Annotated in this window: 53 protein-coding genes (2 of these 53 running past the window's edge); 24 read left to right on the top strand and 29 right to left on the bottom strand. The window is 68.4% G+C overall.

Going from position 1 to position 56,041, the window contains the following annotated elements; genetic code table 11:
- Positions 1–81, top strand: partial view of a DUF7108 family protein gene (locus ACQUSM_RS07475; RefSeq protein WP_435117294.1) — the 3' portion only. 558 nt of this gene lie to the left of the window's left edge; 81 of the gene's 639 nt are visible here — the last part of the coding sequence; its start codon lies off the left edge, out of view; it ends in the stop codon at positions 79–81.
- A gap of 6 nt (positions 82–87) precedes the next feature.
- Here ACQUSM_RS07475 and ACQUSM_RS07470 read toward each other — a convergent pair whose 3' ends face one another.
- On the bottom strand, positions 88–450 hold the full coding sequence (locus ACQUSM_RS07470; protein WP_435117292.1) for a PadR family transcriptional regulator: 363 nt from the start codon (positions 448–450) through the stop codon (positions 88–90).
- Between the two features lie 205 nt (positions 451–655).
- Between ACQUSM_RS07470 and ACQUSM_RS07465 the strand changes: the two genes are divergently transcribed.
- Positions 656–1,186, top strand: coding sequence for an inorganic diphosphatase (locus ACQUSM_RS07465; RefSeq protein WP_435117290.1), 531 nt, complete (start codon positions 656–658; stop codon positions 1,184–1,186).
- Positions 1,187–1,510: 324 nt separating this feature from the next.
- On the opposite strand, the gene ACQUSM_RS07460 is transcribed toward ACQUSM_RS07465, so the two are convergent.
- The 5 genes from ACQUSM_RS07460 to ACQUSM_RS07440 form a co-directional block, all read right to left on the bottom strand.
- The gene (locus ACQUSM_RS07460) at positions 1,511–2,587 is read right to left on the bottom strand and encodes an aminotransferase class I/II-fold pyridoxal phosphate-dependent enzyme (RefSeq protein WP_435117287.1); all 1,077 of its coding nucleotides are present in this window, start codon (positions 2,585–2,587) and stop codon (positions 1,511–1,513) included.
- A 43-nt stretch (positions 2,588–2,630) separates the two neighbouring features.
- The gene (locus ACQUSM_RS07455; RefSeq protein WP_435118308.1) at positions 2,631–4,298 is read right to left on the bottom strand and encodes an AarF/UbiB family protein; all 1,668 of its coding nucleotides are present in this window, start codon (positions 4,296–4,298) and stop codon (positions 2,631–2,633) included.
- A 56-nt stretch (positions 4,299–4,354) separates the two neighbouring features.
- Complete coding sequence (locus ACQUSM_RS07450) at positions 4,355–4,708, bottom strand: Hsp20/alpha crystallin family protein (protein WP_435117285.1); 354 nt, start codon at positions 4,706–4,708, stop codon at positions 4,355–4,357.
- A 193-nt stretch (positions 4,709–4,901) separates the two neighbouring features.
- On the bottom strand, positions 4,902–5,804 hold the full coding sequence (locus ACQUSM_RS07445; RefSeq protein ID WP_435117283.1) for a DUF106 domain-containing protein: 903 nt from the start codon (positions 5,802–5,804) through the stop codon (positions 4,902–4,904).
- 92 nt (positions 5,805–5,896) lie between these two features.
- Positions 5,897–6,514: an adenylate kinase gene (locus tag ACQUSM_RS07440; protein ID WP_435117281.1), complete on the bottom strand. Its 618-nt coding sequence runs from the start codon at positions 6,512–6,514 to the stop codon at positions 5,897–5,899.
- An 89-nt stretch (positions 6,515–6,603) separates the two neighbouring features.
- Here ACQUSM_RS07440 and ACQUSM_RS07435 point away from each other — a divergent pair, with 89 nt between their 5' ends.
- Positions 6,604–7,245 carry a class I SAM-dependent methyltransferase gene (locus ACQUSM_RS07435; RefSeq protein ID WP_435117279.1) on the top strand — a complete coding sequence of 214 codons (642 nt, stop codon included), beginning with the start codon at positions 6,604–6,606 and terminating at the stop codon, positions 7,243–7,245.
- 27 nt (positions 7,246–7,272) lie between these two features.
- On the top strand, positions 7,273–7,698 hold the full coding sequence (locus tag ACQUSM_RS07430; RefSeq protein ID WP_435117277.1) for a hypothetical protein: 426 nt from the start codon (positions 7,273–7,275) through the stop codon (positions 7,696–7,698).
- A gap of 3 nt (positions 7,699–7,701) precedes the next feature.
- Here the strand turns inward: ACQUSM_RS07430 and ACQUSM_RS07425 are convergent, their stop codons facing one another.
- Entirely contained in the window at positions 7,702–8,721 is a 1,020-nt protein-coding gene (locus ACQUSM_RS07425; RefSeq protein WP_435117275.1) for a GNAT family N-acetyltransferase, read from the bottom strand.
- Positions 8,718–9,989 carry a Glu-tRNA(Gln) amidotransferase subunit GatD gene (gene gatD / locus ACQUSM_RS07420; protein WP_435117273.1) on the bottom strand — a complete coding sequence of 424 codons (1,272 nt, stop codon included), beginning with the start codon at positions 9,987–9,989 and terminating at the stop codon, positions 8,718–8,720. Before gatD ends, ACQUSM_RS07425 begins: the two co-directional genes overlap by 4 nt.
- 127 nt (positions 9,990–10,116) lie before the next feature.
- On the opposite strand from gatD, the gene ACQUSM_RS07415 reads away from it, so the two are divergent.
- The 3 genes from ACQUSM_RS07415 to ACQUSM_RS07405 all read left to right on the top strand — a co-directional run bounded on the left by ACQUSM_RS07415 (position 10,117) and on the right by ACQUSM_RS07405 (position 12,753).
- Entirely contained in the window at positions 10,117–10,596 is a 480-nt protein-coding gene (locus ACQUSM_RS07415; RefSeq protein WP_435117271.1) for a hypothetical protein, read from the top strand.
- A 539-nt stretch (positions 10,597–11,135) separates the two neighbouring features.
- Complete coding sequence (locus tag ACQUSM_RS07410; protein ID WP_435117269.1) at positions 11,136–12,236, top strand: pyridoxal phosphate-dependent aminotransferase; 1,101 nt, start codon at positions 11,136–11,138, stop codon at positions 12,234–12,236.
- Positions 12,237–12,387: 151 nt separating this feature from the next.
- Positions 12,388–12,753, top strand: a complete 366-nt coding sequence (locus tag ACQUSM_RS07405) for a DUF5830 family protein (protein WP_435117267.1) — start codon at positions 12,388–12,390, stop codon at positions 12,751–12,753.
- Between the two features lie 9 nt (positions 12,754–12,762).
- Here ACQUSM_RS07405 and ACQUSM_RS07400 read toward each other — a convergent pair whose 3' ends face one another.
- The 4 genes from ACQUSM_RS07400 to ACQUSM_RS07385 form a co-directional block, all read right to left on the bottom strand.
- On the bottom strand, positions 12,763–13,554 hold the full coding sequence (locus tag ACQUSM_RS07400; RefSeq protein WP_435117266.1) for a class I SAM-dependent methyltransferase: 792 nt from the start codon (positions 13,552–13,554) through the stop codon (positions 12,763–12,765).
- Positions 13,555–13,593: 39 nt separating this feature from the next.
- Positions 13,594–14,253, bottom strand: a complete 660-nt coding sequence (locus tag ACQUSM_RS07395; protein WP_435117265.1) for an HVO_0476 family zinc finger protein — start codon at positions 14,251–14,253, stop codon at positions 13,594–13,596.
- 70 nt (positions 14,254–14,323) lie between these two features.
- Positions 14,324–15,031 (bottom strand): helix-turn-helix domain-containing protein, encoded by a 708-nt coding sequence (locus ACQUSM_RS07390; RefSeq protein ID WP_435117263.1) that lies wholly within the window; start codon positions 15,029–15,031, stop codon positions 14,324–14,326.
- Positions 15,032–15,396: 365 nt separating this feature from the next.
- The gene (locus ACQUSM_RS07385; RefSeq protein WP_435117261.1) at positions 15,397–15,843 is read right to left on the bottom strand and encodes an NYN domain-containing protein; all 447 of its coding nucleotides are present in this window, start codon (positions 15,841–15,843) and stop codon (positions 15,397–15,399) included.
- A gap of 163 nt (positions 15,844–16,006) precedes the next feature.
- Here ACQUSM_RS07385 and ACQUSM_RS07380 point away from each other — a divergent pair, with 163 nt between their 5' ends.
- The 5 genes from ACQUSM_RS07380 to ACQUSM_RS07360 all read left to right on the top strand — a co-directional run bounded on the left by ACQUSM_RS07380 (position 16,007) and on the right by ACQUSM_RS07360 (position 22,734).
- On the top strand, positions 16,007–17,596 hold the full coding sequence (locus ACQUSM_RS07380; RefSeq protein ID WP_435117258.1) for a S8 family serine peptidase: 1,590 nt from the start codon (positions 16,007–16,009) through the stop codon (positions 17,594–17,596).
- Between the two features lie 181 nt (positions 17,597–17,777).
- Complete coding sequence (locus tag ACQUSM_RS07375; RefSeq protein ID WP_435117256.1) at positions 17,778–20,117, top strand: amino acid permease; 2,340 nt, start codon at positions 17,778–17,780, stop codon at positions 20,115–20,117.
- A gap of 45 nt (positions 20,118–20,162) precedes the next feature.
- Positions 20,163–21,053, top strand: coding sequence for a rhomboid family intramembrane serine protease (locus ACQUSM_RS07370; RefSeq protein WP_435117254.1), 891 nt, complete (start codon positions 20,163–20,165; stop codon positions 21,051–21,053).
- Between the two features lie 57 nt (positions 21,054–21,110).
- Positions 21,111–21,848 (top strand): endonuclease V, encoded by a 738-nt coding sequence (locus tag ACQUSM_RS07365; RefSeq protein ID WP_435118306.1) that lies wholly within the window; start codon positions 21,111–21,113, stop codon positions 21,846–21,848.
- A gap of 58 nt (positions 21,849–21,906) precedes the next feature.
- Positions 21,907–22,734 carry an SDR family oxidoreductase gene (locus tag ACQUSM_RS07360; protein WP_435117252.1) on the top strand — a complete coding sequence of 276 codons (828 nt, stop codon included), beginning with the start codon at positions 21,907–21,909 and terminating at the stop codon, positions 22,732–22,734.
- Positions 22,735–23,085: 351 nt separating this feature from the next.
- Here ACQUSM_RS07360 and ACQUSM_RS07355 read toward each other — a convergent pair whose 3' ends face one another.
- From ACQUSM_RS07355 to ACQUSM_RS07345, 3 genes are read right to left on the bottom strand one after another with little or no spacing between them, the layout of a single operon-like run.
- A complete protein-coding gene (locus ACQUSM_RS07355; RefSeq protein WP_435117250.1) occupies positions 23,086–23,214 on the bottom strand; it encodes a hypothetical protein in 129 nt (42 codons plus the stop codon).
- A gap of 51 nt (positions 23,215–23,265) precedes the next feature.
- On the bottom strand, positions 23,266–24,375 hold the full coding sequence (locus ACQUSM_RS07350; protein ID WP_435117248.1) for an ArsA family ATPase: 1,110 nt from the start codon (positions 24,373–24,375) through the stop codon (positions 23,266–23,268).
- A 49-nt stretch (positions 24,376–24,424) separates the two neighbouring features.
- On the bottom strand, positions 24,425–25,318 hold the full coding sequence (locus ACQUSM_RS07345; RefSeq protein ID WP_435117246.1) for a substrate-binding domain-containing protein: 894 nt from the start codon (positions 25,316–25,318) through the stop codon (positions 24,425–24,427).
- 102 nt (positions 25,319–25,420) lie between these two features.
- Between ACQUSM_RS07345 and ACQUSM_RS07340 the strand changes: the two genes are divergently transcribed.
- On the top strand, positions 25,421–26,059 hold the full coding sequence (locus tag ACQUSM_RS07340; RefSeq protein ID WP_435117244.1) for a TVP38/TMEM64 family protein: 639 nt from the start codon (positions 25,421–25,423) through the stop codon (positions 26,057–26,059).
- On the opposite strand, the gene gpmI is transcribed toward ACQUSM_RS07340, so the two are convergent.
- The gene (gpmI, locus tag ACQUSM_RS07335) at positions 26,056–27,585 is read right to left on the bottom strand and encodes a 2,3-bisphosphoglycerate-independent phosphoglycerate mutase (protein ID WP_435117242.1); all 1,530 of its coding nucleotides are present in this window, start codon (positions 27,583–27,585) and stop codon (positions 26,056–26,058) included. The genes ACQUSM_RS07340 and gpmI overlap by 4 nt on opposite strands.
- An 86-nt stretch (positions 27,586–27,671) precedes the next feature.
- Here gpmI and ACQUSM_RS07330 point away from each other — a divergent pair, with 86 nt between their 5' ends.
- Together ACQUSM_RS07330 and ACQUSM_RS07325 are read left to right on the top strand one after the other, a co-directional pair.
- Positions 27,672–29,948 carry a hypothetical protein gene (locus ACQUSM_RS07330; RefSeq protein ID WP_435117239.1) on the top strand — a complete coding sequence of 759 codons (2,277 nt, stop codon included), beginning with the start codon at positions 27,672–27,674 and terminating at the stop codon, positions 29,946–29,948.
- A gap of 109 nt (positions 29,949–30,057) precedes the next feature.
- On the top strand, positions 30,058–30,720 hold the full coding sequence (locus ACQUSM_RS07325; RefSeq protein WP_435117237.1) for an ArsR/SmtB family transcription factor: 663 nt from the start codon (positions 30,058–30,060) through the stop codon (positions 30,718–30,720).
- A 712-nt stretch (positions 30,721–31,432) separates the two neighbouring features.
- Here the strand turns inward: ACQUSM_RS07325 and ACQUSM_RS07320 are convergent.
- A complete protein-coding gene (locus tag ACQUSM_RS07320; protein WP_435117235.1) occupies positions 31,433–32,779 on the bottom strand; it encodes an alkaline phosphatase family protein in 1,347 nt (448 codons plus the stop codon).
- Positions 32,780–32,969: 190 nt separating this feature from the next.
- Between ACQUSM_RS07320 and ACQUSM_RS07315 the strand changes: the two genes are divergently transcribed.
- Positions 32,970–33,143 (top strand): HVO_0416 family zinc finger protein, encoded by a 174-nt coding sequence (locus tag ACQUSM_RS07315; RefSeq protein WP_202594637.1) that lies wholly within the window; start codon positions 32,970–32,972, stop codon positions 33,141–33,143.
- Positions 33,144–33,200: 57 nt separating this feature from the next.
- Here ACQUSM_RS07315 and ACQUSM_RS07310 read toward each other — a convergent pair whose 3' ends face one another.
- Genes ACQUSM_RS07310 through ACQUSM_RS07295 form a run of 4 tightly spaced genes read right to left on the bottom strand, consistent with a single transcriptional unit; the run spans position 33,201 to position 37,171 of the window.
- A complete protein-coding gene (locus tag ACQUSM_RS07310; protein WP_435117232.1) occupies positions 33,201–34,013 on the bottom strand; it encodes an ABC transporter permease in 813 nt (270 codons plus the stop codon).
- The gene (locus ACQUSM_RS07305) at positions 34,006–34,914 is read right to left on the bottom strand and encodes an ABC transporter permease (protein WP_435117229.1); all 909 of its coding nucleotides are present in this window, start codon (positions 34,912–34,914) and stop codon (positions 34,006–34,008) included. The genes ACQUSM_RS07310 and ACQUSM_RS07305 overlap by 8 nt, the downstream gene beginning before the upstream one ends.
- A complete protein-coding gene (locus ACQUSM_RS07300) occupies positions 34,914–36,047 on the bottom strand; it encodes an ABC transporter ATP-binding protein (protein ID WP_435117227.1) in 1,134 nt (377 codons plus the stop codon). Before ACQUSM_RS07300 ends, ACQUSM_RS07305 begins: the two co-directional genes overlap by 1 nt.
- A complete protein-coding gene (locus ACQUSM_RS07295) occupies positions 36,047–37,171 on the bottom strand; it encodes an ABC transporter substrate-binding protein (RefSeq protein WP_435117225.1) in 1,125 nt (374 codons plus the stop codon). Before ACQUSM_RS07295 ends, ACQUSM_RS07300 begins: the two co-directional genes overlap by 1 nt.
- 307 nt (positions 37,172–37,478) lie before the next feature.
- Between ACQUSM_RS07295 and ACQUSM_RS07290 the strand changes: the two genes are divergently transcribed.
- Both ACQUSM_RS07290 and ACQUSM_RS07285 read left to right on the top strand, forming a co-directional pair.
- A complete protein-coding gene (locus ACQUSM_RS07290) occupies positions 37,479–39,350 on the top strand; it encodes a UvrD-helicase domain-containing protein (protein WP_435117223.1) in 1,872 nt (623 codons plus the stop codon).
- A complete protein-coding gene (locus ACQUSM_RS07285) occupies positions 39,347–40,561 on the top strand; it encodes a M24 family metallopeptidase (RefSeq protein ID WP_435117221.1) in 1,215 nt (404 codons plus the stop codon). The genes ACQUSM_RS07290 and ACQUSM_RS07285 overlap by 4 nt, the downstream gene beginning before the upstream one ends.
- 157 nt (positions 40,562–40,718) lie before the next feature.
- Here the strand turns inward: ACQUSM_RS07285 and ACQUSM_RS07280 are convergent, their stop codons facing one another.
- Positions 40,719–40,970: a DUF7533 family protein gene (locus ACQUSM_RS07280; protein ID WP_435117219.1), complete on the bottom strand. Its 252-nt coding sequence runs from the start codon at positions 40,968–40,970 to the stop codon at positions 40,719–40,721.
- A 91-nt stretch (positions 40,971–41,061) separates the two neighbouring features.
- Between ACQUSM_RS07280 and ACQUSM_RS07275 the strand changes: the two genes are divergently transcribed.
- Positions 41,062–41,658, top strand: a complete 597-nt coding sequence (locus ACQUSM_RS07275) for a riboflavin synthase (protein WP_435117217.1) — start codon at positions 41,062–41,064, stop codon at positions 41,656–41,658.
- Positions 41,659–41,694: 36 nt separating this feature from the next.
- On the opposite strand, the gene ACQUSM_RS07270 is transcribed toward ACQUSM_RS07275, so the two are convergent.
- Positions 41,695–41,979: an ArsR family transcriptional regulator gene (locus ACQUSM_RS07270; protein ID WP_435117215.1), complete on the bottom strand. Its 285-nt coding sequence runs from the start codon at positions 41,977–41,979 to the stop codon at positions 41,695–41,697.
- 114 nt (positions 41,980–42,093) lie between these two features.
- Here ACQUSM_RS07270 and ACQUSM_RS07265 point away from each other — a divergent pair, with 114 nt between their 5' ends.
- The 3 genes from ACQUSM_RS07265 to ACQUSM_RS07255 all read left to right on the top strand — a co-directional run bounded on the left by ACQUSM_RS07265 (position 42,094) and on the right by ACQUSM_RS07255 (position 45,894).
- The gene (locus ACQUSM_RS07265) at positions 42,094–42,405 is read left to right on the top strand and encodes a hypothetical protein (protein ID WP_435117213.1); all 312 of its coding nucleotides are present in this window, start codon (positions 42,094–42,096) and stop codon (positions 42,403–42,405) included.
- The gene (locus tag ACQUSM_RS07260; RefSeq protein WP_435117211.1) at positions 42,405–44,219 is read left to right on the top strand and encodes a ribosome biogenesis/translation initiation ATPase RLI; all 1,815 of its coding nucleotides are present in this window, start codon (positions 42,405–42,407) and stop codon (positions 44,217–44,219) included. The genes ACQUSM_RS07265 and ACQUSM_RS07260 overlap by 1 nt, the downstream gene beginning before the upstream one ends.
- 793 nt (positions 44,220–45,012) lie before the next feature.
- Complete coding sequence (locus ACQUSM_RS07255) at positions 45,013–45,894, top strand: ATP-grasp domain-containing protein (RefSeq protein ID WP_435117209.1); 882 nt, start codon at positions 45,013–45,015, stop codon at positions 45,892–45,894.
- Here the strand turns inward: ACQUSM_RS07255 and ACQUSM_RS07250 are convergent.
- Complete coding sequence (locus ACQUSM_RS07250) at positions 45,891–46,232, bottom strand: Hsp20/alpha crystallin family protein (RefSeq protein WP_435117207.1); 342 nt, start codon at positions 46,230–46,232, stop codon at positions 45,891–45,893. The two genes, ACQUSM_RS07255 and ACQUSM_RS07250, sit on opposite strands and share 4 nt — an antisense overlap.
- Before the next feature lie 128 nt (positions 46,233–46,360).
- Here ACQUSM_RS07250 and ACQUSM_RS07245 point away from each other — a divergent pair, with 128 nt between their 5' ends.
- On the top strand, positions 46,361–47,593 hold the full coding sequence (locus tag ACQUSM_RS07245) for a phosphoglycerate kinase (RefSeq protein WP_435117205.1): 1,233 nt from the start codon (positions 46,361–46,363) through the stop codon (positions 47,591–47,593).
- Between the two features lie 9 nt (positions 47,594–47,602).
- Here the strand turns inward: ACQUSM_RS07245 and ACQUSM_RS07240 are convergent, their stop codons facing one another.
- Positions 47,603–48,988: a lamin tail domain-containing protein gene (locus ACQUSM_RS07240; RefSeq protein ID WP_435117203.1), complete on the bottom strand. Its 1,386-nt coding sequence runs from the start codon at positions 48,986–48,988 to the stop codon at positions 47,603–47,605.
- A gap of 100 nt (positions 48,989–49,088) precedes the next feature.
- On the bottom strand, positions 49,089–50,120 hold the full coding sequence (locus ACQUSM_RS07235; protein WP_435117201.1) for a type II glyceraldehyde-3-phosphate dehydrogenase: 1,032 nt from the start codon (positions 50,118–50,120) through the stop codon (positions 49,089–49,091).
- A 97-nt stretch (positions 50,121–50,217) separates the two neighbouring features.
- On the opposite strand from ACQUSM_RS07235, the gene ACQUSM_RS07230 reads away from it, so the two are divergent.
- The gene (locus ACQUSM_RS07230) at positions 50,218–51,162 is read left to right on the top strand and encodes an aminopeptidase (protein WP_435117199.1); all 945 of its coding nucleotides are present in this window, start codon (positions 50,218–50,220) and stop codon (positions 51,160–51,162) included.
- A 9-nt stretch (positions 51,163–51,171) separates the two neighbouring features.
- Here ACQUSM_RS07230 and hmgB read toward each other — a convergent pair whose 3' ends face one another.
- From hmgB to ACQUSM_RS07215, 3 genes are all read right to left on the bottom strand, one after another.
- Positions 51,172–52,509, bottom strand: coding sequence for a hydroxymethylglutaryl-CoA synthase (gene hmgB / locus ACQUSM_RS07225; RefSeq protein ID WP_435117197.1), 1,338 nt, complete (start codon positions 52,507–52,509; stop codon positions 51,172–51,174).
- 122 nt (positions 52,510–52,631) lie between these two features.
- Positions 52,632–54,725, bottom strand: coding sequence for a type IV pilin (locus tag ACQUSM_RS07220; protein ID WP_435117195.1), 2,094 nt, complete (start codon positions 54,723–54,725; stop codon positions 52,632–52,634).
- Positions 54,722–56,041, bottom strand: the 3' portion of a protein-coding gene (locus ACQUSM_RS07215) for a hypothetical protein (protein WP_435117193.1). It continues 318 nt past the right edge of the window; the window shows 1,320 of its 1,638 coding nt (coding positions 319–1,638); its start codon lies beyond the right edge, outside the window — the gene reads right to left on this strand; it ends in the stop codon at positions 54,722–54,724. Before ACQUSM_RS07215 ends, ACQUSM_RS07220 begins: the two co-directional genes overlap by 4 nt.

Genomic DNA, 56,041 nt, shown 5'->3' with positions numbered 1-56,041 from the left:
GCGTCGCTGGTCGAGGCGTCCGTCCGAAAGCTGTTCGCGGCGGCCGACAGCGAGCCGCCGGCGTCGATCAGCGAGGAGTAACCGCCGTCAGTTCTGCTCGTCGACGATCTCGCGGATCTCGTCGGCGCGGCTCTCGTCGGTAACGTACCGGGAGAGCGTCCACTCCAGCGTGTCGAGGACCGCTTCGTGGCCCTTCTCGGTCAGCGCGTACTGGTTGGTTCGCTTGTCGAGTTCGCTCTTCTCGACCAGGCCGAGCTCCACTAGGTCGTCGAGGTTGGGGTAGAGTCGACCGTGGTTCACTTCCGTCCCGTAGAACTCCTCGAGCTCGCGTTTGATCGCGAGCCCGTACATCGCCTCCTCGGAGAGGATGACGAGGATGTTCTGCTGGAACGCTGTGAGGTCACGTGCGATACCCGGCTCTTCGTCGTTGACTGCTTCTGCCTCTGACATTGTTAGGGTGTGGCACTGTCCGCTCCCCCCACCACCGTGGAGACGGCAGACCCCCCTTCCCGGGGTTCGACCGTCGAACGCACACAGTCTGAGGTGTTCGTCCAGTGCTCGTGACAGGAGATATTCGTCCCAACCTAAAAGCGTTTTCGCCCGGACAGAAACGTCCCGAAAAGCATTTGCCCGACTTGGCGGAACCTCCGGAGGCATGACGAACCTCTGGGAAGACCTGGAAACCGGGCCGGACGCGCCCGAGGAGATCTACGCCGTCGTGGAGTGTCTCAAGGGCGAGCGCAACAAGTACGAGTACGACAAGGACGTCCCCGGCGTCGTGCTCGACCGCGTGCTGCACTCGAACGTCCACTACCCCTACGACTACGGCTTCATCCCGCAGACGTACTACGACGACGAGGACCCCTTCGACGTGATGGTGATGGTCGAGGACGCGACGTTCCCCGGCTGCGTGATCGAGGCCCGACCCGTCGCGATGATGAAGATGGACGACGACGGCGAGCAGGACGACAAAGTGATCGCCGTCCCCAGCGAGGACCCCCGCTTCGACCACATCCACGACCTCGACGACATCCCCCAGCAGACCCTCGACGAGATCGACGAGTTCTTCGAGACGTACAAGAACCTCGAGGAGGGCAAGGAGGTCACCACCCTCGGCTGGGAGGACAAGGACGCGGCGCTCGACGCCATTGAGCACGCGCAGGACCTCTACGACGAGAACTTCTAACTGTCACATCCGCGGTTTTCACGCCTTCTAACTGACGACCAGCACGCGCGCTGTCGATGGGCAGAACCCACTCTAACGCCCGTCCCACTATCCGTCCCGATGCGTCCCAGTTCTCCCCATGGCCTCGCTGATACCCACGAGATATGGGTATTCCCGTCACGTATCAGTCGTCGCCGAGCGATACGTTATGCGTATGGGTAATCTCTTGAGTGGTGGGGCCCGAACGTCGAGTATGGCCACGAAACAGCACTCCGTCGGTATCGACCACGTGACCGTCGTGCCCGAGCCGGCGGCGACGGCCGACGACGACGGCGACGACGAGGATTAGCGGTTTTCGATCACGTCGCCGACCCGCGCTAGCCCCTCCCGGAGCTCCGGGGTCGGCAGCCCGAACCCGATCCGGAAGCGGTTCTCGTAGGGGCCGAACAGGTGTCCCGGCGCCAGCACCACCGATGCCTCCTCGACGACGACGCGGCAGAACTCTTCAGCGTCCGCAAAGCCGTCGGGCACCGTGACGAACCCGTTGACGCCGACCGGCTCGTGCCAGTCCAGTCCGTGTTCGTCGAGCCAGTCGGCGACGATCTCGCGGTGCTCCGTGGCGAGGTCGCGGTTCTCCCGGAGGATGTCCGCCTCCTGCTCGCCGAGCGCCTGCTTCGCGACGTGCTGGCCGAACAGCGTGGGCGAGATGGTGGTGTAGTCCTTCCAGCGCCACGCGCGTTCGACCACGTCCGCGTCGCCGACGACCCAGCCGAACCGCAGGCCCGCCAGCCCGTACGCCTTCGTGAGGCTGGTCGTGGAGATGCCGTACTCGCCTATCGCCGCCGCGGGGGTGATGGGCTCCTCGGCGAGCAGCCGGTACACCTCGTCACAGAGCAGGTAGGCGTCGTGCTCGGCGGCGAGGTCGTACAGCTCCCGGACGGTCTCCTCGTCGTGGTAGTTCCCGGTGGGGTTGTTGGGGTTGTTGAGCACGACCACCGCGGTGTCGTCGCGGATCGCTTCTTCGACGCCTTCCACGTCGACGCTCCAGTCCCCACGATTGAGCGGGACGCGCGTCACCTCGCCGAACGCCTCCGGGACCGCGTGGAGCGCCTGATACGTCGGCGTCACGACGACCGCGTGGTCGCCGTGCTCGGAGTTCAAAAGCGAGAGGAAGGTGAGGAAGTTCGCCTCCTGCGTGCCGACGGTGAACAGCACCTCCTCGGCGTCTCGGCCGTAGCGCTCGCCCACGTCGGCCCGGAACTCGGGGTCGCCGTTGGTGGGGATCACGTACCCCAGCTTCCCGGGGTCGAGGTCGAAGCGGTCGGCCGGCAGCGAGCGGATCCCGCTCTCGGCGAGCATGATGTCTGCGTCGTGTTCGTACTCAGCGAACCAGCGTTCGAGTCCGAACGGCGAGACGTCCATACTTCACCTGTGTTGCCGCCGGGCAAAAACCACCTGCTGCCGGCTACTTTCGCTCGCGTTTCCGCATGTTCTGCCGCGTGAACTGCGGCGTCGCCCGGATCGATCGCTGCTTGCGCCGGAACGACCGCCACAGCGCGAGCACCAGCGGCGCGGTCACCGCGAGGATGCCCGCGGAGACCCGCCAGTCCTGTCCGAACGCGTAGATCAGCGCCGCCGAGAGCACGCCCGCGGCGACGAAGATCCCCAGGATCAGCCGTTTCGCGAGGTCCCGGAACACGTCGTCGCCGTCCTCGACGTTGATGTTGACCGTGAGGCTCTCCTCCTCGATCCCGTCGAGCACGCGGTCGAGCTTCGGCGGGACCGACACCAGCGCGCCCGCGGTCTCCTGTGCTTGGTCGGCGGCGTCACTGGCGATCCGGCGGGCGGTCTGCTCGCGGTACCCCTGCTCGGTCAGGTAGTCGGTCGCGACGCTGATGAAGTCGAACTCGGGGTCAAGCGTCACACACACGCCCTCGACGACGGTCGCGACCCGGAGCACCAGCGCGAGGTTTCTCGGAAGTCGCAGCGGGAACTCGTAGATCGTCCCCTCGACCTGCTCGATGATCTGCTGGACGCGGTACTGCTCGATGTCCTCGCCGCGGGCGTCCTGGATCGCGAGCTCCATCACCCGGCCCATCACCTCGCGGTCGGCCTCCGGCGAGAGCGTCCCCATCTCGACGAGCGCGTCGAGGATCGCGTCGGTGTCCTGCTCGGCGATCGCGACGTAGAACTCGACGATCTTCTCCTGGATGTACGGGTCGACCCGCCCGCTCATCCCGAAGTCGTAGAAGATCACCGCGCCCTCGTCGTCGACCGCGAGGTTGCCCGGGTGCGGGTCGGCGTGGAACACGCCGTCGTCGATGATCATCTGGAGGTAGATGCGCTGGAGCCGCGTCGCGAGCTCGGTGCGGTCGATCCCCTTCGCGTCGAGCTCGTCGATGTCGTTGATCTTCGTCCCCGGGAGGTACTCCATCGTGAGCACCGACTCGCCGGAGGCGCCCTCGTGGGTATCGGGGATGCGGATGTCGTCGTTGTCCGCGAAGTTCTCGCTGATCTCCTCGAGCATGGCGCGCTCCCGGCCGTAGTCCATCTCCTGCCGGATCGTCTTCGAGAACTCCTCGGCGAGGTTCGACAGCGAGAACGAGCTCGACTCGTTGACGAAGAACACGATCACGGGCAGCGACCAGCGAAGCACCTTCAGGTCGGCGTTGACCAGCGGGACGATCCCCGGCCGGCGCACCTTCACCGCCACCTGCTCGCCGTCGTGGACTGCACGGTACACCTGCCCGAGGCTGGCGCCGCTGATCGCCTCGCTGTCGAACTCGTCGAACGTCTCCTCGACGGGGCCGAGCTCGTCTTCGAGCACCTCCTTGGCCTCCGCCCAGTCGGCCGGCGGCACCTCGTCCTGCAGGCTCGCGAGCACGTCGACGTACTCCGGCGGGAGGATGTCCGGCCGGGTGGAGAGCAGCTGGCCGAGCTTGATGAACGTCGGCCCGAGCGTCAGCAGCGTCTCGAGCAGCGCCTCGGCCCGCCGGACGCGCGTCTCGCTGTCGACGCTACGGCTCCGCCCGAACAGCAGGAACCGCTTTCGGTCGCGGGCCCACGCGAACAGCAGGGGGAAAAAGCCCTTGAGGACGACGAGGAACCGCCAGTAGGCACGGAGAGAGACCAGCCTGGATCACCCCCTCCTCGGGCGCGTCGGTTCGGGGCCCGCGCTCGCTCCGAGCATCAGGCGTCGTCGATGTCGATCGACTCGGCGGGGCCGGCCGAGCGCTTGGGGACGGTGACGGTGAGCACCCCCCGGCTCATCGACGCCTCGGCGTCGGTGCCGGCGTCGGGCGGGAGCGGGATCTCGGCGTCGAGGAACAGCGGTCGGTCCTCGCGGACGTAGTCGAACTCGCCGCCGAACGACTTCTCGCGGCGCGCTTCGACGTGGAGTCGACCACCTTCGCTCCGCAGATCGGTCGTGTCGGCGGTCGCCCCCGGCAGATCGATCACGAGCCGGTAGGCGGACTCGCTCTCGAGCAGGTCGGCGAACACCGCGTCCGGGAGCTCCTGGAGCGCCTCGCGAACTGTGTCCATGCTCGGAGTATGGGGCGGAGTGTCGAAAAAGCCGGCGGTGGTGGCCCGACAGAGTCCCGACGGGCAGCCGCGACGGTGGCCCGACAAAGCGGCAATCGACAGCCACGACGGTGGCCCGACAAAGCGGCAATCGACAGCCGCGACGGTGGTTCGACCGAACCGCAGCAGATCGTGAGAAAGTGGCGGGACCGCGTTACGACGACGGCGACATCTCGATGTTGAGCGCCTTCTGGATGATCTGGATCGACGCCGTCGAGCAGAGGAAGTACCAGAAGATCCACGGCCGGATCGGGCCGAGCATCGGCTCGGTCCATTCCAGCGTCCCCCAGATCGGGAACACGACCTCAGTCAGGACGTGGTGGCTGCTTCCGCCCCGGGCGCCGATCGCCCAGTACATCCAGAGGAACACCGGGATAGTGAGGAACATGATCCACGCCATCGGGCGGAACTGCTCTTTGAACATGCCGAGCTGGTCGCCCATCGCCTCCATCTGCTCCTCCTGGATCTTCTGCATCGCGGCGTCGTCACCGCGCTCTTTCGCCTCCTTCCGGCGCTCCTGAATGTCCTGCATCCGGTCCTGGTACGCGCTCATCTTGTCCATGTCCATCAGCAGCGCGCGCAGCACCGAGGAGTAGAGCCCGGTGGTCATCGCCAGCAGCAGGACGACCGCGTAGAACGGCAGCACGTCGAGCAGCGGGCCGAGCCCGAGGTCGAGCGTCTCGCCGACGGCGTTCCGGATCGGGGTGTACGCGTAGCCGATCATGAACAGCAGCGTGCCGCCCCCGGCCAGCTTGTCCCACTTCGACCAGGACGTGCTCTCCACGTCGTCGAGGTCGACCGAGGAGCTTGTGAGGTCGTCGTCGCCCTCGAGCGCCTCCCGGACGGCGTCGGGGTCGTCGATCCGGAACCCCGTCTCGCCCTCGACGAGTACCTCCTTCTCGATCAGCCGGCCCCACTGCCCGCTCTCGATCTCGCCTTTCACGTCCGTCCAGCCCACCTCGCCGTCGTCGGCGCGGTCGAGCACCGTCTCGAGGACGTCCCGCATCTCGGAGTCCTCCGAGACGAGTTCGCGGACGCGCTTCTCGGTCCGTACCATTGATCCTGTCTTCGCTACCGGGCGTTATGAACCTTTTACTTGTCGTTGTACAACGGCGGCGCGCGGCGGCGAGAAAACTGCGGGCCGCCGGCTCAGTCGTCGCCGATCGCGTCGGTCAGCCGCTCGAACACGTCCTCGGGTGCGCCCTCGCCGTCGATCTCGACCAGCTCGCCCGTCTCGCGGTAGTGCTCGATCACCGGCTCGGTGTTCTCCTCGTACACTTCCAGCCGCTCGCGGACCACGTCCTCCTCGTCGTCGTCGCGCTGGATCAGCCGGTCGCGGACTTCCTCGTCCTCGGGCATGTCGAACTCGACGTGGTAGTTATCCCCGGTCTCCGGGTCCACACGGCGGCCCGTCAGACGCTCGACCAGCGTCTCCCGCTCCACGTCGAGGAAGAACACGTAGTCGAGCTCGGTCGCGTCGTCGAGGAACGCCACCTGGTCGAGGTTGCGCGGGTAGCCGTCGAGCACGTAGCCGTCGGCCTCGGTGAGCGCGGCCTCGAGCACCTCGTTGACGACCTCGTCGGGGACGAGCTCGCCCGCCTCCATGAAGCTCCGGGGCGTGCCGTACTCCGTCTCCATGTCCTTGTTCGCCCGCAGGGCGTCGCCCGTCGAGACGTGATCGAGGTCGTACTCGTCACACAGCTTCTTCGCCTGCGTTCCTTTGCCGGCGCCCGGCGGCCCCAGCAGCAGAATGTGGTGATCGGCCATATCGGTGGTGACTCGGGCCGCGCATAAAGGCTTGAAGAAAGCGGTCGGCGTCGCGTGAAAGTTATGGCGGCGCCGCAACACGCCCGAACGTGTCCGACCCTCCCGCGACGCCCGTCGACGACGACGCCGTCGACGTGGCCATGACGGCGGCGACGTACGCCGACGAGGCGCCCCGCTTCGTCGAGAAATACCTCGATTTCTCCCTGTTCGAGCGCCACGGGGATGCGTTCCGTGAGGCGCTGCCCACCTGCGAGGCCCGTCCGCCGCGGGTGCTCGACGTAGGATGTGGCCCCGGTGCGGATACGGCTCCCATGGCCCGCGCCGGCCTCGACGTGATCGGCGTCGACCTGACCGAGCCGTTCCTCCACGCGGCCGACGAGCAGGCGCCGGCCGCACGGTTCGTCCGCGGCGACATGCGGACGCTTCCGGTCGCCACCGACGCGGTCGACGGGATCTGGTGCTGCGCCGCGTTCCTCCACCTCCCCCGCTCGGCCGCAGTCCCCACGCTCGAAGGGTTCCACCGCGCGCTCGGCGCCGACGGCACCCTGTTGCTCTCCGTGATGGCGAGCGAGACACGCGACGCCGACGCCGTGGAGGTCCCCGACGGCCGGCGGTTCACGTTCTGGGAAGAGGGCGCGATCCGCGACCGGCTCCGCGACGCCGGCTTCCGCGAGGTCCGGGCGCTGGGGCAGGAAGACGACTGGCACGCGCTGCTCGCGGTCCGGGACTGATTAGTCGCCGGCCGCCCCAGGGTCGGTATGACCAGGTTCGACGCCGACACGCCGACCGACCGCCGGAAACTGTTCGCCGACGCCGTGGCCGCCCACCGAACTCGCGGCAGCGCCTTTCTGACGATCGAAGCCGCGCCGCCCGAATCCCCCGCGTTCGACCCCGACGGCGACGAGGACGAGGAAGAAGACGAACCCCAGCCGTGGCTCCAGTTCGCGGAGAAGACGTTCAACCTCGACGTGACGGACGCGGAGCTGGACCGCGTGAAGTCGCTGGTCGACGAGTTCCCGGAGTTCCGCATCGACGAGCTCGAGTCGCCCGACACCGCCGAGGGGACCAACGTCCGGATCACCGCCCGCTCGGACGCGAACCGCCTCGCGGACTTCGCGGACCGCGTGTTCCGCGAGGTGTACGAGCGCGAGGAGGAGTACCGCGCGTGGGTCGTCGCCGTCTGAGATCTACGCCCAGTAGCGTTCGGTCAGGTCCGCCCGCATCACGAAGTCGGGCTCGTCGCCCACGTCGACGCCGGCGAGCGCTGCGTCGCTGACCCAGTCGACGGACTCGGGGATCAGCACGCGCGTCGTGTCGGCGCCGGCCGCGGCGGCGTCGCGAGCGATCGCCGCCAGCAGCGCGTCGCAAGACTCGGCTCCGTCCCACGCCGCGACGCCGTACTCAGCACGGACCTGCGTCTCGCCGTCGTCCTCGCGTTCGCTGGTCCGGACCCGGAAACTGACGCCGCCGATCCCACCGTCCGGCGAGGAGACCAGTAGCAGGCGGTCGTCGGCGGCGACCGTCCGCAGCCGCTCGCGTGTCAGCTCCGACAGCGCCCACGACTCCGTGTCGTCGAGCGCGAGCCCGCCAAGCGCGTCGCGGGCGGCCGAGTCTGCCCAGAACGCCCACGCGGCGTCGGGATCGGCGTCGATCTCGCCCGCCGCGTCGCTCCGGGCCGTCGCTTCCGGGTCCGGCTCCGGCTGCACCCACCGGAACTCGGTGCCGGGCTCGAAGCCGTTGTACCGCGAGGCGCCCAGCCCGCCGGTGTTCCACGAAAAGACCATGTTTCGAGCGACGCGCCGACCCGTCTCGTAGAGCCAGTGGAAGCCGGCGTCGTTCAGCGCGCGGGAGAGCCCCCGGCCCCGATACTCGGGGTCGACCCGCATCGCCTGCATCCATCCCTCGTGCTCGCTGAGGCCGACCGCCTGACAGATGCCGACCGCGCGGTCGTCGGCGAGGCCGTCGACGTCATCCGGATCGACCGCTTCCACCTCCTCGGGCGCCGGCGGCGACGCGGCTGTGTCGACCGCGACGAACGTCCGGGTGTCCGGGTCGTCGGACTCCATCCACCGCGGGAACGCGTCGGGGATGTAGTCGCCGCTCTCCCACGTGTCGGCGGTGAACGCGGCGACGGCGGGGGAGTCACCCGGAACCGCTTCCCGGACCTCGATCTCCTCGTCGTCGGCGTAGTCGATTTCCCCAGTCACGTCCACGGCTGTGACTCCTCGGTGAGCTCGCCTTCGAGGTCCCGTCCCATCGCGTCCGCGGGGTTGTCCGTGTTCGCGAGCGTCCACATCAGCTTCACTTTCGCCGTCCCGGGGAGCGTGTCGCCCGCCTCCACGACGCCGGCGTCGAGCAGGTCCCGCCCGGTGTCGTACACGCGGTCACAGACACGCCCTTCGAGACACTGGGAGGTCATCACGACCGCGGCGCCGTCCTCGACCAGCTCCTCGAGCCGCGGGATCAGGTCGGTGTGGACGTGTCCGAGCCCGGTCCCTTCGACGATCACGCCGTCTTTCCCGTCGAGGTAGTCCCACGCCGCGGGGTCCATCCCCGGCGTTGGCTTGACGAGCTCCACGTCGGTCGCGAGGTCGGGGTGGATCGCGAGCTCGTTCTCGCCGCGTGCGGTGTAGTCGTCGTGGAAGGAGACGCCCGCCGCGTCGCCCTGCCCGTCTTTCGCCGCCTCGTAGTCGACGGTGCCCATGGGCTCGCCGCCGACGGTCTCGAACGCGTCCCGTCGCGAGGTGTGGTTCTTCCGGACTCGCGTGCCGCGGTGGAGTGCGCAGTAGTCGTCCGAGGGGGTCCCGTGCATGCAGACCATCACCTCGGCGGCGTCGGCGGTCGCCGCCTCGACCGAACAGACCGCGTTCATCACGTTGTCCGAGGAGGGGCGGTCCGCCGAGCGCTGGCTGCCCGTGAACACGATCGGGACCGGCGTATCGAGCATGTAGGAGAGCGCGGCCGCGGAGAACTGCATCGTGTCGGTGCCGTGCATCACGACGACGCCGTCGGCGCCCGCCTCGATCTCTTCTTTCACGGCTTCGGCGAGCTCCTGCCAGATCGTGGGGGTCATGTTCTCGCTCAGGATGTCCGCCACGACCCGGCCGCGGTAGTTCGCCCGCCCGGCGAGTTCGGGTACGGCCCGTAGCACGTCCTCGGCGTCGAAGCGCGCGGTGACGGCGCCGGTCCGGTAGTCGACGGTGGAGGCGATCGTCCCGCCGGTCGAGACCAGCGCGACCGTCGGCAGGTCGTCGTCGAACTCGATCTCGGAGGCCTGCCCGCCGCCGGCTTCGCTCTCCTCGATGTCGTACACGTCGGACTCGAGCACCTCCACGTCGGTGCCCTCCCGGTCGATCCCGACGTTGTAGCCGCCGTCGAGCTTGAGCACGAGATGCTCCTCGTCGGTCGTGGGCATCAGGACGCCCTCGTCGGTCGCGCCGTCGTGGTCGACGCGGACGCGGTCCCCTGGGTTCATGGACGAAAGTTCCCGTCGGCCGGACTTCAAACTGCCTTTTCGTGTGGTGGACGGCCCGTCGACTCTCGCCGGAACCCGGCAGCGAGGCGGCACAAGAGCCATGGCGTCGGGCGCCCCACACCGATCTATGCAGCGCTCCCTCGAACGCGACGACGAGACGACCGCCGAGACCGAGTCGTCGGGCGACGGCGGCCGGCTCGCCGGCGTTCGGCAGCGTGTCGGTCGCGTCTTCTCGATCCGTGGGTTCCTGCTCGCGCTCGCGGTCGTCGTCGCGGGCGTCGCCGTCGGCGGCGCGATCGGTGGGTTCGTTCCGTTCCTGGGAACGGTCGGCCGGATCGTCGGCGTGTTCGCGGCGACGTTCCTCCTCGGCGCCGTTCGCTCCCACCGGCAGTATCTCGAAGTCGCCGCCGCGGGCGCGGTCGTCGCGGCGGTGCTGGCGGTGACGCAGGTGTTCAGCGGCGTGTTCCTCCCGATCGGCGTCGAGTGGCTCCAGCAGTACGGGCTGGCGCTGGGCGCGATCGGCGCGGGCAGTGGGGCGGTGGCGTCGGTGCTGGGGTACTACTTCGGCCGAGACCTCCGCGACGGGCTGACGAAGTCGATCGAGTAGGCGGCGACTGCGTTCGTGAGTATCGGGACTGTGACCGCAACAGCAGCGTGATTGTCGACCGTTTGGTTCCTGCCTATTGGGACAGCGACCGCAACAGCAGCTCGGTGCTAGACCACTTGCGACCGCCGTGCGCCGAACACGAGGTTCGGCGCAGTACCGAATCCCCACCCCTCCCCCGCGGGCCGGCGACGATTGCCGGCCCGCGGCGTCCACCGCCCCGCTACCGCACCGCTGTAGCTGTCGGCGCGCGACGTGAGCGCCTCCGTGCGCGAACGAGCGCGCGAGGGACGACCGAACGGAGTGAGGGAGTCGGCTGGGGAGGCTTGTGGGCTGTGCGGGGCGGTGCGGTCGCAAGTTGCCAAGCATCGAGACGCTGTTGCTGTTCGCAGTCGAAACACCGAACTCCGTGGTAGCGTTCGTGCTCTACCCTCACCCCCGATCCAGTATCCCGGTCACTGCTTTCGACCCGGGACCCACTCGATCGAAACACTGCCCGTCCGCTCCGAAAACGGCATACTCCCGCATCCACACCACCCCGCATGGAGTACGAGGAGCCGAAGTTCTTCCAAGTGATGGGCTACGTCGGCGAGGCCGAGCACGACGTGGTCGACATGGTCAGCGGCAACCCCGACTGGGAGCCGCCAGAGGCGCTCCGCGACGGACTCAAAGAGTACGCCGAGTTCGAACCCGACCGCTTCCAGTACCCGCCTAGCGACGGGACTGCCGAACTCAAAGCCGAGATCGCCCAGCGCCGCGGTGTCGACCCCGAACGCGTCGTGATCACCAACGGCACCGGCGAGGCGAACTACCTCGGGATGGCCGCCGCGCTCGAACGCGACCTCGGCGACGAAGTGCTGTTGACCGATCCGGTCTACCCCTACTACCCCGGGAAGGCGCGGATGCTCGGCGGCGACCCGACGTTCGTCCCCGCCAACCGCGACGGCAGCCTCGACGTGGCCGCCTACCGCGACGCGATCAGCGACGAGACGGCGCTCGTGGTGCTCAACACGCCGAACAACCCCACCGGCGCGGTGTACGACCACGGGAAGGTCGAGGAGATCGTCCGCCTCTGCGAGGAGCACGACGCGCTCGCGGTCGTCGACGAGGTGTACGACCACTTCGACCTCTCGGGGACGTTCGAGTCCGCGCTGACGATCGACTCCGAGAACCGCATCGTCACTTCCGGCTTCTCGAAGTCGCTCGCGATCACCGGGTTCCGTGTTGGGTACGCGATCTTCCCCGAGTGGCTGGCCGAGAACGCGAAAGCCCGGCACATGCTGGTCAACGTCGCGACCACGCGCCCGGGCCAGCACGCAGTCCTGCGCGGGCTGGAGGGCGCCGACGCCGCGTACTACGAGGCGGCCCGCGAACTGATCCGCGAGCGCGTGGACACGTTCACCGACGCGCTCGACGCCGCGGGCGCGGAGTACACCCGCCCCGACGGCGCGTTCTACGTGATGGCCCGCTTCGACGACTACCCGGGCACGATGGCGAACGTCGAACGCCTGATCGACGAGGCCGGCGTCGCCGGGATGCCCGGCGAGGGGTTCGGCGAAGCGTACGACGACTGGCTCCGCTTCGCGCTGGTGACGCCCCGCGTCGAGGAAGCCGCCGAGCGGTTGGCCGCGTTCTTCGAGTAACAGCCCGCTGGCGCTTCTGGGACCGTTTGTCGCTCTCGATCGGTCCCCCCGGGTTCACTCGCGGGCCACGAATAAACGCTATATCGGGATATCGAACCTCGTTCAGCGCCGCCACACAACGCTCAAGCGCCCCCGGCGAGAACGCCCGCCCGTGTCGACCCGCGAGGAGAAACGGGAGCTCGGCCTCGAACTGCTCGCCCATCTGGAGGACGAGGAGCTCTCGCTGGCGGAGACGATCGACCGGCTTGAGGCGGTCACCACCAGCCCCGCGCTCACCCGGGAGATCCTCGACGACGCCGAGAAGCGCGGGCTGATCGAACGCGAGGACGGCCGGCTGCGTACCCGGACCGGCGGCACGTTCGTGCGGTTCGAGAGCGAGGTGGTCGAACGCGAGGGCGACTACGACTGCCGGCGCTGTGGGGCCGACATCTCGACAGGACACTTCGTCCAGTTCGAGACTGGGGAACTGGGGCCGTTCGGCCCCTCCTGCGTGCGGAAAGTCCTCGGCCGGGAGTAGCCCTCGACGCTACCGTTCGCCGGCGATCACGTCGACCGTAGCGTCCTCCTCGTACGGCTCGTCGAACTCGGCCAGTCGCTCCCGAACCGCGCTCTCGAACGCCTCCCGATCGTCGCCGAGGACGGCGGGCGAGCAGAACGAGAGCGAGAGCAGATAGCCGACCACACCGTCGGCGTCCCACTCGCGTTCGACCTGGAAAACGCGCTCCTCGGCGTCGAACCCGTGTTCGTCGAGCAAGTCAGCCCACGACTCCTCGTACTCGACGGGACCGGTGCGCTCGGGCGGATCGTCGAGGAACTCGGTGACGACCTCGCACACCGCGTCCTGCCAGTCGGCGGTGCCGCGGGCCAGCCACTCGGTGTCGCTGAGGAGTGCCACGCCGCCACCGCTCTCGGTGATCTCGTGGAGGGTGTCGAGCGTTCGTTCTTGATCCATCCAGTGGAACGACCGGCCCATCACGGTCAGCCGCAGTGGGTCGAGATTGTCGGCCATCTCGGGCAGGTCGGCGTCGCTGCCGACCCGCCACTCGGTGTTCTCGGCGTCGACGACCGCGGCGCGCTCGCGGGCGTGGTCCAGCATCGCCTCGTTCGGGTCGACGCCGACCACCTCGCCGACGTGAGGCGCCAGCGCGACCCCGAGGCGGCCGGTGCCACAGCCGAGGTCGAGCAGCCCGCCGGTGCCGTCGAGGAAGCGCTCCCGCAGGTAGTCGATCGCGTCGTCGTCGTACTCCGGTCGGTAGACGGCGTACTGCTCGACGGTCGTCGCGAAGCGTGCCGCCGGATCGTCAACGTCGTCGCTCATGGAGCGAAACGGCGGGACGGATCGGAGAAATCGCTTCCGCTACCAGGCCGACCAGGCGCTGGTCCGCTCGTCGCGGCCGAACACGCGCTTAATGTCCTTCGCGAACGCGAGGTCGCCCTCGTGGTCAAGCTTCTTGTGGCGGTAGTCGTCCGCGACGGCGTCCCGGAGCTGGAGGCTGTCGACGGTGAACTCGTCGTCGCCGAACTCGTAGCTCTCGCCGACGACGAACTCGAAGTCGCCCGGGAGGAACACTTTCGTGCTGCGGGACTGCTCGTTGCGCCCGTCGCCCTCCTTGGGGTGGATGGTGACGTTGACGCCGACGTTGTCGACGACGCGGGTCCAGACGGTCTCGACCTCGTCCATCTCGGCGTGTTCGGTGCGGCGCTCGGGGCCGACCTCGATGCTCGTGACCTCGACCTGCTGGATCGCCGCCTCGGTCTCCACGACGAACTCGTCGCCGGTCTCGACCGTCTCCTCGCTCTCGGCGTCGAGTGTGGTCTTGTACGAGTCACCGTCCTGTGAGACCACCACGTCGACGGTGACCTCGTCGGGCGTCTCGATCGTCTCCTTGTGGACGTGGCCACACTCCGTACAGCGAACCGTCGACTGCCCGCCCGGCGACAGCACCTCGTGGACCGTCTGCTCGCGAGGCGAGCAGGACGGACAGGTGAGGGGGACGCGCTCGGCTGAATCGCTCATACCCGTGGTTCCCGTTCGAGCGGTTTAAGCCCGCGTTTTCGCGGGGCAGCGTGACAGGGACCGCCGTGGCTCAGGGCAGCGCCCGCAGGTCCGCCAGCATCTCGTCGAGCTCCTTGGTCGACGCCGCCAGCGAGAAGCCGTCCCGCTTCGCGAGCGCGGGCGCGTGATCCCACACGTCCTCGGGCTCGATCCCGTGGAGCACGACCGCGTTCGGCGTCGGCGTCAGCACGCGCAGCGCCACCAGCGGCGACTCGCCGCGCGTCACCTCGGTGAACACGAGCGCGCGGTCGGTCGACTCGCCGTAGAGGCGGTAGAACTCCTCGCTGGAGAGGCGGGTGATCGCCTCGATGCTGTCGATCACGGTGTGGCCGTTGACGTGCTCGGCGCCGCCGTCGGCGAGCTCGGTCGCGCCGGTGGCCTCGTAGAACTCGGCCATCGGGACCGCGCGGGTGTACTCCCGGAGGTCGAGCACGATGTCGCTCTCGAACCCCGCGGTCACCACCCGCGCGTACTGGCGGATGTGCGCGCCGCCGCGGGCGGCGTCGATCGCGAGCAGCCCCTCGACGAGCCGGCGAACGACCCCGATCCCCGGGCTCTCCCGGCGGCCGCTCTCGTAGTCGGAGACGACCGACGAGGAGACGCCGAGCTCCTCCGCGAGGGCGGTCTGGGACACCTCGAAGTCGGTTCGCCACTTGCGAAGGGTCGCGCCGGGGTCGTCGGAGATAACCACTTCGCCGGCGATCCGGCGGGCGAGTCGGCGCTCTGCGTTCTCGGTCACGGGTTTGGGTGGGCGGGGGACTGAGAAAGGCGTATCGGAGCGATTCTTCTGAGTGAACTGGGTTTTGGTAAGTTGGGCCTCCTCGTCTCGTTCCACTCGCTGGATCAGCAACACCGTGAAAGCCCCTGACTGCTCCGGTCGGTGGGCTTGCTGCGCTCCTCGCTTCGCTGCGGTGCTTGCGTCGCCCGCCTTCCCGGAGCAGTCAGCCCCTTTCAGTCCCGCCGGACCGCACAGCCCACGAACCTCCCCAGCCGACTCACTCGCTCACTCCGTTCGCTCGTTCGTCCCTCGCGCTCGGGTCGCGCACGGAGGCGCGACCGCTTCGCGCCAACCGCACTGCCAATCAGAATCCGCAGGGAACCAGCCTACTCCTCCAGCGTCACGCTCTCGTCCGCCGCACTTCGTAGCGCGTCCGAGCGGCCGTAGCTCCCCGGCGCGATCGCAAGCGTTCGTACGCCCTCCCGGCCAGCCAGCTCCAGCGCGGGCTTGAAGTCCGTGTCCCGCGAGGCGATCGCGACCGTCCGGACGCCGTTCCGGAGCACGAACTCGGCCACGTCGACGGCGAGTTTCACGTCGACGTCGCCGCTGGTGGTGATCACCTCGAACCCGTGGGCCTCCGCCGCCCGGATCAGGCTCCCCGGCGCCTGCTCGTTCAGGTAGAGCCGCGCCGACACGACACGCCCCGAGGCGGCCGCGGCCGCTCGCACGTCGTCCAGATCCACGTCGAACTCGTCGCGTAACACGTTCGGCCCGTCGACGAACAGCGCGACTCCCTCGCGCCGCTCGTCGAACAGCCCCCGCAGCCAGTCCATACACCTGCCTGCGCCCGCCTCGGGATATCGCTTCCGGGACTCGCCGATCGTCTCCTGAGCTGATGATAGAAGTCAAATTAGAGAATCATTTACGAGCTAACAAGAAATATTCAGGCTTTTTCGATAGAAATATATGTCCGATCCGCAGTTGTGATGGCACACCATGTCAGACGGTGACAGCAGCCACCATGGTCGACGGAGCGTTCTGAAAGGTATCGGCGCGCTGGGCGCCGCCGCGGGCTTTGCGGGCGTGAGCGCCGCGACGCCGGGTCGCGGTGCCGGAGCGAAGGAGGACGAGATCCTCGTCGGCGTCTCCGCGACCGCCGACGACGTCGGGAGCACGGTCGCGAACTACGTGCCGGGCAACGCCGAAGTCGTCCACACCAACGACACGCTGCGCTACGTCGCGGTGAAGTTCCCGAGTACGGCCGCCGACGTGGCCCGAGAGAACTTCGTCGAGGCGATCACGAAGAAAGACCACGTCAAGTACGCCGAGCACAACGCGACCCACGAGGCGCTGGCGACGCCGAACGACCCGCAGTTCGGCGACCAGTACGCGCCCCAGCAGGTGAACGCGCCGACGGCGTGGGACACGACGTTCGGGAGCTCGGACGTGACCATCGCCGTCGTGGACACCGGGGCGCAGTACGACCACCCAGACCTCGCGGGCAACTACGCCAGCGACCCGGGACAGGATTTCGTCGACAGCGACGGCGACCCGGCGCCGGACGACGCCCAGAGCGAGTACCACGCGACCCACGTCTCCGGCTGTGCGGCGGCGGTCGTCGACAACGGCACCGGCGTCGCCGGACAGGGGAACTCCACGCTGATCAACGGCCGCGCGCTTGACGAGAACGGCAGCGGCTCCACCGCCGACATCGCCGACGCGATCCAGTGGGCCGCCGATCAGGGCGCCGACGTGATCAACCTCAGTCTCGGCGGCGGCGGCTACACGGAGACGATGAAGAACGCGGTGAGCTACGCCACGAACAACGGCGCGCTCGTGATCGCGGCGGCGGGCAACAACGGCTCCGGATCGGTCTCCTACCCCGCAGCGTACTCCGAGTGTCTCGCGGTCTCGGCGGTCGACGACAGCGAGAACCTCGCGTCGTTCTCCCAGTACGGCAGCTCGGTCGAACTCGCCGCGCCGGGCGTCGACGTGCTCTCGACGACGACCCAGACCCGCGGGGGGTACGAGCAGCTCTCGGGCACCTCGATGGCGACGCCGGTCGTCTCCGGCGTCGCCGGCCTCACGCTGGCCCAGTGGAGTTCGCTCTCGAACAGCGACCTCCGGAGTCACCTCAAGAACACGGCCGCGGACATCGGCCTCTCCAGCGACGAACAGGGGAGCGGGCAGGTCGACGCCGCGGCGGCGGTCACCACCGAGCCCGGGAGCGGTGACGGCGGCGACGGCGGTGACGGCGGCAGCGGTGACTCCACGTCGTCGTCGGTCAGCGGCAGCCTCTCGGGCTACTGGGACTACGACGACTACAGCTACGCGTGGAACTACGACAGCCCTTCGCAGGTCGTGATCGAACTCGACGGCCCCGCGGACGCGGACTTCGACCTCTACGTCAACACCGGCACCACCGCGAACGCGACGCCGAGCGACTACGACTACGGCTCCTACACCGCCGACAGTCAGGAGACGATCGTGATCGACACCCCCGACGACTCCACGGCGCTCCAGATCGACGTGGACTCCTACAGCGGCTCGGGGAGCTACACGATGACGGTCACCGAGTACCAGTAACGCCGTCGGGCCATCACGCGGCCCGATCTCGGTGAACGACCGACGAAAGGTCAGACGTGCGACACACCGTCCGTCACCCGGTGGATTTTTTCTCGTACCTCGTAGAGTGTCGAGGTATGCCTGTGGCACCACGCCATGTGGGTCATGCCGCCGCCCGTTCGACGGCGACGGGTGGTCTAACGTGGTAGAACGGACTCGCACGCTCGGCTTCCGCGTCGCGTTCGCGCTGGGGCTGGGAACGATGATCGCGGCGGGGATCTTCTCGCTGTCCGGGACTGCGGTCTACCGGATCGGTTCCAGCGCGGTCATCTCGTTCGTGATCGCGGCGCTGGTCGCGAGCATCACCGCCGCGGCGTACTCGGAGTTCGCGTCGATTTACTCCGAGAACGGCGGCGGCTACCTGTTCACCTCCCGTACGTTCGAGGAGCGGGACCTGTTGACCTACGCGATCGGCGCGTCGCTGTTCCTCGGCTACACGGGAACGACTGCCTTCTACCTCGCGACGATGGACGAGTGGTTCTTCCTGTTTATCCTCCCCGAGTCGGTCGGGTCGGTGCTCCCCCACGGCACGGTCGGGATCGCCGCCGCACTCCTGCTGGGGACGCTGAACGCCCGCGGGACCGAGGAGTCCGGCACGTTCCAGGTGATCGTCACGGCGGCGAAGGTGGCGGTCCTGTTCGTGTTCATCGGCGGCGCGATCAACTTCGCCGGCCCCGGACAGGCGACCGCGACGTTCACCGGCGGCTTCGGCAGCGTGATCGGCCAGTCGACCGACATCCTCTCGGTCGCCGCGCTGGCGTTCATCACCTTTTTCGGCTTCTCGGCGATCGCGGCCTCGGCGGGCGAGATCATCGATCCGAAGAACACGGTGCCGAAAGCGATCGCGGCGTCGATCGTCACGGTCACCGTACTGTACACGTTCGTCATCATCGCGATGGTGAACACGCCGGAGACCATCGCGGGCCAGCCCCGCGGCGAGGTGCTCCAGGCCGGCGAGACCGCGATGGGGAAAGTCGCGGCCGCGTTCCTCGGCCCGTTCGGGCAGCTGCTGATCGTCGCGGGCGCGGTGTTCTCGATGGTGTCGGCGTCGAACGCGTCGATCCTCGCGGCCTCCGGGATCGGCTCGCTGATGGGCCGGCAGGGCGACGCCCCCCGGAAGTTCTCCCGGATCCACCCCGACTACGGCACGCCCTTCTTCTCGGTGAGCGCCGCGACCGCGGTGATCGCCGGCCTCATCTTCGTGTTCATCACGCTGTTCGGGCACCACGGCGTGCTCGGGTCCATCGGTACGGTCCCGACACTCGGCCTCAACCCCCTGACCGGGTTCGCGACGTTCAACCTCCTCGTCCCGCTGTCGGTGGTGAACATCGCGCTGATCTACTCCCGGCGGACCAAGCCCGGCCTCACCCGTGGGTTCGAGATGCCGCTCGTTCCCTACCTGCCCATCCTCGGCGTGATCGCCAACGTCGCGCTGGTGTACAAGCTGCCCACGCTGGGCGTGATCATCGGCGTTCTCCTGACGGTGCTGGTGATCGCCGCCTACGTGTTCTGGGGCGGCGCGCCCGAGGCCGACGAACTAGTCGAGGAGGCCGCCAGCGAGCGGCAGGTGGTCGGCTCCATCGGCGACGGCGGCGATCACGCGCTGCCGAGCGTCGACGACCGCTTCACGGTGCTGGTGCCGGTGAACCGCCTCGAGCGCGCGGTCGACCACGCGCGGCTGGCTTCTCGTATCGGCGAACTGTACGACGGCGCGCCGGTCGTGAAGGTGCTCAACACCGTCGACGTGCCGGATCAGGCCGACTCGACGGCGTTTCTCGACACGGCCGAGGAGCGCATGCGGAAGCTCGAGTCCGAACTCGCCGAGATCGAGGACGAGGTGTCGGCGGACCTGCTCGCGGAGGGGCACGTCTCCCGGGACGTGGCGTTCGACATCCTCCAGACCGCCCGCGACGACGAGGTCGACCGCATCCTGATGGGGATCCCCGAGGAGCACCCCCACATCACCGAGCAGGTGGAGTACGAGGCGCCGTGTGACACGCTGTTCGTCGGGGGCGGGGAGCAGCCCGACGACCTCTCCCGAGTCACCATCGGCGCCGGCGGCGGCCCTCACCACAACGCGCTGCTCGATCTGGCCGAACGGCTGGGCGACGTGGGGAGCCGCATCGACGTCGTGAGCGTCGAGCCGGAGGGGAAAAGCGGGATCGCGGAGGACGTCGAGCCGACGCTCGCGGTGTTCGACGAGGACGAGGACGTCCACGTCCACAACCTCACCGGCGAGAACATCGCGGCGACGCTGGTCGAGCAGGCCGCCGAGTACGATGCAACGCTGATCGTCGGCGCGACCCGGACCCGGCTCCTCCGGCAGTGGGTGTTCGGCTCCACCACCGACCGTGCGGTGTCGCTGGCCGAGGAGCGGGGCGTGCCGGTGATCGTCTACGCGACCGCGGCGGCCGGCGGCTACCGCGGCCGCCTCAGCGAGGCGCTGTTCGCGCCGTACCGCTACCTCCGCAAGCATCTGTAGCCGAGAGCCCCAGACCTATTAGCGGCCCCCGCCAACCCCGGCGTAATGGCGACGTGTGACGAGTGTGGCAAGCAAGAGAACATGCCCTACGAGTGCCGCCGGTGTGGCGGCACGTTCTGTGCGGAGCATCGACTCCCGGAGAACCACGACTGTCCGGGGCTAGAGTGGGACGACCCCGTCGGCGTGTTCGATCAGGCCGAGGAGCGCGACGCCGGCACGAGCGGGGGGAGCCGCGCCGGCCTCCGCCGCCGCGCGCGCTCGCTCTGGCGGAGCTACGTCCAGAACAACGCGACGTTCGTGTTCCTGCTGTTGATGTGGGTGACGTGGGTGGTCCAGCTCGCGCTCCGCGTGTTCGCGCCCGAACTGGAGCCGACGCTGTTCTGGCTCCAGTCCGAACACCCGGAGTACGTCTGGACGTGGTTCACGTCGGTGTTCGCCCACGGCGGCATCGTCCACATCGCGGCCAACAGCATCGGGATCTTCTTCTTCGGGCAGGTGGTCGAGCGCCGCATCGGCACCAAGCGCTTCGTCGGGCTGTTCCTCGTCTCGGGGGCGGTCGCCGGCCTCGCACAGATCGGCGCGAGCATCGCACTCTCGCCCGGGATCCCGACCTCGGTCGTCGGCGCCAGCGGGGCGCTGCTCGCGATCATGGGCGTGCTCACCATCCTGAACCCGGGGCTGACCGTCTACCTCTGGTTCTTCCTCCCGGTGCCGATCTGGGCGCTCACCATCGGCTTCGCCGCGCTCAGCCTGCTCCAGGGGTTCGGACAGATCGCCGGCGGCGGCGGGATCGCCCACTGGGCACACCTCGCGGGGCTGGCGATCGGGCTGGCCTACGGGCTGTACGTGCAGGATCAGGTCGAACCACCGAGACAGCTCCAGTTCGGCGGCGGCCGCGGGCCGGGCGGTCCCGGCCGCGGTGGCGGTCGGTTCTGAGCCGTGGCGCTCGACCGACCCGAGTTCCGCCCCGATCCGGCGCTCTCCCGTGAGGAGATGGAGGCGCTCCAGCGCGAGATCGCCGATGCCGCCACCTTCGCGGACGAGCTCCCGTTCGATCCGGACACGGTCGGCGTGGATGGCCCCGTCGAGGCCGACAGGACCGGGAACGAGCGGCTGGGCAGCAGCGACGCGCCGGTGATCGTCGGCGTCGATCAGGCGTTCCTCGACGAGCGCGCGGTCTCGGCGATCGTCGCGATCCAAGACGGCGCCGTGATCGAGCGGGCCCACGCGGTCACGCCGCTGTCGATTCCCTACATCCCGGGGCTGCTCGCGTTCCGCGAGGGCGGACCGATCCTCGCGGCGTTCGAGGCGCTCGATGTCGACCCCGATCTCGCGGTGTTCGACGGCTCCGGCCGGATCCACTTCCGGCAGGCCGGCATCGCGACCCACGTCGGCGTCGCGCTCGACCTGCCCAGTGTCGGCGTCGCGAAGAACCTCCTCTGTGGGGCGCCCGTCGAGCCCGTCGACGACCGGCCGGCGGGCTGGTCGACGCCGGTCGAGGCGGACGACAGCGTAGAGGCGCCCGACGGGACCGTGATCGGCCACGCCTACCAGTCCCGGCAGTGGGATCGCGACCAGTCGATCAACCCTCTCTACGTCTCGCCGGGCCACCGCGTCTCGGCGGCGACGACGGTCGATCTGGTGGACACGCTGTGTGCGGGGTACAAGCTCCCCGAGCCCACTCGACTCGCGGATCGGTACGCCGACGACGTGACGGCGGAGTACGAGTAGCTCGCGCTCTCGGCCCTGTTTGCTCACACTTAACCCTCGGCCGGTCGAGCACGTACTCATGCGACCGGAGACGGTGTTGATCACTGGCTGTTCGTCCGGCATCGGCCGCGCCACCGCCGAGGCGTTTCTCGACGACGGGTGGACGGTGTACGCGACCGCGCGGGACACCGACGACCTCGCCGCACTCGAGTCTCACGAGAACTGCGTCACCGACGAGCTCGACGTGACCGACGACAGCGACGTTCGCAACGTCGTGAACCGGATACTCCGCAACGAGGACCGGATCGACTGTCTGGTCAACAACGCGGGCTACGCCCAGTTCGGCCCGACCGAGGAGCTGCCCGTCGAGGCCGTCGAGGACCAGTTCGAAGTGAACGTCTACGGCCCCCACCGGCTCACGCGGGCGGTGCTCCCGCACATGCGCGAGGCCGGCGGCGGGACGATCGTGAACCTCTCGTCGGTCGCCGGGCGGCTGTCGATGCCCGGCGGCGGCGCCTACTCGGGGTCGAAGTTCGCGCTGGAGGCGATGACCGACTCGCTGCGCTGGGAGGTCGACGGGCACGACATCGACGCGGTGCTGATCGAGCCCGGCCCGGTGCGGACGAACTTCAACGACCGCGCGACCGAGGAGAGCGACGCCGCCGAACGCACCGGCGCCTACGAGTGGTTCTGGTCGGCGTTCGAGGACACGCAGGTGCTCGGCGGCGACGGCCCCGGCGCGGTCGAGCCCGAGGCCGTCGCGACGACGATCGTCGACGCCGCGAACCTCACGGACCCGCCCGCACGGATGCCCGTGGGGACCGTCGCGAAACTGCTGGTGAAGAGTCGGTTCCTGCCCGATTCGGTGGTCGATGTGGCGATGCGGTTCGCGCGGAAGCGGTTCTGAGTGGAGTTCGGGTGCGAGGTTTCCGGTTTTCGTGGCGCATCTGTGATGCAGTGCATCGTTCTTGCCGTGACCTTCTCGGAAGTAGCCGCGAACAGCAACAGCAGCTTGATCGTTGGCACCTTGTAACCGCACCGCCCCGCACAGCCCTCGAACCTCCCCAACCGACTCGTTCGGGCTTCGCCCTCACTCGTCCCTCGCGCTCGGTTCGCGTCCGTTGACGCGAACGCTTCGCGCCGACAGCCACCGCGGTGCGGTGGCGGTGGACGCCTCGCGCTCGCCAGCGGTCGGCGAGCGCGGGGGGAGGGGTGGGGACTCGGCGCTGCGCCGAACACGAGGTTCGGCGCACTGCAGTCACAAGTGGTCAACGGTCGAGATGCTGTCGCCGTCGCGGTTCCAGTGGTCAACGATCGAGCTACTGTCGCGGTCACGGTTGCAGTGACCCACGATCGAGATGCTGTCGCGGTCGCTGTCAGCGACCACGGTACAGAGAACTGAATCAGCGAAAACCCAGAAACCGCACTCACCAACGAATCAGTCCAGACAGGCCGCCACGACCCGCAACGCCGCCTCCCCGCGCACGTCGTCGGCCAACAGCGGCACGCGCTTCACGTCCCGCCCGCGGTACAGGTCGCTCGCCCGACCCAGCGCGTCCTGCTGGACCGACCACCGACGCTGACAGAACTCACAGTCCTCGAGGTTCGGGGTGACGATCCAGTCGTCGTCGACGTCGTCCAGATCCGCCACGTCGGCGGGGTCCTCCATCACGCGGTTGACGACGAGCGTGTTCACGGGGATGTCGAACTCGTCCAGCCTGTTGACGAGGCGCTCGGACTCGGTGACGCTCATCGTCTCGGGCACCATCACCACCCGGAAGTCCGTCCGTTCGGGGTCCCGCAGCAGCGTGCGCAGGCGCTCGATGCGCTCTTTGAGCTCGTCGAGATCCTGCCTGCCCGCCGCCTCGTCGCCGTCGCCGCCGAAGACGCCCTTGATCCCGTCCATCATCCCGGAGAACTGCTGGCGGAGCTTCACCATCCGGCCGACCATCGTGTCGAGCATCTCCGGCAGCTGGAGCAGCCGCAGCGTGTGCCCCGTCGGCGCCGTGTCGACGACGACGCGGTCGAACCGCGGGTCGTCCATGTGCTCGATCAGCTTCTGCATCGCCGCGGCCTCGTCGGCGCCGGGCATCGTCCCCCCCAGCAGCGACTCCATCCCCGCGCCGTCGCCGAGCATCCCTGCGAGATCGCCGACGGGGCCCTCCTCCTGCTGGGCGGCGAAGAAGCCCTCCTCCATCGCGGCGTCGGGGTCGATCTCGACGCCCCACAGCGGTACGTCCTCCCGGAGTCGACTCGGGTGGGCCGGGATGTCGGTGTCGAGCGTGTCCGACAGCGAGTGGGCGGGGTCCGTCGACACCACGAGCGTCTTCGTCCCGGCCGCGGCGGAGGCCAGCGCCGTCGCCGCCGCACAGGTGGTCTTGCCAACGCCGCCTTTCCCGCCGTAGAGGACGTACTCCGGCGCGTCGACGGTTTCGGGGAGGGCGGTTTCGACGTCGAGCGTCTCGGGGGCGTCGTGGTCGGTCGCCGCCACGTCGACGGACTCCTCGTCCTCGACGGCGTCGACCGGTTCCACGTCGATCTCGCTCATTGGCGGTGCTGGGCGGCGAGGCCTTGTGTGTCTCTCGGTCCGGAGACGGTCACCGCTCCCAGTCGCTCGGGACGTACTGCCCGAAGTTCGGCGCCTCCCGCGCCCCGAGCGGTCGGAACGCCCGCTCGCCGTCGACCCGGAACTCCGCGATCGTCGAGCGTGCGCGCCCGGTCAGGTGTCCCACGAACGCCATCGCGAGCGCGTCGGCGACGTCGTGCCGTGCGGGATTCGTGGGAATGACCGCGTACTCGTTGCGCAGCAGCGGCGGCGGGTCGTCGATTCCGCGGTCGACGTGGGCCGTCAACGACCCCTCACGGACGGTGAGGAAGGTCCCGCGGTCGGTCAGCGTGTACGCCCCCAACCCCTCGGCGACGGCGAGCGTGTCGCCCATCCCCTGCCCGGTTTCGCGGTACCAGTCGCCGCCGGGATCGACGCCGGCCGCCGCCCAGATGCGCTGCTCGCGGATGTGGGTGCCCGAGCGGTCGCCCCGGGAGACGAACGCAGCTTCGGCGTCGGCGATCGCGCGGAAGGCGGCGCGCGGGTCGCTTCCGGCGACGCCCGCGGGGTCGTCCGGCGGCCCCACGAGCAGGAAGTCGTTGACCATCAGCCCACGGCGGTTGAGACCGTGACCGGAGCGGAGAAACCGATCCTCCAGCGGGCGGGCGTGGACGACGACGAGGTCGCAGTCGCCGTTGCGGGCGGTTTCCAGCGAGCCGCCGGTGCCGCGCGGCAGCGTCCGAACCGAGGCGCCGAACGACGCCTCGAACTCCGGCACGACGGCGTCAAGCAGGCCGCTGTCGTACGCCGTCGTCGCCGTCGCGAGGGTCAGCGTGCCGGTGCCGTCGAACTCGGCGCTGTCGCCCTCGCCGGACTCGCCGGTACAGCCGGCCAGCGCCAGCGTCCCGCCGACGCCGACGGCCTGCAGGTAGCGCCGCCTGTCCATGCTTCAACAACCGTTCGACGTTTCAAATAGCTACTGGAGTAACTGAATACGGTTTTCACTCGCGACCACAAGCCCCATCGCCCTCCGGCGAGGAAAACGGCCGTGCAGCGACGTACCCGTGCAGTATTGGGGCTGGTGGTCCTCCTCGCCGTCGGTCTGGGCGCCGCGCTCACCTCGCCGCGGTGGGTGCTCGCCCGGCTGGACTGGCTGGCCGCGGACCCGCTACGCTTCACGGCGGCGCTCGTCGTACTGGCGCTCGTTCGCCCGCTGCTCGCGTGGCCGACCACGCTGATCGCCGTCGTCGTCGGCTACGGCTGGGGGCTGCGCGGCCTCCCGATCGCGCTGGCGCTGATCGCGCTCACCAGCGTCCCGCCGTTCCTGCTCGCCCGCCGGTCCGCCGACGGCGGGCGGTTCGCGACCGCGGGCGCGCGGGCGGTCGACGCCACGGGCGACCTGCGGAGCGTGATCGTGAGTCGCCTGCTCCCGGCGCCGTCCGACGTTGTGTCCGTCGGCGTCGGGCTTTCGGGCGTCCCGCTTCGGGCGTTCCTCGTCGGAACCGCGATCGGCGAACTCCCGTGGGCCGTCGCGGGCATCGTCGCCGGCCAGTCGATCGAGCGCGTGCTCCGGGAGGGGCTGGGCGCCGTGATCGACCTGCAGCTGATCCTCGCGGCGGCCGTCGCCGCCGTCCTCCTGCTCGCCGGCCCGGCGTACCGCCACCTCGCCGGCGCGGACGCGAGCTAACCGAACAGCGACTCGCCGGTCATCGCCGCAGGCTCGTCCATCCCCAGCAGCGTGAGGATCGTCGGCGCCACGTCGGGGAGCGACCCGCCTTCGCGGATCGTCCGCCCGCCCGCGTCCCGCTCCGGAGAGACGTAGATTAGCGGGACGGGGTTGAACGTGTGGGCGGTGTGGGGCGACTCGGGCGTCCCCATGTCGTCGGCGTTGCCGTGGTCGGCGGTCACGAGCAGGTGTGCGCCGGCATCGGTGACCGCATCGGCGAGCCGGCCGAGCTCGCGGTCGACCGCCTCGACGGCTTCCACGGCCGCGTCGAAGTCGCCGGTGTGGCCCACCATGTCGGGGTTGGCGTAGTTGAGTACCAGCGCGTCGGGATGGCGTTCGTCGTCGGCGATCGCCGCGACCGCGGCGTCGGTCACCTCCGCCGCGGACATCTCGGGCTGGAGGTCGTACGTCGCCACGTCGGGCGACGCGACGATCCGGCGGTTCTCCCCGTCGAACGGTGGCTCCCGCCCGCCGTTGAAGAAGTAGGTGACGTGGGGCTCCTTCTCGCTCTCGGCAATCCGGAGCTGCGTCCGTCCGCTCTCGGCCCACAGCTCCCCCAGCGTCCGCTCGGGGTCGTTCGGCGGGAACGCGACGGGGAACGGGTACGTCTCCTCGTAGCGCGTCATCGTCGTCAGCCGGATCTCCGGGCGATCGAGTTCGAACGGCCAGCCGTCGGTGTTCACGCCGCCGAGCAGCCGACAGAGCTGCCGGGTCCGGTCGGCCCGGAAGTTGAACGTGATCACCGAGTCGCCGTCCGCAAGCGCCGGCCGGCCCGTGACCAGCGTCGGCTCGACGAACTCGTCGGTGTCGCCGCGCTCGTAGCTCTCCTCGACTGCGGCGACCGCGGAGTCGGTTTCGTATCGCGCGTTTCGGTTTACGATCGCGTCGTACGTCTCTCGCGTCCGCTCCCAGTTGTGGTCACGGTCCATCGCGTAGTACCGCCCCGTTACGGTGGCAACGTGGCCGGTTCCGTGCTCGTCGATAACGTCCCGGAGTTCGGTGAGGTACTCGACGCCACTTTCCGGCGGCGTGTCCCGCCCGTCGGTGAACGCGTGGGTGACGCTGTCGACGCCGCGTTCGGCCGCGAGTTCGATCAACGCGTGGAGATGCGCTTGGTCGGAGTGGACGCCGCCGTCGCTGACCAGCCCCGCGAAGTGGACCCGGCCGTCGTGGGTGGCGGCGTGCTCGAACGCGTCGCCGACGGCGTCGATCTCGCCCAGTTCGTCGTCCGCGATGGCGTCGTTGATCCGGGTGTAAGGCTGTTTGACCACGCGGCCGGCGCCGAGGTGGGTGTGGCCGACTTCGCTGTTGCCCATCTGCCCCTCGGGGAGCCCGACCCGGCGCCCGTGGGCGGTCATCGTCCCGAACGCCCCCCCCTCGCGGAGCGCGTCGAAGTTCGGCGTCGCCGCCGCGCCGACGGCGTCCCGGCCGGTCTGATCGTCGGGCGCGAGCCCCCAGCCGTCGAGGACAACGAGTGCTGCGTCCATGCGGGAGCGGTGGGCTGGGCGGCGTATCACGCCTTCGGTGGGCCGACAGACCCATACCCGTTCGCGAGAAATCGGAGCCAACAACCGTGGACCTCGACAGTCTCGGCAGACGCCGGCTCCTCGCCGCACTCGCCGGTGGCGGCGCGGCGACGGCCGGCGGTGCGTACCTGTTCACCGGCGGCCAGCCCGCCGAAACCGACGCCCTCGGTGACGAGGAGTCCCGTCGGCTGGCCGAGGCCCACGCGCCGACGCTGTACTACGGCGCGCGCGAACAGTGGCCCGCCACGGACCCCCGCGAGTACACGAGCGAGCGCGATGACGAGACGATCGTCGACGGGTTCGACGCGCTCGACGGCTACACCGCGGACAGTCGCGAAGTCGACTACCCTCACCCGACGGTGTTCTACCACGCCGTCGACTACCCGGACTCGCCGCTGTCCTGCGTTCAGTTCTGGATCTACTCCGCGTTCGATCAGTTCTCGACCAACTTCCACTGGCACGACTGGGAGGTGTTACACGTGTTCGTCGACCGTTCTGCGAAGGGGACCGAGTCGCCGACGGAGACGGGGTCGGCGTCGACGACCGCCGAGGGAACGGGCGAGCCGGTGTTGTTCGTCGCTTCGGCACACTCCCGAAAGGTGCCGAACAACGAGCACCTCGACCCCGACGTGGCGCGTGCCTCGATCATCAGCGAGGTCGGCTCCCACTCCAGCACGCTCGGGGTGAACGCTCGGCCGACGACGTTCCAGCGGACGGCCGTCGACGGGCTCGCGCCCGACATCAGCAACGATCCGGTCGAGGTCATCTCCGGCGAGGCGTCGCTCCCGCTGGCGTACGGGCTCCCGCGGGACGAGGGGTTGGTGCTGCCCTACGCGGTCCCGGAGTACGACGGCGATCCGCTCCCGGAACACGACCGACTGCCGAACGTCGGGCCCGACGATCTGGTCCCGGACGAGCTCACCGTCGACTCGTACGACGAACTCGCGAGCCCGCCGGAAGACATCCCTAAGCGCGAGGGTGACGTGGCGTTCGTTCCCGACGCCGGCGCAGACGCGACCGCCGACGTCGACGCGCGGTACGAGCTGGTCGATATCGAGGAACTCCAACAGATCGACGCGTTCACCGGGCCGCAGCTGAGCTTCAGCTTCACCGTCCCGGAGTTCGTCGAGGACGCCGTCTCGGGCCACATCACGACCGTCGGCGTCCCGTGGGACCAGCCCCGGTTCGACAACCCGGCGACCGACATCAGCGACCCCCAACACCGGGCGGCGCTGGCCGACCGCTACGAGCCGATCGAGGCCGGGGGCGACGTGAGCCGCATCCTCGGCGCCGTCCGGGAGGCCACGGGCGCCGACGACGCCCCGGGGAGCAACGGCGTCTCGCTGCTCGCCCCCTCGATCGAGACGGTCGCGCTGCTCGAGAGCGATCCGGAAGCGGTCCCCTCGTTCTCGGGCGTCCTCGCGGTCGAGAACCCCGGGGAGGGTGACCACCGGCTCACCGTCAACGGCGCGGGGATGGCGCCCTACAGCGAACGGCTCGTCCACGAGGGCGGCACGACCCGGGCCGGGGTCGAGGGCGCGATCGCGATGAGCGCCGACGAGGACGCCGTGAAGGTGCGCGGGGAGAGCGCCGAGGGGACGACGCTCGAATCGGTCGCGTTCGACGACGACTTCGCCGGCCCGGTGTACGACGGCCGGCCGCCGGGGGAAGACGGTCGGTTCGGGATCTACGTCCACCGCGAGGGCGCCTACACCGCCGAGATCCGCGACGACTCGGGCGCGCGAGGGGCGCGCCGGGTCAACCCGAACGCCGACGACGAGGCCGTCGAACTCGCCGAGATCGAGACGGGGAAGGTCGCGTTGACCGACTTCCTGCTCCGGTTCCTCGTGGAGACCCGGCTCCAGACCGAAGCACTCCGGAACGACGAGGATATCGACGACGTGCCCACCGGACAGAACATCGACGAGGAACGGGTGGCCAGCGTCGTCGCGGCCGCACGAGAGAACGCCGGCGACCTCGTCGACGGAATCGAGGACGCGGTCGACAGCCTGCTCGACGGGGCGGACGAAGACGACGGGAACGGAGGCAACGGCGGTCGCGGTGGCGGCGTCACCGGCGTCGTTCGGCGCGTCGACGCCGCAGTGCTGGTCGCCGTCGCCGCGCGGGCGGCTGCCCGCGACGGCCGTGCGGAGGACGCCGACCGCCGGCTGGAGTCGCTCCGGACGCGGCTCTCGACCGTCGACGAGTCCGTCGAGGGAGAGGGGCTCCCGGGCGAACTGGCGTCGTTCGTGACGCGGCGAACGGCGAGTGTTCGGTCACGGATCGACGCGGCGGTCGCGGCGGACGTGGAGACGGCGTCGTAGCCCGGGGGTGGGCTCGGGCGTCGTCGGGGTGGAAACCGGGCGCTGTCGCCGGGATCGGTCCCGTCCCCGAGTGAGACAGCCTTTTTGCTCCCTGCCGCCAAGCCCGAGTATGGACTCGGCGGTACTGCTGAACCTCCTGGGCAACGAGAACCGCCGGCGCATCCTGCGGTTGCTCTCGCATAAGTCCTGTTACGTCACGGAGATCAGCGAGTACCTCGGCGTGAGCCCGAAAGCCGTCATCGACCACCTGCGGAAGCTGGAGGAGGCCGGGCTGGTCGAGAGCCACACCGACGACCAGCGGCGGAAGTACTTCCACATCGCCCGCGCGGTCCGGCTGGAAGTCAGCGTCTCGCCGCACAGTTTCGGCGCCAAGAGCGCCTACCCCGCCAGCCGCGGCCTCGACATGACCGGTCGCTGTTCGCATCTGGATCTCGACATCGACGACCGGCCCGAGGGCGACGGGCTGGAGGGGCTGGCCGAGGAGTTCGACCGGCTCCAGAGCCTCGAACGCGAGCTCTCGCTGGCCCAGCGCTGGGTCGACGGCCGGCTGAACGAGGTGCTCGACCGGCTCAACGGCCACATCGGCGCCGAGGCCGACTCGCGCTTCTACGCCGCGGTGCTGTCGGCGGTCGTCACGACCGACGGCTCGCTCCGGGCGATCACGGAGGCGGTCGACGCCGACGCGGCCGCCGTCGAGGACGCGCTGGAGCAGCTGACCGAACGCGGGCTGCTGCGCGAGGTCGACGAGGCGGGCGAGTGGGAGTTGGCGTAGCGGTTTTCGGTCGACGAAGGTTCTAACAGTAACCGTTCGGTGGCTATTCCGTCACGACGACTTCCGCCAGCAACAGCACCGTCACGACGACTTCCGCCAGTAACAGCACCGTCACGACGACTTCCGCCAGCAACAGCAGTTCGATGCTTGGCACCTTGCGACCGCAGTGCGCCGAGCACGAGGCTCGGCGCAGCCCCGAGTCCCCACCCCTCCCCCCGCGAGCGCCGACGGCCGGCGCTCGCGAGGCGTCCACCGCCACCGCAGCCGGCGGTGGCGCGAAGCGCACGCGGCCTCGTGCCGCGTGTCAGAGCGGGACCTCCGGTCCCGCAGGCCGTACGGGCGACGCGTGGGTCGCCCGTACGACAGCGCGAGGGACGAGTGACTGAGCGGTAGCGAAGGAACGAGTCGGCTGGGGAGGGAGCGAGGCGGGAAAACGCGACCAACGGGAGCGGGAAACCGCCTCGATAGCGAGCGAGGCGGGACCGAAGGTCCCGCTGGCAGCCGGCGGCAGAGCCGCCGGCGACGGCGAACGAAGTGAGCCGCGAGCGGTGTGGGCTGTGCGGGGCAGTTGCGGTCACAAGGTGCCAACGATCGAGCCGCTGTTGCTGTCGCGGTCGGCGTTCCAGAAGTCGACGAATCAAGCCACCCTTACCGTCACGACCGGGCGTCGAGACGAAACAGCCTCGGTTCAGAAAATACGACGACCCCAGAATCAGTTCCGAACGAGGCTCGCGCCGTCGAACTCCGTCCGGGTGAAGTCGAGCTGCATCAGGTCGAGGATCGTCGGCGCGATGTCGAGCAGGTCGCTGTCCTCGATGTCCGCGTCGGGCGTGTCGATGAACAGCGAGGCGTTGTCGAAGCTGTGCATCCCGTTCCGGGGGCCGTCCGCGAACACGTCGGTGCCGGCGGTGAAGCCGGCCTTGAGGTCGAACCCGTGGTTGGGGATCGCCACCAGATCCGGCGCGATGTCGTCGTGGTCGCCGCGGAACGCCTGCTCCTTCTCGACGACGCGCTCGCAGACCTTCCGCCCGTCTGGCCCTTCGAGCGCCTCGAGCTCGGCTTTGAGCTCGTCGCGGACCGCGTCGTACTCCTCTTGGGGCACGCTCCCGCGCGGCTCGCGGTCCTCCAGGTTGATGTAGAACCGCCCCGGGATCAGCGAGTACGCCCGCGTGTCGTCGGCGATATCGCCGAGCTCCTCGTGGCCGTCGTCCTGGTAGGAGAGCCAGCCCTCCTGCTCCAGCCACTCGTTGAGGTGGACCTCGTAGTCGAGGCTGGTGAACCCGTGGTCGGAGGCGACGATCAGCGTGGCGTCCTCCGGGAGGTCCTCGCGGATCTTCCCGATGTACTCGTCGACCTGCCGGTAGAACTTCATGAACGCCTCCTTCTCGGGCCCGTCGCGCTCGTAGTCCTCGAACAGGAAGTGGTTCACTCGGTCGGTCGTCATGAACACGCCGAAGAAGAGGTCCCAGTCGTCCTGATCGAGGTAGTGTTTGAACGCCTCGTAGCGCTTATCGAGCGTCGCGTGGGCGTCCTGCATGAACGCCGACTTGTCGTCGTGGCCCTGCTTCACGTCGGCGTCGATCTTGTAGTCGATCGACTCCAGGTACTCGGCGAGCTCGTCGGGGTAGGCGGCCTTCTCGACCGACGGCGAGAGGAACCCCGACACCATGCGCTGGACGTTGCGCTGGGGCGGGAACGTCACCGGGACGTTCAGCACCGTCGCGTCGCGGCCGTCGTTGGCGACGCGGTCCCAGAGGCGGGTAGCCTGCACGTCCCGGCCCATCGGCACGTAGGTGTCGTAGGTCCCGATCTCGCGGTCTTGGAAGCCGTAGACGCCCGTTTCGCCGGGGTTGACGCCCGTCGTGAGCGACGGCCAACAGGCGCTCGACTCGGGCGGAACGATGCTGTCGATCGGACCGGCGCTCCCTTCCTCGGCGAGCGCGGCGAAGTTCGGGAACTCGTCCGGATGCTCGTCGAGCAGACTGAACGGCACGCCGTCGATACCGAGGAAGACGACCCGAGGATCGCTCTCGCCCCGGAGTCGGTCGAACAGTCCCATACCTCGTCGTACCGCCGAACACCTTAAGAACCTTCCCTCTACGGAGTGTTCCGGCCCGCGGTCGATCGGTCATCGGCGTCGGCGCTGGGGGCGAGCCAGCGTCGGCGCCGAGGGCGTACCGCCACCGACGCCGGGGAGTGTGGCATGGGGGCACAAGACTTACCTAGTCGTGTGGCATACTATGACATGCATGGCGACGTCAGAGCAGCACTCCGCCGACGAACTGTTCGACGAGTTCCTCGAAGATCGCGGGCACGACACACGGGGATGGGAGGAGTCCTATAACAAGAAACAGTGTCCGGACTGCGGCGGCCTTCACGAGTCCAACGCGGTGGAGTGTTCGGTCTGCGGCTGGCGGCCCTGAACTCTCCGCCCTGACGGGCGGACCCTTTTTGTTTTTCGACCCGGCGTGATCTGGCAGCTACAGCTGTTCTGCCAGCCACTCGAGGTTCATCACGGCCGCCGAGAGTAGCACGCCGGCGATGGACGCGAGCACGAGGAACGCCGAGACGACGCTGACCATCGGCGTGAGCGAGGACTGGAGCGACGTCCACGCGAGCACGGGCACGGTCTTCACCTCGAAGGACTTCAGGAACAGCGCCATGATGAACTCCTGGAGGCTGACGATAAACGCCACCACCGCGGAGATGATCACGCCGCTGCGGACGTTCGGCAGGATGACGTGGTAGAACACCCGTGTCGGGCGCGCGCCGAGATCCATGCCGGCGTCCCGGAGGCTCCAGTCGAAGCGCGCGAACACCGACTGCATGATGAAGAACACGAGCGGCGTCGCCCAGAGCGTGTGCGCGACGACGATGTTCAGGTAGCTGTTCGTCAGTCCGATCCGGTTGAAGTAGATGAGCAGCGTCAGCCCCAGCACGACCGGCGGGATCAGCAGCGGCAGCAGGACGATCGGCGGGAGCAGTTTCGCCGCGCGGGAGTCCGAGCGCTGGACGGCCAGCGACCCCGTGACCCCGAGCACGGTCGCGAGCAGCGAGGCGCCGACGCCGATCGCGAGGCTGTCGCGGACGGCGCCGAGCCACTCCTCGCTCCCGAAGAACCGCGCGTACCACTCGACCGTGTAGCCGCTCGGCGGGAACGTCAGGTACGACGACTGCTGGAACGACGTCACGAACACGACGACGATCGGCAGCATCAGCAGCCCGAACAGGAGCCAGTAGCCCGCCCGGAACAGCGCGTCCTCGACGCGCTCGCGGGAGATGGCCTCAGACATCTTGAACACCCCCGATCGAACCGGTGAGCAGTCGGATCACGGCCAGCGTCGCCGCGAGCATCGCGGCCAACATCAGGATGGAGAACGCCGCGCCCACCGGCCAGTTGAAGTTCGTGAGCATCAGGTTCCCGATCTCCATGGCGAACGTCGTCTGCTCGCCCGTCCCGAGCTGGGAGGGGGCGGCGTACGCGCCGACGCTCCACGCGAAGGAGACGACGGTCGCGACGGCGACCCCGGGGAGCACCTCGGGGAGCACGACCTCGAAGAACGACCGCGGTCGGGACGCGCCGAGGTCACGTGCGGCCTCCACGACGTCCCAGTCGAGCGTGGAGAGCACGCTGTAGATCGAGAGGACGGCGTACGGGAACACGATGTACACCTGCCCGACGACGGTGCCGAACAGCGAGGGCGCGAACTGGACGCGCTCCCCGATCAGTCCGAGCGAGAGGAGGACGTTGTTGAGGACGCCGTTCGGCGCGAGCAGCGGCCGCCACGCGTACGTCTTCACCACCAGCGTCGTCAGCAGCGGGAGGATCACCGAGAACAGCAGTATCGACTTCGTCAGCCCCTCCGCGCGGTAGGCGGCGTACGCGTAGAACAGCGCGAGCGACACGCCGACCACGGTCGCGATCACCCCGAGCTTGAACGAGAAGAGGATGATCTGGTGGTAGAGGTTCGAGCCGAGGATATCCCCGTACGCCGCGAGCGTCCACCCGCTCTCGTAGAACCCCGACTCGGGCTGGGTGTTGAAGCTCATCCGGACGAGGATGAGGAATGGGACGACGAAGAACACCAGTTCGAACGCCGCGATCGGCGCGATGAGGAACACCGACGTGGCGTCTTGGCGCTTGATGCGCTCCCCGAACCACGCGAACATCGACTCCTCGGAGAGCGCGTCCATCACGTCTCACCCCGGCCGAGGCGGTCACCCTCCGAGAAGACGAGCAGGTCCGACGGGTCCCAAGAGACGACGACGGCGTCGCCGACCTCGAGATCCGTATCCTCGCCGACGCTCTGCTCGAAGAACACGCTCGCGTCCCCGATCTCGACGTAGAACCGGACCGACGACCCGCGGTAGAGCACGTCCGTGATGGTCCCCTCGAGCGCGCTCGTGGCGTCGGCACCTCCCGCGGCTTCGACCACCTGCCCGCCGTCGGTGGCGGGCCGGGCGACGTCGAACTCCTCGGGTCGGAACGAGATCGTGAGCGGATCGCCCGGCGAGACGTCGCCGTTCGGCGTCGGCACCTCGATCTCCTCGGCGAACTCGGTGGCGGCGACGATCCCCCCGTCGACCGACTCCTCGACGGTCGCGTCGACGAGGTTGGTGTCGCCGAGGAACTCCTCGACGAACAGGCTCACGGGGTCGTCGTAGATCTCGCGGGGCTCGCCGACCTGTTCGATCTCGCCGTCGTTCATGATGGCGATGCTGTCCGCGAGCGTGAACGCCTCGTTCTGGTCGTGGGTGACGTGGACGAACGTCGTCTCGACCCCGTCGTGGATGTTGCGCAGTTCGAGCTGCATCTGCTCGCGGAGCCGCTTGTCGAGGTTCGACAGCGGCTCGTCGAGCAGGAGTACGTCCGGCTCGATCGCCAGCGACCGCGCGAGCGCGACGCGCTGCTTCTGCCCGCCGGAGAGGTCGTCGGGGTCGGCGTCTGCGAACTCGCTCATCTCGACGATTTCGAGCACCTCGCGGGCACGCTCCCGGCGTTCGTCCTCGCTGACGCCTTCCATCTTCAGCCCGAACGCGACGTTCTCCAGAACCGTCTTCTGGGGGAACAGCGCCCACGACTGGAACACCATCGCGGTGTCCCGTTCGTAGGGGGGCTGGTCGGTGACGCGCTCGTCGCCGATGTGAACGTGGCCCGAGGTCGGCGTTTCGAGGCCGCCGAGCATTCGGAGCGTCGTGGACTTCCCACAGCCCGACGGGCCGAGCAGACAGAGCAGCTCCCCGTCGTCGACCTCGAGGTCGAGGCCGTCGACTGCGGTCAGATCGCCGTACTCCTTGGTCAGATTTGCGAGTATGACGGACGCCATTACTGGGTCTTCATCCGCTTGAACTTTTCAGAGAACTTCTCGGCGTAGGGGGCGGCCTCCTCCCACTGGGGAATCGACCACTGCTCGGCCTCCGCCGCGGTAGTCGGGAGGTACTGAGCGAGATCGTCCGGGTACGACATGTCCTCGTTCGTGAAGAACAGGGGATGGTCCTCTGCCCACTTGGTCTGGACCTCGGCGTCGAGGAGCATGTTGATGAACTCCTCGCCGAGCTGGCGCTTGTCCGTGCCGCGGACGACCGCCCAGTTGTTCATCCAGCCGGCGTTGGCGTCGGGCATCGAGAACTCGACGTTCTCGTGGTTCTCCATGTCGTAGTAGACCTGATCGAAGTACCACTGGGCGGCGTCGATGGTGCCGTTCCGGAACTGCTCCCAGATGTCGGTCCCCGAGGACGCCCAGCCCTGGATGGGCCAGCTCTCGAGCGTGTTCATGAGCGCGTCGTGCTGCTGTTCCCGATAGAGCTCGCGGGCACCGGGCGCGGCGTCCGTGCCGACGGCCGCGCCGAGCAGCGGGTAGACCCAGAAGCCGGAGTCGACGCCGACGCCGCTCGACTGCTGCACGGCGGCGTTCGTGAAGTCGCTCCACGTCTCCACAGGCGCTTCGAGCTCCGTGTTGTAGAGGATGCTGAGAGGGGCACCGTCGACGGGGGCGCCGTGGGAGTAGGGGCGGATATCCTTGTAGTGCTGGATGACGTTGTCGATGTTCGGGATGTTCTCCTCGTACCGGAGCTCCTCGAACAGCCCCTGTTTCCGGCCGTTGTAGTAGATTGGTTCACACGCGACCGTCACGTCGAACGGCGGGTCGTCGGCCGGCGCGGACTTGATCTTCGCGAGCAGCGAGTTCCACCCGGAGATCAGTTCGAGTTCGGCGTCGAACCGCGACTCGAAGATGGGGCGGATGGCCTCCTCGAACCGCTCGACGTAGTTGCCGCTCCAGACCGTGACCCGCAGCGTCGGCGGACCGCCGGTTCCGCCGAGCACTCCCCCGCAGCCGGCGAGCGCTGTCGCCCCCGCAGTGCCGGCCGCCCCGAGGAACGCCCGGCGGGTCTCAGAGCTGTGTCCGGTGTCTCGCTGCGCTGTTCCGTCTTCGAAGTTACCGCCTGACATACCCGGCGGCAAACAGGGTCCGACATAAAACCCTAGTGGCCTCGAAATTCATTGTGAGAGTCCACAACAAGGGTTTTCGGCAGATTCGGGTATTCGGAAAATCCTCGTTGGAGCGGGGGAGTGACGGCGGAAACGTCGCGACGATCTCCCGAGTCACGGGAGCACGACATCGAGAGGGTCGGGCTCCAGCACCCCACGTGATCGAAGCGGTGCGGTCGCCGTCAGCCCTGTGGAACGGTCGTGAAACGCTCGTCGGCGCCTCTCGCGAACCCACTCCCTTATGGGGGACCGGTCCCTGTAGCCTCCAATGACCGAGACGGACGCTCACGTCACGCGCCTGTTCGGTGGCCCCGGGAGCGGGAAGACGACGGCCCTCCTCGATCGGGTGGAAGAGCTGCTCGAAGACGAGGACGTCACCGTTCGGGACGTGCTCGTGGTCTCCTACACGCGCGCGGCCGCCGCCGAGATCCGCGAGCGGCTCGCCGAGCGCCTCGACACGACGCCGCGGGCGCTGCAGGGGAACGTCTGTACGATGCACGCGAAGGCGTACGAGCTGCTCGACCTCTCCCGCGGCGACGTGGTCGGCGAGAGCGACAAGGAGGAGTTCTGTGAGGAGTACGGCGTCGAGTACGAGGACGAGAAGTCCGGCGCCGGCCGGCGGACCGCGCGGTCGACGACGCTCGGCAACAAGGTGATCGCCACCTCGCAGTGGCTCCAGCGGACCGATCGCGACGTCGCGGACTGGTACGACGTACCGTTCAAGTGGGACGTGGAGGAGGTCCGCCTCCCGCCCGACATCGACCCCAACGCACAGGAGGGGAACAAGTACACGCCGACGTGGCCGTCCGACGACGACCGTCTCGACGTGCCCGAGGCGATCCGCGGCTGGCGCAACTACAAGGGGGAGAACGGCGTCATCGGCTTCGCCGATATGCTCGAACGCGTCGCCCAGCGCTCCCTGCAGCCCAACGTCGACTACCTGATCATCGACGAGTTTCAGGACATCACGACGCTGCAGTCGAAGGTGTACGAGGAGTGGAAACCCCACCTGGAGAAGGCGCTGATCGCCGGCGACGACGACCAGGTCGTGTACGCGTGGCAGGGCGCCGACCCCGACCTGCTGCTCGACGAGACGGTCGACGAGGACGTAGTGTTGCCGAACTCCTACCGCCTCCCCTCCCGCGTGCTCAACGTCGTCAACAAGGAGATTCGACACATCGACAAGCGACAGGAGAAGGATCTCCGACCCCGCAAGGAGGGCGGCGCCGTCGAGGCCGCGGAGTCGCCGTCGATGCTCGAACTGGTGCGGAACGTCCGACACACGATCGAGCAGGAGAACGCCCGCGAGGACGGCGACGGCAGCGTGATGCTGCTGTTCCGGGCCCGCTACCAGATGTTCGACTTCGTCGACGAGTTCATCGACGAGGGGATGCCCTTTTCGTCGCTGACCGACCAGCGGCTCTGGACCGACCGCCTCACGGACTACGTCCGGGCGATCGAGGCGGTCGACGCCGGCGAGCGACTCACCGCGCTCCAAGCCCGGCGGCTGGCGGACATCCTCCAGGAGTCCGCCTTCGGTAGCGGCGAGCGCGACGACCTGTACGACCTGATCGACGAGATCGAGGAGCAGTCCGCGGAGGACGACCTCGCGGAGATCCCGGTCGCGCCCGACGCCGTCGAGGACGCGGTGCCGTTCATGCCCGGCCCCCGCAGCGCCGCGGACATGGCCCGGAAGATCACCTCGTTCCAGCGCAAGTCGATGAAGGCGTACTTCGAGGGCGACTACCGGAAGATGGACCCCGACCGCGTCCGCGTCGGCACGATCCACTCCGCGAAGGGTCGCGAGGCCGACCACGTGTTCGTCGCGACCGACCTGACCGAGAAGGTCGTCGAGCAGATGGCCGCACAGGCCGACCAGCAGGGGCTGGAGACGCCCGGCGACGAGGAGTTCACCAAGACGACCGATCCCGTCCCGATGCTGACGGACAACGAGCGCCGCGTGTTCTACGTCGGGATGTCCCGGGCGCGGGAGCGACTGGTGCTGATGGAGAACCTCGTCACGGGCGCGCCGACGCTGCCGATCAGCGTGGTGCTGTTCGACGAACTCAGAGACGAGCCGCCGGCGGAGCTGATCGACGAGGTACAGGAGTCGCTGGAGGCCCCCGAACCGGAGCCGTGAGCCGGCCGCTCGCTCCCGGTGCGCCCGAGGTCGCCGCGGACCACCCACCCGCTCCGGCGACGGACCTCTCGCCGATCGCCGAGGCAGTCACGGAGCAGGACGCAGCAGCGTTCGTCGCCGTCGGCGACCGCTTCGACGACGACGTGCGCTACCTCTCTCGGTTCGGCGGCCCGGACCGCGCGTACGCCGTCGTCGTGACGCCGGACCGAGCCGTGCTCACCGCGCCGGCGCTGTTCGACGAGCAGGCCGAACGGGAGTTCGTGCGCGGCGCTCCCGACGACGGTGTCGCCCGCGAGGTGCGGACGGAGAAACAGGGCGATCCCGCGGGCGTCCGTGCGGCTGCAGTGCTCGACGACCTCGCCGCGACTGAAACCGTTCTCACGCCCGCGAGCATCCCTCACGACGCCGCGCTCTACCTCGAGGACGCGGGCTACGAACTCCGGTCCACGACCGTCGTCGCCGACGCCCGTGAACGCAAAACCGAGGCCGAACTCGCGTGCCTCCGACGCGTGCAATCGGTCACCTGCCGGGGGATGGCCCGCGCCGAGGCGGTGCTCGCGGCCGCCGAACCGGACGGCGACGAGCTGCTGTTCGCGGGCGAACCGCTCACGACCGAGCGCCTGCGTCGCGAGGTCGACGCGGAGTTGGCCCGCCACGGCGTCCGGAGCGCGGGAAACACCGTTATCGGCGCGGGTCAGACCGCGGCCGATCTCCACTACACCGGAGTCGACCACATCGCACCCGGGGAAACCGTCTTGCTCGACATCTCCCCGCGCGGCCCGCACGGCTACTACGGCGATCTCACGAGAACGTTCACCGTCGACAGCGACGGGGGCTGGGAGCGTCGGGCGTTCGTCGCGGTCGAGCAGGCACACGAGACCGCGCTCGACCACGTCGAAGCGGGCGTGACGGCCGGGACGGTCCACGAGGAGGCGGCCGCCGAGCTCACCGCTCACGGGTTCCGGATCGACTCGGCGGAAGTCGGACTGACCCACGGCGTGGGTCACGGGGTCGGCGTGAGCCTCCACGAAGGCCCATCGCTGCGTGCCGACACGCCGCTCGAAGCGGGGAACGTGGTCACGATCGAACCCGGCGTCTACGATCCGGAGATCGGCGGGGTCCGGATCGAGGATCTCGTCGTCGTGACCGAGAACGGCTCCGAACGGCTGGCGACCTATCCGATCCGGTTCACGCCAGCCTCTCCCGAGTAACGCGCCCTCGACTTTTTGTGGGAGAGCGGGACCAGCGCCCCCGTGGTCTGAGTCGGGCCGCGGGGCGGCCGAGGCGGGAGTACGGCGCACCCCCCGCGGCGTCGGCGTCGCGCCGTCTGTTCGCCACGATCGGGAGCCGCTGCTGTGCCTGGCCGACTTACTCCTCCTCGTCCGACTCCTCGGGATCGGCGACGACGCCTTCCACCGCACGCTCGGCGGCCATCCCCGGCAGGTCGCCGGGCGTCGTCAGGTACTTCGGCAGCAGCACCATCAGCGCCGCGACCACGAGAAAGGCGCCGCCGCCGACGGCGTCGCCGCCGAGCAGTCGCTGGACCGCGTAGATCCCCAACGGGATCGCGAACACGAGGCTGCCCGCGACGCCGACGGTCTCCAGCAGGCCGAGTCGCATCACCCCCACGTAGACGGCCGGCGGCCAAAACGTTCCCGCCACAGAACTGAGAGTGGAAACGCTCTTGAGACACGACCGCGGAGTACCGGGCGTGTTCACCGGCATCGTCGAGCGGACGGGCGAGATCACCGACGTGACGGAGACCGAGGACGGCCGCCGCCTCACCGTGGCGGCGTCGGGACTGGACGACCTCCACCACGGGCAGTCGATCAGCGTCAGCGGCGTCTGTCTCACCGTCGAGGCGTTCGACCGTGCGGACGGTTGGTTTGAGGTGTTCCTCGCGGAAGAGACGGTCGAGAAGACGTATCTCGGCGAACTCGGCGTCGGCGACGCGGTCAACGTCGAGCGCGCGCTCCCGGCGGACGGCCGCTTCGACGGCCACGTCGTGCAGGGCCACGTCGACACCACGGCGACGGTCGAGGCGATCGAACAGGTGGGCGAAGACTGGCGCTACACGTTCTCGCTGCCCGAGTCGGTCAGCCAGTACGTCGTCTCGAAAGGGTCGATCACGGTCGACGGTATCAGCCTCACCGTCGCCGAGCGCGACGAGGGGCGCTTCGAGGTGGCGATCATCCCCGCCACCCGAGAGATCACGACGCTCTCGGAGAAGTCAGTCGGTGATCCGGTCCACCTGGAGGTCGACGTGGTGGCGAAGTACGTCGAGCGGATGACGCAGGGCTACCAGTGAGCCGGCGGAACGGTCAGTAGGCGTTCGGGGGGCCGGTCAGTCGGCCTGTCCCGAGCAGGTGTCGGCGCCGCCGTCGGCCTGCATCGGCTCGGGCGGGTTCAGCTGGTAGAGGTTCTGCCGCGCGTCGGCGAAGTAGACGTCCTCGTCCACGACACCGATCCCCTCCAGCCGTTCGAGCGCGTACCGGACCGTCCGTGCGGAGAGCATCGACTCCTCGACGATCCCTTTCTGTGTCAGCGGACCGTCGTACTCGAGCACTTTGAACACGAGCTTGGCACTTGGTGGGAGGTCGTCGAGCGCCTCCTCGTCTGTCTCGGTCATCATTTCGGATCGAAACTCTCCACCGGGATAAATCTTCGTGGACTGGTGACGCACACCAGCACCGCGTGGGCCCCAAGCGAACCCCTTTTGTCGGCGCGTCACGGAGTCGCTCCCATGGCTACGGAGAGTTCTCGCGGGCTTTCGGACCACGTCCGCGGGGTGACCGTCACGACCCTCGCCTGTCTGGCCGGCGTGGTCGCGACCGTCGTGAGCGCGATGGTGTTCACCGACCCGGCATCGGTCGGAATGACGACCCAGCTGGCGGTCGTCGCGGCGTTCGTGATCGTCCAGCAGCCGATCCTCTACGCGATCGGCGTCGACGTGGGCGACTTCGGTATCAAGGACAACCTCTACATCGCGTTCATGACGTTCGCGCTCTGGTTCCTGAGCTACACTGTTGTGCTCTCGACCGGAGTGACCTTCTGATGGCGAGCGACAGTATCGCGGTCGTGGATCTGGACCGCTGCCAGCCCGACCGATGTAACTACGAGTGTCAGAACTTCTGCCCGCCCAATCGGACGGGCAAGGAGTGCATCACGCTCCGGGGCGAAGACGCCGACGAGGGCGACCCCGACCAGGTGCATATCTCCGAGGAAATCTGTTTGGGGGAGAGCTGTGGCATCTGCGTCGAGAAGTGTCCCTTCGACGCGATCGAGATCCTGAACCTCCCCAGCGAGCTCGACGAGGAGCCCGTCCACCGCTACGGCGAGAACGCGTTCTCGCTCTACGGGCTGCCGACGCCCGAGCCCGGGAAGGTGACCGGCATCCTCGGCCCGAACGGGATCGGGAAGTCGACGGCCGTCCACGCGCTGGCCGGCGAGATGACGCCGAACCTCGGCGAGTTCGAGGGCGAGGCCGACTGGGAAGCGGTGCTCGACCGCTACCGCGGCACCGAGCTCCAGAACTACCTCGAACAGCTGATCGAGGGCGATATCGAGGTCGCACGCAAGCCCCAGTACGTCGACCAGATCCCCAACCAGTTCGACGGCGAGGTCCGTCAGCTGCTCGAACGGACCGACGAGCGGGGGGAGCTCGACTACCTCGTCGACGAGCTCTCGATCCGGCCGGTGATGGATCAGGACATCGACTCCATCTCGGGCGGGGAGCTCCAGCGCGTCGCGATCGCGGCGGCGTTGGCCCGCGACGTCGACTTCTACTTCCTCGACGAGATCACGCCGTACCTCGACATCAGCCAGCGGATGACCGCCGCGCGGCTGATCCGCGAGATGGCCGACTCCGGCGAGCGCTCGATGCTCGTCGTCGAGCACGACCTCGCGATCCTCGACCTGCTGGCGGACACGCTCCACGTCACTTACGGGGAGCCCGGGGCCTACGGGGTCGTCACCGACCCCAAGTCGGTCCGCAACGGCATCAACGAGTACCTCACGGGTTATCTCGACAACGAGAACATGCGCATCCGCCCGGAGGAGATCACCTTCGAGGAGCACGCGCCGCGTGCGGCGACGAAGGGCGAGCCCCTCGTCGAGTACCCCGAGATGCACAAGTCCTACGGCGAGGGCGAGTTCTCGCTCGACGTCGAGGCCGGGACCATCTACGAGTCGGAGGTGCTGGGCGTCGTCGGCCCGAACGGGATCGGGAAGTCGACGCTCGCGAAGATGTTCACCGGCGCGCTCGAACCGGACGAGGGCGAGCTCGACACGCGGCTCGACATCGCGTACAAGCCGCAGTACATCGAGATCGACCAGCCGATGCGGGTCGACGCCTTTCTCTCCTCGATCACCGACCAGTTCGGCTCCTCCTACTGGAACACCGAGATCGCTCAGCCGCTCCAGCTTGAGGGGATCATGGAGCAGAACCTCGACGACCTCTCGGGCGGGGAGCGCCAGCGCGTCGCGATCGCGGCGTGTCTCTCGGAGGACGCCGACCTCTACCTGCTCGACGAGCCCTCCGCGCATCTGGACGTGGAGCAGCGCGTGCAGGCCACCTCGGCGATCCGGCGCTACACCGAGAACCACGACGCGACGGCGATGGTGATCGACCACGACATCTACATGATCGACCTGCTGTCGGACCGCCTGATGGTGTTCGACGGCGAGCCCGCCCAGCACGGGACCGCCCGCCCACCACAGGAGATGCGCGCGGGGATGAACGACTTCCTCGCGGATCTGGACATCACGTTCCGCCGCGACGAGCGGACCGGCCGCCCGCGGATCAACAAGCCCGGCAGTCAGAAGGACCGCGAGCAGAAGCGGTCCGGCGAGTACTACTACTCGGACTGATCTTCGGTCTTTTTCGCTGATTCGATCGTTGTTTGGGTACTCGACTACCCGCCGGAATCGGTACCAGTAGGTTTTCGCCCGGCGACTGCGACGGCCACAGCATCTCGGCCGCTGGCCACTTGTGACCGCAGGGTGCCGGACACAGGGTCCATCATCAGAAATCGGAGATTTCTGATTGGCAGACGAGAGCCTGCGGCTCTCGTCGACGTCACCAGAACGCTTCGCGTTCTGGTTGGCTCACGGGAGCGAAGCTCCCGTGAACGGCGCAGCACGGAGTCCCCACCCCTCCCCCCGCCGGCGCCAACGTGGCGTCACCAGAACGCGAAGCGTTCTGGTTGGCAGCCGAGAGTCTTCGACTCTCGGCAACGCCCGCGAGGCGTCCACCGCTACCGCACCGCGGTCGCGGTGGCGCGCGACGTGAGCAGGGCGGGACCGGAGGTCCCGCTGGCAGTGCGGGCGACGCGTGGGTCGCCCGCACGACGCCGCCGGCGCGAACGAGCGTGCGAGGGACGACTGAGTGAACGGAGTGAACGAAGGAGTCGGCTGGGGAGGTCTGTGGGCTGTGCTGTCAGGTGGGACTGAAAGGGGCTGCCCGCTCGGCGACGGCGGCCGATGCATGCACCGCAGAGAGCGGAGCGACCGAGGAGCGCAGCGAGGCCCCCGAGTCGAGCGGGCAGGGGCTTTCACGGTGTTGTGGCCCTCTTACTCGGAATCACGTTACCCAGAACCACAAGCAACCAACCCCACCGATACCACGAAGCTATACCCCACCACGACCCCCACACCCACCAAGATGCTCCGGCTCGCCGTCGCGACCCAGCAGGAGACCTACGAGCGAATCCGCGACCCCCTCGCCGAGCGCGACATCGAGGTCGTCCCCGTCCGCGCCAGCGAGCGCACGCTCTCGCTCTCTTCGCCCGACCTCCCGACCGTCGACGCCGGCCTCGTCTTCCCCTCGCGCCTGATGGAGGGCGGCGCCGTCGCGGCCGCGCTCGGCGTCCCGTGGGTGAACGGCCGCGAGGCGATCCTCACCTCCCGAAACAAAGCGGAGGTGCTCGCCGCGCTCTCGGCGGCCGGCGTCCCGACCCCCGAGACGACGCTGGTCTCCAACCCCGTCGACGACGACGCCGTCGCCGCCGCGGCCGAGAGCCTCCAGTCGCGCGTCGACACCGAAGAGCTCGTGATCAAACCCAACTCCACCACCCGCGGCGTCGGCGTCGCCCGCGTCGCGGACCCGGACTCGCTGCTCGGCGTGACCGACTACCTCGACCTCGTCCACGACTTTCGGGCGACCGGCGACCGATCGTTCCTCCTGCAGGAGTACCTCCCCGACGCCCGGGACTACCGCGCGATGATCGTCGACGGGGAGTACGCCGGCGCCGTCGAGCGGCGGCTACCGGAGTCGGAGACCGCCGCGGGCAAGTGGAAGCACAACGTCCACCGCGGCGCCGTCGCTGAGGGCGTCTCGCTCCCCCCGGCGGCTCGCGAACTCGCCGAGCGGGCGGCCGACGTGCTGGGGATCGACTACCTCGGCGTCGATCTGCTCGAGACTGAGGACCGACTGGTCGTGAACGAGACCAACGCGCGCCCGACCGTGGACGACGCCACGAAGTACGAGCCGGGCTTCTACGACCGGCTGGCGGCGCTGATACGGAAGACGGCCGAGAACCGCTAGGAGAGGTCGATGTCGGCGGCGTCGTCGAGCTTCTCGAAGCTGACTTCGAGCACGCCGTTGTTGAACGTCGCCTCCGCGGAGTGCTCGTCGACCCGGGTCGGGAGCCGCACGCGCTCGCGGTACTCGCCGGCGGCGATCGTCAGCGTCTCGCCGTCACACTGCAGCGAGATCTCCTCCTTCTCCGCGCCGGGGAGGTCCGCGACGAGCCGGAGCTGGTCGCCCTCGTCGAAGGCGTCGACGTGCGCGTCGGCGCCGTCGTCCCCCGGGCCGCCGCCCATCATCCGCTCGATCTCGTCGAAGATGTCGCCGAACGGGTCTTCGCGGTCGTCCCTACGCATGGACGTTCGTACAGCAGCGCCGGGCAAAAGCCTTCTGTCGGCGGGGGTGACCGCTCCGTCGCGCGGTTTCCGCCCCCGGGCGCCGAAACCGTTCGGTTTGAAGTGTCCCAACCACCAAGCGCGCGACGATGGGTTCTTTCGCGACGCTCGACGCGTTCGACGAGCGGTTCTCGGAGGCGCGGGTACTGGTCCGGCTCGACCTCAACTCCCCGATCGAGGACGGCACGGTCCGGGACAACCGCCGGTTCGAGCGCCACGCCCGAACCGTCGCCGAGCTGGCCGACGCCGGCCATCGGGTGGTCTGTCTGGCCCACCAGGGTCGCCCCGGCCGCGACGACTTCACACATCTCGACCAGCACGCCGGCGTGCTCGGCGACTACCTCGACCGCGACGTGCAGTTCGTCGAGGACATCTGCGGCGCGACGGCGATCGACGCGATCGAGGACGCCGACCCCGGCGAGGTGCTGCTGCTCGACAACGTCCGGATGGACGACGACGAGCTCGCCGACCGCGAGCCCGCAGAGCACGCCCAGTCGCGGCTCGTCACCCGCCTCGCCGACGCCGCGGACGCCTACGTCAACGACGCCTACTCGGCGGCCCACCGCGGTCACGCGTCGTTGGTCGGCTTCCCGTACGCGCTCCCGTCGTACGCCGGCCGGGTGATGGAGACGGAGTACGAGGCCAACTCCGCCATCGCGACCCGCGAGTTCGACGGGCAGGTGACGATGGTCGTCGGCGGCACCAAGGCGACCGACGTGATTCAGGTGATGGACGCGATCGGCGACAAGGTCGACGCGTTCTGTCTGGGCGGCATCGCGGGCGAACTGTTCCTCCGTGCGGCCGGCCACTCCGTCGGCTACGACATCGGCGACTCGGACCGCTACGACCAGCAGTGGGCCGAGAACGAGGAGACGATCCGCTCGGTGCTCGACGAACGCGGCGACCAGATCCACCTCCCGCTGGACCTGGCCTACGAGAACGAGTACGGGGGGCGTGCCGAGATCGCGCTCTGGCAGATCGACGAGAAGAGCACCTCCTTTCTCGACATCGGGTCGGCGTCGATCGACACCTACCGGGAGATCGTCGCCGACAGCGAGGCGGTGTTCGTGAAGGGGTCGCTCGGCGTGTTCGAGGACGAACGGTTCGCCGACGGCACGGTCGACGTGCTCGAACAGATCGCGGCGACCGACTGCTTCTCGGTCGTCGGCGGCGGCGACACCTCCCGCGCGATCGGGATGTACGGGCTCGACGAGGCCGACTTCTCGCACGTCTCGATCGCCGGCGGCGCGTACATCCGTGCGCTCACGGGCGAGCCGCTGGTCGCCGTCGAAGCGCTCGAAGCGAACCGCCCGGGCGCGTAGCGCCGAGATCTACGTTCGCGGGTAGCTGGAGGACAGCACCGTCTCCCCGCTGGCGTCGCGGAGCGTGATCGTGTCCTCGGCGTCCCAGACCGACTGTTCCACGTCCCAGTAGAGGTCGGTGTCCGTCCACTCCCCGTCGCCGGTGTGGACTCGGACGCTGTCGCCCGCGCCGAGCGTGAACTCGGCGGGGAACTGGAACTCCCAGCCTTCCTCGTCGACCAGCGTCCAGTCTCCCATCGAGATCTCCGCGTCGCTGTCGTTCGTGAGTTCGACGTACTCGTCGGCGAGATCGCCGCTCTCGGGGTCGACGTTGCGGTCCGAGACGACGAGGCCGACGCTCCCGTCGTCGGTGTTGTCGAAGCCGCCGGGGCGAATCTCGTCGCGCCCGCGGACGTACGTCCGGTCGCCGGCTTTCCCGACGAGGTAGCCGTACGCCGAGTCGAGCGTGAAGTTCGCCGCCTTGATCGTGTACTCCAGATACAGCGTCCCGCCCTGCCGAGAGTACGTCTGGGGCTGGGCGCCGTTGCCGCCGGCGAGGTAGGATCTCGCGCCGAAGTTGATCGAGTAGTTGCCCGGATCGAGCTCTGACGGGGAGACCCACTCGCCGTCGTCGGCGCCGTCGGGCGGCTCGTTCACGGCGACGACGATCCGGTCGTTCGAGTAGGGGTCGAACTCGTTGGGGTCCTCGTCGGGCATGATCTCGACGTTCGCCCGCTTCACCGTTCGATCGCCGGCCGGCCGGAGCTGTACCGGCTTCGCCGTCGAGAGCGCGTAGCGGTCGAGGTCGTCGACGCTGCCCGAGAGGAACCGCCACGAACTGACGCCGTGGATATCCTTGGGCGTGATTTTGATCGTGTAGTCGTTCCGGTCCAGCGGCCCCCAGAAAGCGCCGCCGTCGGTGTCGCCCGCGCCCCAGCCCCAGTCCACCACCGCGTTGCCGCCCGCCCACGGCTCGAAGTCGTCGTCGATATCGGTCGGATCGTCCCGGACGGCCCACTCGCCCTGATCCCGGCTCAGCCCGGAGAAGGAGAACCGCGCGGCGCCGCCGTGTTCGGCGTCCGGGCTGCCGTGGAGGAAGACGAGCGACGAGTCGACCGGCCCCTCGTAGACGAACGTTCGCGCGGCGTGTTGCTGGTCGATGAGTGACGCGGGTGGATCGGCGTTCGCGGTGTCGGCGTCGTAGCCGTAGAACTCCTCGATCGTCTGCTCGCCGTCGCCCAGCGCCGACACTTCGTAGCGGAGCTTCCCCTGCCTGAGGAGGTACGTCGCCGAACCGTCGTCACTGGTGCGCTTCAACAGCGTCATCCCGCCGACACCGAGCGCGCCAGCACCGACGATCCCCCCGAGGACCCCTCGCCGCGAGAGCGCCGGGAGCCAACCGCCGTTCGAACTCATATCGGAGCTAGCGTGTTCGGTCGGAAAACGTCACCGGCCATTCATTCTCTCGACACGAGTGCTCGTACCCGCTGGGTGTGTCTCGGTCGCGGGGGGCCGCCTACCGCTCGAACGTCCGGCCCAGTCCCATCCCGAGAGTCTCGTTCGTGGTCGCGATGCTCTCCGCTTTGCTCGCGGCGTCCGTGATCGCCCGGATCGCGTCGACGTTCTCGGGCACCACGTCGGACTCCTGGTGGATCGCCTGGAACAGGTAGAGGTCGTTCCCCCGAACCGCGATCGACTCGCCCCAGATGCAGTTCTCCCAGATGTCCCCGCGGGAGCGCCCGGCGTCCAGCGCGAACTGCTTGAGCTTGCCGGCGCCGTCGATGCCCGCGTACTCGGGGATCAGGAACAGGCGTGACTCCTCGGCCAGCAGCTCCCGGATCTCCTCGGCGTCGGCGTCGTCTTCGAGCGTGACGTTCACCGAGTGCATGTGCATCAGCGTCGCCGGCACCTTCAGCCCGAGCGTGTCGATGTCGACATCGGGGAAGATCGTCTTCACGTCCGGGCCGTGGTGGCTCGGCAGCGAGACGGGGTCGGGGAGGATGTCGTCGATCGGGCCGCGGCCGGTCTGCCCGGGGTCGCCGCCGCGGCGGACGAGCGTCACGCGGGACTTCTCGACGCCGTACTCCTCCCGGAGCGGCGCGAGCAGTCGGGAGAGCCCGGTCGTGTTACAGGAGACGACGCGGACGTGGTCGGCGCCGATCGCGTCCTCGTAGTTCGCGCGGGCGTTGAACGACGTGTCCGCTACCTCCGCATCTTCGCCGCCCTGGTAGATCGCGGGCGTGTCGTGGGCCTCGTACACCTCGCGGTTCTGGGCGCCGATGCCGCTGGGCGTGGCGTCGACGATCACGTCCGCCGTGTCCACGAGCTCGTCGAGGTCGCCCGCGACGGGGATGCCCGCCTCGTCGAACAGCTCGCGGCGCTCCTCGACCGCGGCGTAGAGGTCGAACCCCTTCGAGACGGCGGCCTCGGCCTCGAAGTTGGGCGAGGTCTTGGCGACGCCGACGATCTCCATGTCGCGCTGTGCGACGACCGCGTCGGCGACGCGTTTCCCGATCGTGCCGTAGCCGACCACACCGACTTGGATCATGGTTCGAGATGGGGCGCTAGCCGATAAGTAGGCGGCGGTTCACCCGCGGCTCCCGCCCGTCGCAAGACCTATTCGCGTTTCGGGCGAACTCGCGGCCGTGACCGACCTTCGCAACGCCGCCGAGACGGCGATCCACCAGTGTCTCGATCTCGGAGCCGAGGAGTCGATCGCGATCGTGACCGACGACGAGCGCCGCCCCATCGCGGAGGCGCTGTACGAGGTGGCCAGCGAAACGACCGACGACGCGACGTACCTCCAGTACCCGCCGGGCGACCAACACGGGCAGGAGCCGCCCGAGCCCGTCGCGGCAGCGATGCGGGCCGCCGACGCCTTCCTCGCACCGACGACGCGCAGCCTCTCACACACCCGCGCCCGTTCGGCCGCCTGCGAGGCGGGCGCCCGCGGCGCGACGCTGCCCGGGATCACCGAGCGCGTGATGATCGAGGGGCTCGACGCCGACTACGAGGCGATCGCCGAGCACTGCGAGGCCGTGCTCGAACAGGTAGAGAACGCCGAGGAAGTTCGCGTCACCAGCCCCGCCGGCACCGACATCACGTTCGAAGTCGGCGATCGCGAGTGGCACGAGGACACGGGGATGATCCGCGACGCGGGGAGCTTCTCGAACCTCCCCGCGGGCGAGGTGTTCGTCGCCCCCGAGAGCGCCGACGGGACGTTCGTCGTCGACGGGACGATGATGCCTCACGGGCTGCTCGACGAGGGACAGAAGCTCCGCTTCGAGGTCGAAGACGGCCACGTGACCCACATCTCCGACGAGGGGGTTCGCGAGGACGTGGAGCAGGCCCGCGAGGAAGTCGGCGACGCCGCGACCAACGTCGCCGAACTCGGTATCGGCACCAACGTCGGCGTCGACGAACTGGTCGGCTCGGTGCTGCTCGACGAGAAAGCCGCCGGCACGGTCCACATCGCGATCGGCGACAACGCCTCGATCGGCGGCGAGACCGAGGCGCCGATCCACCTCGACGGGATTCTGCGCGCGCCGACGGTGTACGCCGACGGGGAAGAAATCAGTCTGCCGGAGTAAGCCGTCTAGTTACTCCACGTACTCGTACAGCCGCTCGTTCATCCGGCCGCGGCCGGCGAACACGAACTCGCCCTCCGGCGTCGTGAACTCCTCGACGTCGACGGTCATGTCGTGGTTGTGGACGTCGTGGATCTGCTCGTACTCCTCGAAGTCGAGGTCGTAGCGCGCATCGAGCTGCTCGTCGATGTTCAGCTTCTCGATCTCGTCGAGCCAGCCGTCGGCGACGGTCTCGGCGTGGATCTCCGCCTGCGCGCCCGAGCCGTAGGAGCCGACGAGCAGCTTCTCGCCCGCGAGGTCTCGGCCCTGCTCGGCGGCGGTCTTGAGCGCGCTCGCGCGGGCAACGTGGACGGAGCCGGTGTACCAGTTCCCGACCTCCCGGGAGATGGAGAGCGTCGGATCGATGGTGTCGGCGTACCACGACTGGTAGCGGTCGGTCCGCTTCAGATCGTCCATGTAGTCGCGGATCGCCTCCTCGTACGCCTCGCGGTCGTCGTACTCGCCCTCGCGGGGCTGGCGGCCGATCTCGTCGGCGAGGTCGTCCTCGATCTCCGTGTCGCGGATCATGTGCCGGTAGCCCAGCAGCCCGGCCTTCCGGACCATCCCCGGGAACGGCGTGTGGAACGGGATGTACGCGAAGTCGTCGGGGTGCATGTCCCACGCGACGGACTCGAAGTCCTCGACGGCCTCGCGCATCCGGGCGAGGTACACCTGCATCGAGCGCTTGCCGTCGACGCTCGGGAACTGCTGATTGGGCTTGAGGAAGTCGGTCTCGTCGGCGCTGCCGTACCCCTGCTCGGTCGAGAGCTCGACGAGGCTGGGGTCCTCGGTGATCAGCATCGCGACCGCGCCGGCGCCCTGGGTCGCCTCGCCGCTGGAGCCGCGGGCGTACAGCGCGGTGTCGGTCGCGACGACGATCGCCGAACGGCCGCGGTTGCGGCCGGCCTTGATCCAGTTGTACGCGTCGTCGATCGACTGCGTGCCGGCGATACAGGCGAACTTCCGCTCGCCCTTGTTGGCGTGGTGGAAGTCGCCGTCGTACACCTCCTCCAGACAGCCCGCGATGTACGTGGAGACGGGCTTGGAGTTGTCGAACGCGGACTCGGTCGCCACGTCGATGCGGCCGATGTCGTCCGGCTCCAGCCCCTTGCGGTCCATCAGGCGCTTGGCCGCGTTGGCGCCCATCGTGACGATGTCCTCGTAGACGTCCGGGAACGAGGAGTTCTCGAGGCCGAGGCCCTTCCGGTACTTGTCGGGGTCCTCGTCCTTCTCCGGCGCGAACGTCCCCGGGAGATCGAGTTTACACTTGCCCGCCCAGATCTCGACGGCGTCGATGCCGACCGTGGTCATAGGGCGGAGTTGTGGCCGTCCGCTATATGGGTTTGTCGATAAGGGTTACGTTGGGTGTCGAAAAGATCGTTCAGCGAAGCGTCGAACCGCGCCGAAAGCTCGGTCAGTGGGCCCGTATCTCACTAGCTCGTTCTATCTTCAGTCCGACTGGCGGTGTTTCCGTCGGTGTCGGTGACTGTCACCTCGACCGTGTACTGCTCGTTGTTCTTGATGTCCGAGACGTCGATCTCCACCGAGGTGAGGTTCGCGGTTTCGGCGTTCACTTCTCTCGTCGTGGTCCCGGCGACGTTGCCGTCGGTATCGTAGACCACGAACTCGACCGTCCCGATCTCGGTGTCGTCGCTCGCATCGAGCGTCCCGACTGTCACCGTCTTCCGATTGCTACTGATGGTGATCCCGTCGAACCTGTCGATGGTCGGTGCGACCGTTTCAGGCTCACTCCCGGCGGTGACGTTGATGGACTGCGTCGTCGTCCGTCCGTTGGTCGCTGTCGCCACGACGCTTACGTTGTACTCCTCCCCTTCGTCAATCGCTGCCCCGAGGCTGATGTTCCGTTCCGAAATCCGCGACGTACTTGCTCCACCGTCGAACGTCGTCCTGTCGAGTACGGTCGACTCCACTACCCTCCGGAGTTCGAGGCTGACTGACTCGAGCCCTTCCCCATCGATCTGCTCGACGACGGTGAGGTTCCCCACGACGACGGTGTCGTTGGTCGCGTCGGCGGCGATACCGTCGAACTGCTCGATCTCCGGGCTGAACGCTGGACTCTCCCCGTCAGCCGTATCGTTGACGACCACGGTGTCGACGACGACGCCGTCGGGGTCGTAGACGACGTACTTGATCCGGAACTCGCTGTCCATCCCGTAGTTACTGTAGCTGACGGCGCCGTCTGCGGTGCTACTCGTCTTGTTCTGGCTTCCGTACGGACTGTCGGTGTTCTCGAAGATGACTTCGACTCGACTCCCATCGCTCCAGTTGCTCGCGTCGTACGCTGCCGTGTACTGGGCACCCTCACTGTCGCTACTGCTGTCGGTAACGGTCCAACTGGTCAGTTCCGGACTCCCGGACTGCCTGAGGTACGTGCTCCCTCCCTCGCCGTCGGCAGTCTCGGTGAGCGAACGCTTCTCGACGACGATCCCGCTGTCGTCGACGACCTCCACGGTGATGTCGTACGTGATGTCGCCGTCGTAGCCGAGCTGGTATCCGACGCTCCCACGGGGCGCCGTGTTGGTCTTCGTGGTCACTTCGCCGCTGTCGGGGTTCTCGAACGTCACCCGGACCTCTCGGAACTGCGACCGGTTCGTGACGTTGTAGTCGACCCGGAGGCGGTCGCTGCTCGCGCTCAGGTCGTGGACGGCGATGCCGGCGAACGTCGGGCTATCCGGCCCGCCGACGTCGCCGTCGCCGGGATCCTCGCCGTCGGCCACGTCCGTCAGCCGTCGCGTATCCGCGAGCGAGCCGTCGGGTGCGTACGCGCGGACTTCGACCACGTACTCGTCTCCCGTCGTTCCGCCTTCGGAGTAGCTCACCACCCCACGCGGATCCGTCGCCGGTCCGCTCGCGTCGATCGTTCGGTTCGCCCACGTGTTCTCGGCGGTCCCGAAGAACACCTCGATGCGGCCGACCTCCCCGTCGACCGTGTACGTGAGCTCGTAGTTCGTGTTGTAGTTTGTGTTGTCGGCCAGTCGAACGCCGGTGATCTCCGGCTCTGAGGTCGTCGCTGGTGTCGCGGTGGCCGTCGGGGTGGGCGTGGCCGTCTCCGTCGGCGTCTCGGTTGGCGTCGCCGTCGGTGTCAGTTCGACCTCCGCGGTCGGGTAGCGTCGCTCCTCGGCCACCAGCGTGTTCGTCCGCCGGTCGAAGACTTGGACCCGCGTCACCTCGTTGGTGTCGAGTGACTGCCGCCAGACCCAGCGGTCGCCGCTGTCCAACTGTCCGTCGGCGCCCCCGTTCACCACACCGCTTGCGTTCACGTCCGGCCGCCACGTCTCGTTGCCGTGTCGAACGACCACCCGGAGGTCGTCGAACGCGACGGACTCGCCGCCGTTGTGCGCGACAGAAACCCCCTCGTCGGCGATCTCGATCGAGAGGTCCGCCCGCGTCGTCCCCTCGTCGCCCACGTCGGCGAGCACGACGCTGCCGGCGGCGCCGACGGTGACGACGACGACCGCGGTGAGGAGGATGACGCCGATCGACTCCGACTGGGCGCGCGGCGTCATCTCGGTCCTACGAAATACGTCTCCCGGTACGTCTGGCCATCGTGCTCGAAGACCAGACTGAGCACGAAGAAGTCCTGATTCCCGAGATCTTCATCGAATGTGAACGATATCGTCGTTTCCGGATCTGGTGGAATCTCGATAGCTTCTGCGAAGTTCTCGTACTCTCCGGCGACTTCGAGGACATAGTCGTTGCCCCCGCCGTCAGTAACTGTGGCCTGAGTCGGGTTCTTGTTGTTACTCCCCGAGTAGTAGAAGAAGTTGATCCGGGCAGCGGTAACGTTCACTTGGCCGGACAACGTATTGTTGAACGTTACATCGACCAGATTGTTATTGTTGCCAGTCCCAACAGTCGCATCCGTCTGAATCAGGTCGCCGGTCGTCCCGGGATTCAGCTCCCCCCCATCGCCGTCACCACCGCCGAAGTCGAACTCGGGGACGGCAAGCCCGGTGAAGTTCGCCTGTTCGTAGCTCTCCGGGCCGATACTCACGTTCAGTGACGCATCCCCGCTCGTCGAATCGATCGCTTCGTACTCGATCTCCGCCCGCCCCTCGGCGTTGGTCTCGAACGTCGGCCCGCCGACGAGCGCTAGGTACGTCCCGTCGGCGTCTGCGGTCACCTCGGCCCCAGTAACGGGGTTGTTGAACCGATCGCGAACTTCGACGGTGATCGAGCCGGTCTCGTCGCTTCCGTTCGAAACGACCTCGTACCCGTCGGTCACGACCATGTACGCTGGCTCGGTGGACCGGTTGCGTACCGTGTCGCTCACCGCGCCGACGCCGACGGCACTCGCACGGAGTCGATACGTTCCCGGATCGAGCTCGATCGCGATCCGGCGGTACTCGGTACCGTCGACGGTCACACTCCCGGCATCGCTAGCGACCGCAGTACTCCCGAGCAGGTTCTCGTTCCACACCTCGGCCGAGAGCCGCGAGGTGACGTTGACGAACAGCGGATCGGTCGCGCTACTGTTGACGGTCACCGTCCGCCGCTGCTCGCTCAGCGTCTCCACGTCGACCGTCTCGGTGCCGGCGCCCGTCTCCGCCAGATCACCACGGAGCGCGATCAGATCGATCGTGTTCCCCTGTACGAGCCGCTGGCCGGTGAGCGTCCGGTTCGCCCCGTTGTCGAACGTGTTGAACAGGACGCTGTCGCCGTACACGGTCGTCGGCGCGCCGTCGTACTGGCTGTAGTCCGGAGCGTACTCGATCTCCGAGGTGTTGTACGTCCCGACGCCGGCGGTCGCCCAGTACTCTTCGGCGTTCTCGTAGTCGGTGGCGACGGTCACGCGCCCGCTCCCGTTGGCGACGGTGACGTT

Source organism: Halolamina sp. C58, assembly GCF_051195095.1.
Classification (GTDB): domain Archaea; phylum Halobacteriota; class Halobacteria; order Halobacteriales; family Haloferacaceae; genus Halolamina.
Note: the sequence above shows the minus strand (reverse complement) of the source record. Positions and strands in the feature narration are given on the sequence as shown.

Bases quoted from the DNA above. Each gene is read 5' to 3' on its own strand.
- ACQUSM_RS07470 (WP_435117292.1), bottom strand. From the start codon at position 450: ATGTCAGAGGCAGAAGCAGTCAACGACGAAGAGCCGGGTATCGCACGT.
- ACQUSM_RS07465 (WP_435117290.1), top strand. From the start codon at position 656: ATGACGAACCTCTGGGAAGACCTGGAAACCGGGCCGGACGCGCCCGAG.
- ACQUSM_RS07460 (WP_435117287.1), bottom strand. From the start codon at position 2,587: ATGGACGTCTCGCCGTTCGGACTCGAACGCTGGTTCGCTGAGTACGAA.
- ACQUSM_RS07450 (WP_435117285.1), bottom strand. From the start codon at position 4,708: ATGGACACAGTTCGCGAGGCGCTCCAGGAGCTCCCGGACGCGGTGTTC.
- ACQUSM_RS07445 (WP_435117283.1), bottom strand. From the start codon at position 5,804: ATGGTACGGACCGAGAAGCGCGTCCGCGAACTCGTCTCGGAGGACTCC.
- ACQUSM_RS07440 (WP_435117281.1), bottom strand. From the start codon at position 6,514: ATGGCCGATCACCACATTCTGCTGCTGGGGCCGCCGGGCGCCGGCAAA.
- ACQUSM_RS07430 (WP_435117277.1), top strand. From the start codon at position 7,273: ATGACCAGGTTCGACGCCGACACGCCGACCGACCGCCGGAAACTGTTC.
- gatD (WP_435117273.1), bottom strand. From the start codon at position 9,989: ATGAACCCAGGGGACCGCGTCCGCGTCGACCACGACGGCGCGACCGAC.
- ACQUSM_RS07415 (WP_435117271.1), top strand. From the start codon at position 10,117: ATGCAGCGCTCCCTCGAACGCGACGACGAGACGACCGCCGAGACCGAG.
- ACQUSM_RS07410 (WP_435117269.1), top strand. From the start codon at position 11,136: ATGGAGTACGAGGAGCCGAAGTTCTTCCAAGTGATGGGCTACGTCGGC.
- ACQUSM_RS07400 (WP_435117266.1), bottom strand. From the start codon at position 13,554: ATGAGCGACGACGTTGACGATCCGGCGGCACGCTTCGCGACGACCGTC.
- ACQUSM_RS07395 (WP_435117265.1), bottom strand. From the start codon at position 14,253: ATGAGCGATTCAGCCGAGCGCGTCCCCCTCACCTGTCCGTCCTGCTCG.
- ACQUSM_RS07385 (WP_435117261.1), bottom strand. From the start codon at position 15,843: ATGGACTGGCTGCGGGGGCTGTTCGACGAGCGGCGCGAGGGAGTCGCG.
- ACQUSM_RS07380 (WP_435117258.1), top strand. From the start codon at position 16,007: ATGTCAGACGGTGACAGCAGCCACCATGGTCGACGGAGCGTTCTGAAA.
- ACQUSM_RS07370 (WP_435117254.1), top strand. From the start codon at position 20,163: ATGGCGACGTGTGACGAGTGTGGCAAGCAAGAGAACATGCCCTACGAG.
- ACQUSM_RS07365 (WP_435118306.1), top strand. From the start codon at position 21,111: ATGGAGGCGCTCCAGCGCGAGATCGCCGATGCCGCCACCTTCGCGGAC.
- ACQUSM_RS07360 (WP_435117252.1), top strand. From the start codon at position 21,907: ATGCGACCGGAGACGGTGTTGATCACTGGCTGTTCGTCCGGCATCGGC.
- ACQUSM_RS07350 (WP_435117248.1), bottom strand. From the start codon at position 24,375: ATGAGCGAGATCGACGTGGAACCGGTCGACGCCGTCGAGGACGAGGAG.
- ACQUSM_RS07345 (WP_435117246.1), bottom strand. From the start codon at position 25,318: ATGGACAGGCGGCGCTACCTGCAGGCCGTCGGCGTCGGCGGGACGCTG.
- gpmI (WP_435117242.1), bottom strand. From the start codon at position 27,585: ATGGACGCAGCACTCGTTGTCCTCGACGGCTGGGGGCTCGCGCCCGAC.
- ACQUSM_RS07325 (WP_435117237.1), top strand. From the start codon at position 30,058: ATGGACTCGGCGGTACTGCTGAACCTCCTGGGCAACGAGAACCGCCGG.
- ACQUSM_RS07320 (WP_435117235.1), bottom strand. From the start codon at position 32,779: ATGGGACTGTTCGACCGACTCCGGGGCGAGAGCGATCCTCGGGTCGTC.
- ACQUSM_RS07315 (WP_202594637.1), top strand. From the start codon at position 32,970: ATGGCGACGTCAGAGCAGCACTCCGCCGACGAACTGTTCGACGAGTTC.
- ACQUSM_RS07310 (WP_435117232.1), bottom strand. From the start codon at position 34,013: ATGTCTGAGGCCATCTCCCGCGAGCGCGTCGAGGACGCGCTGTTCCGG.
- ACQUSM_RS07305 (WP_435117229.1), bottom strand. From the start codon at position 34,914: ATGGACGCGCTCTCCGAGGAGTCGATGTTCGCGTGGTTCGGGGAGCGC.
- ACQUSM_RS07300 (WP_435117227.1), bottom strand. From the start codon at position 36,047: ATGGCGTCCGTCATACTCGCAAATCTGACCAAGGAGTACGGCGATCTG.
- ACQUSM_RS07295 (WP_435117225.1), bottom strand. From the start codon at position 37,171: ATGTCAGGCGGTAACTTCGAAGACGGAACAGCGCAGCGAGACACCGGA.
- ACQUSM_RS07290 (WP_435117223.1), top strand. From the start codon at position 37,479: ATGACCGAGACGGACGCTCACGTCACGCGCCTGTTCGGTGGCCCCGGG.
- ACQUSM_RS07280 (WP_435117219.1), bottom strand. From the start codon at position 40,970: ATGCGACTCGGCCTGCTGGAGACCGTCGGCGTCGCGGGCAGCCTCGTG.
- ACQUSM_RS07270 (WP_435117215.1), bottom strand. From the start codon at position 41,979: ATGACCGAGACAGACGAGGAGGCGCTCGACGACCTCCCACCAAGTGCC.
- ACQUSM_RS07265 (WP_435117213.1), top strand. From the start codon at position 42,094: ATGGCTACGGAGAGTTCTCGCGGGCTTTCGGACCACGTCCGCGGGGTG.
- ACQUSM_RS07260 (WP_435117211.1), top strand. From the start codon at position 42,405: ATGGCGAGCGACAGTATCGCGGTCGTGGATCTGGACCGCTGCCAGCCC.
- ACQUSM_RS07255 (WP_435117209.1), top strand. From the start codon at position 45,013: ATGCTCCGGCTCGCCGTCGCGACCCAGCAGGAGACCTACGAGCGAATC.
- ACQUSM_RS07250 (WP_435117207.1), bottom strand. From the start codon at position 46,232: ATGCGTAGGGACGACCGCGAAGACCCGTTCGGCGACATCTTCGACGAG.
- ACQUSM_RS07245 (WP_435117205.1), top strand. From the start codon at position 46,361: ATGGGTTCTTTCGCGACGCTCGACGCGTTCGACGAGCGGTTCTCGGAG.
- ACQUSM_RS07240 (WP_435117203.1), bottom strand. From the start codon at position 48,988: ATGAGTTCGAACGGCGGTTGGCTCCCGGCGCTCTCGCGGCGAGGGGTC.
- ACQUSM_RS07235 (WP_435117201.1), bottom strand. From the start codon at position 50,120: ATGATCCAAGTCGGTGTGGTCGGCTACGGCACGATCGGGAAACGCGTC.
- hmgB (WP_435117197.1), bottom strand. From the start codon at position 52,509: ATGACCACGGTCGGCATCGACGCCGTCGAGATCTGGGCGGGCAAGTGT.
- ACQUSM_RS07220 (WP_435117195.1), bottom strand. From the start codon at position 54,725: ATGACGCCGCGCGCCCAGTCGGAGTCGATCGGCGTCATCCTCCTCACC.